General features: G+C 47.1%; 63 protein-coding genes (2 of these 63 only partly in view). 45 read left to right on the forward strand and 18 right to left on the reverse strand.

Annotation, left to right across the window (positions count from 1 at the left end; translation table 11 throughout):
- On the forward strand, positions 1-751 hold the 3' portion of the coding sequence (locus tag E8E00_RS04630) for a TatD family hydrolase (protein WP_077639917.1). 29 nt of this gene lie to the left of the window's left edge; 751 of the gene's 780 nt are visible here — the last part of the coding sequence; its start codon lies beyond the left edge, outside the window; the stop codon is at positions 749-751.
- Between the two features lie 345 nt (positions 752-1,096).
- On the opposite strand, the gene E8E00_RS04635 is transcribed toward E8E00_RS04630, so the two are convergent.
- From E8E00_RS04635 to E8E00_RS04690, 12 genes are all read right to left on the reverse strand, one after another.
- Positions 1,097-2,374, reverse strand: coding sequence for a site-specific integrase (locus E8E00_RS04635; protein ID WP_096629117.1), 1,278 nt, complete (start codon positions 2,372-2,374; stop codon positions 1,097-1,099).
- Positions 2,374-2,604, reverse strand: a complete 231-nt coding sequence (gene xisR, locus E8E00_RS04640; RefSeq protein WP_096629114.1) for an excisionase family protein — start codon at positions 2,602-2,604, stop codon at positions 2,374-2,376. Before xisR ends, E8E00_RS04635 begins: the two co-directional genes overlap by 1 nt.
- On the reverse strand, positions 2,601-2,987 hold the full coding sequence (locus tag E8E00_RS04645; protein WP_096629111.1) for a hypothetical protein: 387 nt from the start codon (positions 2,985-2,987) through the stop codon (positions 2,601-2,603). Before E8E00_RS04645 ends, xisR begins: the two co-directional genes overlap by 4 nt.
- A 188-nt stretch (positions 2,988-3,175) precedes the next feature.
- The gene (locus E8E00_RS04650) at positions 3,176-3,652 is read right to left on the reverse strand and encodes a hypothetical protein (RefSeq protein WP_096629109.1); all 477 of its coding nucleotides are present in this window, start codon (positions 3,650-3,652) and stop codon (positions 3,176-3,178) included.
- A complete protein-coding gene (locus E8E00_RS04655; protein WP_096629106.1) occupies positions 3,649-4,062 on the reverse strand; it encodes a helix-turn-helix transcriptional regulator in 414 nt (137 codons plus the stop codon). Before E8E00_RS04655 ends, E8E00_RS04650 begins: the two co-directional genes overlap by 4 nt.
- 540 nt (positions 4,063-4,602) lie before the next feature.
- Positions 4,603-4,887 (reverse strand): helix-turn-helix transcriptional regulator, encoded by a 285-nt coding sequence (locus E8E00_RS17480; protein ID WP_096629100.1) that lies wholly within the window; start codon positions 4,885-4,887, stop codon positions 4,603-4,605.
- 54 nt (positions 4,888-4,941) lie between these two features.
- The gene (locus tag E8E00_RS04665; protein WP_240531897.1) at positions 4,942-5,766 is read right to left on the reverse strand and encodes a DUF2303 family protein; all 825 of its coding nucleotides are present in this window, start codon (positions 5,764-5,766) and stop codon (positions 4,942-4,944) included.
- A gap of 2 nt (positions 5,767-5,768) precedes the next feature.
- Positions 5,769-6,164, reverse strand: coding sequence for a hypothetical protein (locus tag E8E00_RS04670; protein ID WP_096629098.1), 396 nt, complete (start codon positions 6,162-6,164; stop codon positions 5,769-5,771).
- A 163-nt stretch (positions 6,165-6,327) separates the two neighbouring features.
- On the reverse strand, positions 6,328-7,410 hold the full coding sequence (locus E8E00_RS04675; RefSeq protein WP_096629095.1) for a hypothetical protein: 1,083 nt from the start codon (positions 7,408-7,410) through the stop codon (positions 6,328-6,330).
- A complete protein-coding gene (locus tag E8E00_RS04680) occupies positions 7,400-8,341 on the reverse strand; it encodes a Rad52/Rad22 family DNA repair protein (protein ID WP_096629092.1) in 942 nt (313 codons plus the stop codon). Before E8E00_RS04680 ends, E8E00_RS04675 begins: the two co-directional genes overlap by 11 nt.
- 1 nt (position 8,342) lies before the next feature.
- Positions 8,343-8,717, reverse strand: coding sequence for a hypothetical protein (locus E8E00_RS04685; protein WP_096629089.1), 375 nt, complete (start codon positions 8,715-8,717; stop codon positions 8,343-8,345).
- A gap of 408 nt (positions 8,718-9,125) precedes the next feature.
- On the reverse strand, positions 9,126-9,776 hold the full coding sequence (locus E8E00_RS04690) for a LexA family transcriptional regulator (protein ID WP_096629086.1): 651 nt from the start codon (positions 9,774-9,776) through the stop codon (positions 9,126-9,128).
- A gap of 378 nt (positions 9,777-10,154) precedes the next feature.
- Between E8E00_RS04690 and E8E00_RS04695 the strand changes: the two genes are divergently transcribed.
- The 14 genes from E8E00_RS04695 (at position 10,155) to E8E00_RS04765 (ending at position 19,492) form a co-directional block, all read left to right on the forward strand.
- Complete coding sequence (locus E8E00_RS04695) at positions 10,155-10,562, forward strand: hypothetical protein (protein ID WP_096629082.1); 408 nt, start codon at positions 10,155-10,157, stop codon at positions 10,560-10,562.
- Positions 10,559-10,789: a hypothetical protein gene (locus tag E8E00_RS04700; RefSeq protein WP_096629080.1), complete on the forward strand. Its 231-nt coding sequence runs from the start codon at positions 10,559-10,561 to the stop codon at positions 10,787-10,789. The genes E8E00_RS04695 and E8E00_RS04700 overlap by 4 nt, the downstream gene beginning before the upstream one ends.
- Complete coding sequence (locus tag E8E00_RS04705) at positions 10,789-11,652, forward strand: hypothetical protein (protein WP_096629077.1); 864 nt, start codon at positions 10,789-10,791, stop codon at positions 11,650-11,652. The genes E8E00_RS04700 and E8E00_RS04705 overlap by 1 nt, the downstream gene beginning before the upstream one ends.
- An 18-nt stretch (positions 11,653-11,670) precedes the next feature.
- Complete coding sequence (locus tag E8E00_RS04710) at positions 11,671-12,306, forward strand: DUF6475 domain-containing protein (RefSeq protein ID WP_096629075.1); 636 nt, start codon at positions 11,671-11,673, stop codon at positions 12,304-12,306.
- Complete coding sequence (locus tag E8E00_RS04715; RefSeq protein ID WP_096629072.1) at positions 12,296-12,610, forward strand: hypothetical protein; 315 nt, start codon at positions 12,296-12,298, stop codon at positions 12,608-12,610. Before E8E00_RS04710 ends, E8E00_RS04715 begins: the two co-directional genes overlap by 11 nt.
- A 9-nt stretch (positions 12,611-12,619) precedes the next feature.
- Positions 12,620-12,997, forward strand: a complete 378-nt coding sequence (locus tag E8E00_RS04720; RefSeq protein WP_096629070.1) for a hypothetical protein — start codon at positions 12,620-12,622, stop codon at positions 12,995-12,997.
- A 103-nt stretch (positions 12,998-13,100) separates the two neighbouring features.
- On the forward strand, positions 13,101-13,685 hold the full coding sequence (locus E8E00_RS04725; RefSeq protein ID WP_096629067.1) for a DUF1367 family protein: 585 nt from the start codon (positions 13,101-13,103) through the stop codon (positions 13,683-13,685).
- The gene (locus E8E00_RS04730) at positions 13,682-14,017 is read left to right on the forward strand and encodes a nuclease domain-containing protein (protein ID WP_096629065.1); all 336 of its coding nucleotides are present in this window, start codon (positions 13,682-13,684) and stop codon (positions 14,015-14,017) included. The genes E8E00_RS04725 and E8E00_RS04730 overlap by 4 nt, the downstream gene beginning before the upstream one ends.
- Positions 14,010-14,483 carry a VRR-NUC domain-containing protein gene (locus E8E00_RS04735; RefSeq protein ID WP_096629062.1) on the forward strand — a complete coding sequence of 158 codons (474 nt, stop codon included), beginning with the start codon at positions 14,010-14,012 and terminating at the stop codon, positions 14,481-14,483. The genes E8E00_RS04730 and E8E00_RS04735 overlap by 8 nt, the downstream gene beginning before the upstream one ends.
- Positions 14,480-15,271 carry a TIGR02642 family protein gene (locus tag E8E00_RS04740; RefSeq protein ID WP_096629059.1) on the forward strand — a complete coding sequence of 264 codons (792 nt, stop codon included), beginning with the start codon at positions 14,480-14,482 and terminating at the stop codon, positions 15,269-15,271. Before E8E00_RS04735 ends, E8E00_RS04740 begins: the two co-directional genes overlap by 4 nt.
- 448 nt (positions 15,272-15,719) lie before the next feature.
- On the forward strand, positions 15,720-15,923 hold the full coding sequence (gene yidD, locus E8E00_RS04750; RefSeq protein WP_096629053.1) for a membrane protein insertion efficiency factor YidD: 204 nt from the start codon (positions 15,720-15,722) through the stop codon (positions 15,921-15,923).
- A 33-nt stretch (positions 15,924-15,956) separates the two neighbouring features.
- Positions 15,957-16,889 (forward strand): STM4504/CBY_0614 family protein, encoded by a 933-nt coding sequence (locus tag E8E00_RS04755; RefSeq protein ID WP_096629050.1) that lies wholly within the window; start codon positions 15,957-15,959, stop codon positions 16,887-16,889.
- 1,361 nt (positions 16,890-18,250) lie between these two features.
- Entirely contained in the window at positions 18,251-19,009 is a 759-nt protein-coding gene (locus E8E00_RS04760) for a hypothetical protein (protein ID WP_096629045.1), read from the forward strand.
- Positions 19,010-19,492, forward strand: a complete 483-nt coding sequence (locus E8E00_RS04765; protein WP_096629043.1) for a HEPN domain-containing protein — start codon at positions 19,010-19,012, stop codon at positions 19,490-19,492.
- Between the two features lie 16 nt (positions 19,493-19,508).
- Here E8E00_RS04765 and E8E00_RS04770 read toward each other — a convergent pair whose 3' ends face one another.
- From E8E00_RS04770 to E8E00_RS04780, 3 genes are all read right to left on the reverse strand, one after another.
- Positions 19,509-19,733: a hypothetical protein gene (locus E8E00_RS04770; protein ID WP_096629040.1), complete on the reverse strand. Its 225-nt coding sequence runs from the start codon at positions 19,731-19,733 to the stop codon at positions 19,509-19,511.
- A 143-nt stretch (positions 19,734-19,876) separates the two neighbouring features.
- Positions 19,877-20,350 carry a hypothetical protein gene (locus E8E00_RS04775; protein WP_096629037.1) on the reverse strand — a complete coding sequence of 158 codons (474 nt, stop codon included), beginning with the start codon at positions 20,348-20,350 and terminating at the stop codon, positions 19,877-19,879.
- A gap of 107 nt (positions 20,351-20,457) precedes the next feature.
- Entirely contained in the window at positions 20,458-21,270 is an 813-nt protein-coding gene (locus tag E8E00_RS04780; RefSeq protein WP_096629034.1) for a hypothetical protein, read from the reverse strand.
- Positions 21,271-22,013: 743 nt separating this feature from the next.
- Here E8E00_RS04780 and E8E00_RS04785 point away from each other — a divergent pair.
- On the forward strand, positions 22,014-22,418 hold the full coding sequence (locus tag E8E00_RS04785; protein WP_096629031.1) for a hypothetical protein: 405 nt from the start codon (positions 22,014-22,016) through the stop codon (positions 22,416-22,418).
- A gap of 528 nt (positions 22,419-22,946) precedes the next feature.
- Here the strand turns inward: E8E00_RS04785 and E8E00_RS04790 are convergent.
- Complete coding sequence (locus E8E00_RS04790) at positions 22,947-23,456, reverse strand: GrpB family protein (RefSeq protein ID WP_096629028.1); 510 nt, start codon at positions 23,454-23,456, stop codon at positions 22,947-22,949.
- A gap of 196 nt (positions 23,457-23,652) precedes the next feature.
- Between E8E00_RS04790 and E8E00_RS04795 the strand changes: the two genes are divergently transcribed.
- The 11 genes from E8E00_RS04795 to E8E00_RS04845 all read left to right on the forward strand — a co-directional run bounded on the left by E8E00_RS04795 (position 23,653) and on the right by E8E00_RS04845 (position 34,452).
- Positions 23,653-24,417, forward strand: coding sequence for an HNH endonuclease family protein (locus E8E00_RS04795; RefSeq protein ID WP_096629025.1), 765 nt, complete (start codon positions 23,653-23,655; stop codon positions 24,415-24,417).
- Positions 24,418-24,916: 499 nt separating this feature from the next.
- The gene (locus E8E00_RS04800; RefSeq protein ID WP_096631435.1) at positions 24,917-27,397 is read left to right on the forward strand and encodes an S-type pyocin domain-containing protein; all 2,481 of its coding nucleotides are present in this window, start codon (positions 24,917-24,919) and stop codon (positions 27,395-27,397) included.
- Positions 27,394-27,645, forward strand: a complete 252-nt coding sequence (locus E8E00_RS04805) for a bacteriocin immunity protein (protein ID WP_096629019.1) — start codon at positions 27,394-27,396, stop codon at positions 27,643-27,645. Before E8E00_RS04800 ends, E8E00_RS04805 begins: the two co-directional genes overlap by 4 nt.
- 65 nt (positions 27,646-27,710) lie before the next feature.
- Positions 27,711-28,154 carry a hypothetical protein gene (locus E8E00_RS04810; protein ID WP_096629016.1) on the forward strand — a complete coding sequence of 148 codons (444 nt, stop codon included), beginning with the start codon at positions 27,711-27,713 and terminating at the stop codon, positions 28,152-28,154.
- A gap of 125 nt (positions 28,155-28,279) precedes the next feature.
- Positions 28,280-28,486, forward strand: a complete 207-nt coding sequence (locus tag E8E00_RS04815; RefSeq protein ID WP_096629013.1) for an HP1 family phage holin — start codon at positions 28,280-28,282, stop codon at positions 28,484-28,486.
- A gap of 10 nt (positions 28,487-28,496) precedes the next feature.
- Complete coding sequence (locus E8E00_RS04820) at positions 28,497-29,066, forward strand: lysozyme (protein ID WP_096629010.1); 570 nt, start codon at positions 28,497-28,499, stop codon at positions 29,064-29,066.
- A complete protein-coding gene (locus tag E8E00_RS04825) occupies positions 29,050-29,397 on the forward strand; it encodes a hypothetical protein (protein ID WP_168174040.1) in 348 nt (115 codons plus the stop codon). The genes E8E00_RS04820 and E8E00_RS04825 overlap by 17 nt, the downstream gene beginning before the upstream one ends.
- Positions 29,398-29,690: 293 nt before the next feature.
- Positions 29,691-29,843, forward strand: coding sequence for a hypothetical protein (locus E8E00_RS17135; RefSeq protein WP_168174039.1), 153 nt, complete (start codon positions 29,691-29,693; stop codon positions 29,841-29,843).
- 6 nt (positions 29,844-29,849) lie between these two features.
- A complete protein-coding gene (locus E8E00_RS04835; protein ID WP_096629009.1) occupies positions 29,850-30,704 on the forward strand; it encodes a hypothetical protein in 855 nt (284 codons plus the stop codon).
- Positions 30,701-32,368, forward strand: coding sequence for a terminase (locus E8E00_RS04840; protein WP_096629006.1), 1,668 nt, complete (start codon positions 30,701-30,703; stop codon positions 32,366-32,368). Before E8E00_RS04835 ends, E8E00_RS04840 begins: the two co-directional genes overlap by 4 nt.
- Positions 32,365-34,452 (forward strand): portal protein, encoded by a 2,088-nt coding sequence (locus E8E00_RS04845; RefSeq protein ID WP_096629003.1) that lies wholly within the window; start codon positions 32,365-32,367, stop codon positions 34,450-34,452. Before E8E00_RS04840 ends, E8E00_RS04845 begins: the two co-directional genes overlap by 4 nt.
- On the opposite strand, the gene E8E00_RS04850 is transcribed toward E8E00_RS04845, so the two are convergent.
- Entirely contained in the window at positions 34,447-35,154 is a 708-nt protein-coding gene (locus E8E00_RS04850) for a hypothetical protein (RefSeq protein ID WP_096629000.1), read from the reverse strand. The two genes, E8E00_RS04845 and E8E00_RS04850, sit on opposite strands and share 6 nt — an antisense overlap.
- Positions 35,155-35,737: 583 nt before the next feature.
- Between E8E00_RS04850 and E8E00_RS04855 the strand changes: the two genes are divergently transcribed.
- The 16 genes from E8E00_RS04855 (at position 35,738) to E8E00_RS04940 (ending at position 54,451) form a co-directional block, all read left to right on the forward strand.
- Entirely contained in the window at positions 35,738-36,718 is a 981-nt protein-coding gene (locus E8E00_RS04855; protein ID WP_096628997.1) for a hypothetical protein, read from the forward strand.
- A gap of 65 nt (positions 36,719-36,783) precedes the next feature.
- On the forward strand, positions 36,784-38,001 hold the full coding sequence (locus E8E00_RS04860) for a N4-gp56 family major capsid protein (protein ID WP_096631431.1): 1,218 nt from the start codon (positions 36,784-36,786) through the stop codon (positions 37,999-38,001).
- Between the two features lie 57 nt (positions 38,002-38,058).
- Positions 38,059-38,439, forward strand: coding sequence for a hypothetical protein (locus tag E8E00_RS04865; RefSeq protein WP_096628994.1), 381 nt, complete (start codon positions 38,059-38,061; stop codon positions 38,437-38,439).
- A gap of 55 nt (positions 38,440-38,494) precedes the next feature.
- Positions 38,495-38,926: a hypothetical protein gene (locus tag E8E00_RS04870; RefSeq protein ID WP_096628991.1), complete on the forward strand. Its 432-nt coding sequence runs from the start codon at positions 38,495-38,497 to the stop codon at positions 38,924-38,926.
- Entirely contained in the window at positions 38,926-39,498 is a 573-nt protein-coding gene (locus E8E00_RS04875; protein ID WP_096628988.1) for a hypothetical protein, read from the forward strand. The genes E8E00_RS04870 and E8E00_RS04875 overlap by 1 nt, the downstream gene beginning before the upstream one ends.
- Positions 39,498-40,133, forward strand: coding sequence for a DUF6682 family protein (locus tag E8E00_RS04880; RefSeq protein ID WP_096628985.1), 636 nt, complete (start codon positions 39,498-39,500; stop codon positions 40,131-40,133). The genes E8E00_RS04875 and E8E00_RS04880 overlap by 1 nt, the downstream gene beginning before the upstream one ends.
- 48 nt (positions 40,134-40,181) lie before the next feature.
- On the forward strand, positions 40,182-41,789 hold the full coding sequence (locus tag E8E00_RS04885) for a hypothetical protein (protein WP_096628983.1): 1,608 nt from the start codon (positions 40,182-40,184) through the stop codon (positions 41,787-41,789).
- Positions 41,789-45,385, forward strand: coding sequence for a DUF1983 domain-containing protein (locus tag E8E00_RS04890; protein WP_096628980.1), 3,597 nt, complete (start codon positions 41,789-41,791; stop codon positions 45,383-45,385). Before E8E00_RS04885 ends, E8E00_RS04890 begins: the two co-directional genes overlap by 1 nt.
- 319 nt (positions 45,386-45,704) lie before the next feature.
- Positions 45,705-46,430, forward strand: a complete 726-nt coding sequence (locus E8E00_RS04900) for a hypothetical protein (RefSeq protein ID WP_096628975.1) — start codon at positions 45,705-45,707, stop codon at positions 46,428-46,430.
- A 2-nt stretch (positions 46,431-46,432) separates the two neighbouring features.
- A complete protein-coding gene (locus tag E8E00_RS04905) occupies positions 46,433-46,837 on the forward strand; it encodes a hypothetical protein (RefSeq protein ID WP_240531896.1) in 405 nt (134 codons plus the stop codon).
- Between the two features lie 9 nt (positions 46,838-46,846).
- Entirely contained in the window at positions 46,847-47,512 is a 666-nt protein-coding gene (locus E8E00_RS04910; RefSeq protein WP_096628969.1) for a hypothetical protein, read from the forward strand.
- A 9-nt stretch (positions 47,513-47,521) separates the two neighbouring features.
- The gene (locus E8E00_RS04915; RefSeq protein ID WP_096628966.1) at positions 47,522-47,881 is read left to right on the forward strand and encodes a hypothetical protein; all 360 of its coding nucleotides are present in this window, start codon (positions 47,522-47,524) and stop codon (positions 47,879-47,881) included.
- Between the two features lie 259 nt (positions 47,882-48,140).
- Entirely contained in the window at positions 48,141-49,463 is a 1,323-nt protein-coding gene (locus E8E00_RS04925; protein ID WP_096628962.1) for a hypothetical protein, read from the forward strand.
- Between the two features lie 352 nt (positions 49,464-49,815).
- Positions 49,816-50,004 (forward strand): hypothetical protein, encoded by a 189-nt coding sequence (locus E8E00_RS04930; RefSeq protein WP_096628960.1) that lies wholly within the window; start codon positions 49,816-49,818, stop codon positions 50,002-50,004.
- A 78-nt stretch (positions 50,005-50,082) separates the two neighbouring features.
- Complete coding sequence (locus E8E00_RS04935) at positions 50,083-50,712, forward strand: hypothetical protein (RefSeq protein ID WP_136588360.1); 630 nt, start codon at positions 50,083-50,085, stop codon at positions 50,710-50,712.
- A 148-nt stretch (positions 50,713-50,860) separates the two neighbouring features.
- Positions 50,861-54,451: a hypothetical protein gene (locus tag E8E00_RS04940; protein WP_136588361.1), complete on the forward strand. Its 3,591-nt coding sequence runs from the start codon at positions 50,861-50,863 to the stop codon at positions 54,449-54,451.
- On the opposite strand, the gene E8E00_RS04945 is transcribed toward E8E00_RS04940, so the two are convergent.
- Positions 54,356-54,904, reverse strand: a complete 549-nt coding sequence (locus E8E00_RS04945) for a hypothetical protein (protein ID WP_136588362.1) — start codon at positions 54,902-54,904, stop codon at positions 54,356-54,358. The two genes, E8E00_RS04940 and E8E00_RS04945, sit on opposite strands and share 96 nt — an antisense overlap.
- 58 nt (positions 54,905-54,962) lie before the next feature.
- Between E8E00_RS04945 and E8E00_RS04950 the strand changes: the two genes are divergently transcribed.
- Positions 54,963-55,481, forward strand: a complete 519-nt coding sequence (locus tag E8E00_RS04950) for a hypothetical protein (protein ID WP_136588363.1) — start codon at positions 54,963-54,965, stop codon at positions 55,479-55,481.
- Positions 55,482-55,621: 140 nt separating this feature from the next.
- Positions 55,622-57,321, forward strand: the 5' end (the start) of a protein-coding gene (locus E8E00_RS04955) for a PLxRFG domain-containing protein (RefSeq protein WP_168189242.1). The gene runs 2,998 nt beyond the window's last position; only the first 1,700 of its 4,698 coding nucleotides appear in the window; the start codon lies at positions 55,622-55,624; its stop codon lies off the right edge, out of view.

Below are 57,321 nucleotides of genomic sequence, written 5' to 3' on the forward strand. Positions count from 1 at the left end.
CAAACTGGATTATGACGCACTACACCAGAATGTCGCCGATGTATTAGATAAAGCGAAGGCAAGGGGTGTCGATTACTTTCTTTCGGTGGGGGTTACGCTGGATAGCTTCCCCGCGATGTTGGAGATGATTCGTCCTTACCCCGAAGTCTTTGCTTCGTGTGGTGTGCACCCACTCGATATTGAAAACGGGTTCGATTATGACCGTTTAAAGGCCCTTGCCGCTGATGATCGTGTCGTGGCCATTGGCGAGACAGGATTGGATTACCATTACCAACCTGAGTTAGCCGAACAGCAACAAGAGATTTTCCGCCAGCACGTACGTTTAGCGGTAGAGCTTAATAAACCACTGATTATTCATACCCGCGCGGCACGTGAAGATACACTGACGATTTTACGTGAGGAAGGGGCTGAACGTGTGGGTGGCGTGCTACACTGTTTTACAGAGAGTTACGAGATGGCCGAAGCGGCTATTGAGCTAGGCTTTTATATTTCTATCTCAGGTATCGTAACCTTTAATAAGGCGACCGAGCTTAAAGAGGTGGTACGTCGTTTACCGCTAGAGCGCTTGTTGGTAGAAACTGACTCGCCTTATTTGGCGCCGGTGCCTTATCGCGGTAAGCAAAATCAGCCTGCTTATGTGCGGGAAGTTGCCGAGTATATCGCGCTGCTCAAAGGGGAAACGGTTGAGACGGTTTGTGATGTCACAAGCCGCAACTTTTTTGCGCTTTTTAGCGGCGCGAAAGCTAATTAATTCAAATAGCCCGGCAATAATGCCGGGCTTTTTCTTCTTTTGCCATTTCATTGGATATCGGGTGAGTAAAATAAAATCGTTTCACGCCGTATGATGCATGTAAATCACCCGAAGATGTGCAGATACGGCTGTTATTTTTTGGTCAAAATCACGTCACATTGACGTCAAAGTGACCACGCCAACAATGTCGTTATCGATTTTTGATTTGAATCAAAAACACCATAAGCACTTGAAATTTAAAAAGTAATAGGATTTCTTTCACCGCTATTACGCAATGTATTAATTCGTTACGTAAAATACCATATGAATCATAACCTCATGTTTTTAATGCTATTTACGATCTTTTTATTTTCCAATGGGGCACGTATGGGACACGCTTGCAAAGCGTTTGTTTAGCTTTTCAACCTGCACACCGCTCTGACTAGGCATAAACTTGCCATATGTTGTCATCACCATTCGCGCATCTTTATGACCCATCTGGCGAGCTATCCAACTTGGGTTCGCGTCTTCGGTCAACATCCAACAAGCATATGTATGTCTCGTTTGGTAAGGCGTCCGGCGTCGTATACCTGTTCGTCTCATGCAACTATCCCAGACGATCGCCAATCCGTTTTTGCTGTAGTGGCTTCCAGCATTGATTTTTGGTGCTGCGTTCCTTGTTGGCTTAAATACCCATCGACAAGAATCTTGTCTTTTCTTGCCGGGTTCACGAAGTAAGACCGTTACACTTTCTTCGGGCATCACGTAAGTAAGGGCCTTTTGCCGAGTCAACGCATCAATCGCCGGGCCAAGCAAGTTGATAGTACGTTCACCGGCTTTGGTTTTTGGCACCTTAAAGTAACCAGCTACCGACAAATTACGACTTACTCTGATCACGCCCTCATTAAGATCAATATCTTCCCATGATAACGCGCAGATCTCGCCGTGACGTAATCCGGTGTATACCGCTACCGTCCAAAGATTTCTCTCTTGTTCAGTAATGGAAGGATGATTAATCAGCGACAGGAATTCATCATATTCGAGTGGATCCGGCTCGGTATCGTCACTACGTACAGGCTTGATTGTCTCGAACGGGTTTGAGTCTATATAGCCAGATAGGCAAGCGAAGCGCCACACCTCGGCACACAATGACATGTAAGAGTTAACCGTCCCTGCGGAACGGCCTTTCTTATTGCTCCTATGGCTATAAAGGGTCTGGCCAGAAATAAGCTGGCTTCTTAGAAGCAACCCGTCTTCATAGTTGACGTTAACGGCTAGCTTCTCTGGCTCAAGGATTTGAATACATGTTTTGGCCACCGAGCGCTTATTTCTCAGCGTTGTTATCGAGTAATCCGCTGCTTTTGCGTTGAGCCACTTCTCAAAGAGCTCCTCAACTGTCATTGATTTACTAACTGATGCCACATTGCCGAGCTCTCTCGCTTTCTTGGAATTTGGGAATCGTGCGAGATAATCAAATGTACCATCAGAGATCTCAGAGACGATGACGGCGCGCAACCGTCCTGCCTTACGGATATTGGCTGGCGTGGCTTGCCAGCCTTTAAGAGTTTCCTTGCACCGTTTTCCTTTGTACAAAAACCAGATACGGATTGATGTGCCACGTACTTCTATGCCTTCCGGTGTCATCACGCAATCCTCTGGTAGTTGTAGAACGATTTATCGATGGCTTTACGGTTGTATAGCACCTTTCTTGCATTGAGGCGTCCAGAAGGAGATACCTTGATGAACTCAACACCTTCAATCCAGACGTTGAGTCGAAATTCTTCAATGGTCTTCCTGCCAAGCCCGGTCAATTGACTTAGCATCTTTTCTTCTACCCAATCGTTGGGTTGCACTAGTTCTACCAGTGTGGTCATTTGGTCGTTACCTCTAAGAGTTGTAAAAGCCGTTTCCGGCCGTGGTCGTTGTACCAAAAGGTTTCGATTTGCTTTTTGCTATTGGCAGCTTGGTCGAGCCGCCATTCACCGAACTCTTGGCGTTTAAGGTTATTTGCGTTGGCCACTCGGCCCACTTTCTGTGGAGAGACACCGATCTCTTTTGCTAAGTCGGTTGCAGAGTAGTGGGGGAGTGTGGTGACTGGCATATCCCAGCCAGACGCAATCAGGGCTTTGATTGCGGTATCAGATAACCGGCACGCAGAGAGCAGGCCTAGTGCTACGTCTAAGCTACAGCTTTCGCAGTATGAGTAGAAGCGTGCATGGGCAATGGCTTCTTTGGTTTGGCATCGAGTGTAGAGCATGGGCGACCTCCTTTGATGAAGGTAAGTCGCGCCGTAGGGTAATGGAAGGGACTGGAATATGACCGATAAAACAGCCAAAGAGTCTATGAGAAGCGGTTAAGAGCCAGTTGACTAAAACTGTAGGGCCAATCTAGTTAGTATCCTCACCTTGGACTAACTGTCCAAGCCTAAGATTAAAAATTACTCGGCTAGACTCTGTATGGGGGCACGGACATACAGTCAATGCCCAGTCGATTACAGGAAGATTGCACAATTTCTCTAAAGTATGGCCAAACATGGAAATAAATATGCTTTTCGGCAAATGCCTCGCACGCCTCACTATCTACGTCGCAATGCGATTGATACTGAAGTACGTAATCAGCCTTGATTTCTAATATTGGGGATACACTTTCATCATCGGCGTCTTTTTGTGAATCAACTTCTGTCAGACTGCGAATTCCTAACGTTACGTAGAACTTGTACAAACATGGATTATCGCTAGCATCCTCATCGGGAACTAGTTTTTGGGCATGACTGCAATGCATCATTAGTTGAGTGTACTCTAAGTGCTTGTCTTGTATGCTTTCCAACTCCCAATCGGGATTGACGCGCACCATTAGGTTGCGCATGTTAATCTGGTCTATCAAAAAATGCTTTGCTGCTTCGGTACTTTTCGTTGCCATCATGCGACCCTTTTCCAAGTTGCACTTGGTACAATGACGATGTTGCTTTCAGATTTGTAACTGGCCTTTTTTGTCTTGGCATCTTGCTTAAAGCTAGCTCGAGACCAGCCTGACTCACTACGTTTCTCTGGCAAATTGACAGGTATTTTTACTTCTGGAGTAATACCAATAGCGAAGCATATGTCTGACAGTGAAGCCAATGTCATGTTTCTAGAGCCATCAAGCAAACGGGTAACATGAGATTTTGACTTGTTTAAGCGTCGTGCTAGCTCAACCTTACTTACACCTTTATCTTCCATCGCCATCAAAAGCGTTTCTGTGACTTGGTATACTAGATCTTCTCGCGCAAATGCACGCTCTTCAGCATCACTAAACTGCGTTCCTTTAGGAAAGAACATATCTCTAGCGCTCATAGTGTGTCACTCCTCAATAATTCTCCAGTTATCAACAACACGCTGACAGTCCCTCTTGTCGAGATCATCCTTTTTCTTATGTATGTAGTGGCTGATATAGACTGTACTTGGGTGTTTAGTTGAAAACCAACAGTAACCCCGTATAGGTATTTTTTTTAGGGCGTAAAAGTTAGAACCACTAGGTAGGCCACCTTCTTTACGGAAGTTCTCACTTGAAAGCCTTCCCATCTTGGCAAGCAGTTTTATTTGCCTTTGGATCGCCATAAGCCTAGCTCTGCGCCTCATCTGGGGTACGCTGCTTAGTGCCTTCTCCAAGCTATCCATTGCGCCATCACAGTGGACGATAATTAAGCGTTCCCCCCGAAACTCCTTTTCAAGCTCAATTGTCAACGTAGTTCACCACTATATTAGTTTACATATATAGCAACTTTCAAGATGTAATGAGGCATTCTTTCAATGCACCATTGTCAAAAGCACTGTGCTTTTAATCATCGATTAGCTCACATTACCAGCTATTACTGCGTGCCTCTATCGTTGACATCACACCTTATTTATTACTTGTTTGCGACAGTATGCTGTGCCGTCAATACTGATTACCGTGGGCAGACAGGGCTGAACGGTTCTCTCTCCAAACGCAAGCCAGTTTTTATCGACACCAAGGATTTTGGATAGACCCTCGATACTGCTTAACCGCGGCTCCGTCCTACCGGTTTCAAGGTCTAGATAGGTCTGACGAGCGCAGTCGAGCTGCTTTGCCACAGATACTTGAGTGAGTCCGGCGTCAATGCGAGCTTGATGTAGTCGTGCTGAAAATGGCGTGGTCATTGGTCGTTACCTCATGTTGGTCGTTTGAAAAGGGGCCGGAGCCCCGGGCTTGGTTTAGCTTGCGAATTGGCCGATAAACGTCTTGATGTGTTTAGCGTCTTCACTGGTTAGCTTATCGATGATGATGCCTTTGAACTCTTCGCCCATGGCCTCCACGTGCGCTTCGAGCTTCTTGATGCGAAGCACTAGGGTTTGATTACCAATCGTGCTCATGCGCAGTTCGAAACTGCGTTCTGAAAGTCCGTGGTAGGGTGCACACGTGAATTTGAATACTGCAGGCATGGGATATTCTTCTTTGGTGCGAATCGCCATAGACTCGTATTCAGACTGACTAGCACTAAAATCATCTACCGATGACTCTCCGCCTCGTTTGTGCTCAAACGTCATGTTTCGAATGGCTGCGCTCGCTACTGCAATATCAATTACTGTTCCATCGCGCTCGAATGCTTGCAGATTGTCACTGAAATCTTCAATCCATTCGGCTAGTACTTTCTGAGACAGACGTTCGTCGTTTATCTCTTTGAGCTCCTGAAAGTCGGCTGTTGGCTTGAGCTTTAGATGAGCTTTGTGATTGCAATGGCCGGGCATTGATTGGGTACCTAGATCGAAGATAGCTTCAGCTGTCATTACGTCTGGATTGATGAAGCACTGTGATCCGTCAATTTCATACTTGATGGAGTAGTTAACGAATTCTTCGATATGACTTGTTTTCATCGTGCCACGAAACTGGTTTCGTTGTGGCATGAATGGTTCGAGTGAATGAAGATGAAAATTCTCTGGTAGTGCAGCAACTGGAAAGCCCGTTTTCGCAAGTTGTTCTAAGAGTACCGGGGCAGAGCCAAGTGTTTGTATTTGTGTGATTGCAGACTTGTCCATCATTATTAGCGCACCTCTTTAAGTTTACGCGGTTGATTATCAAACGTGAGTTGGCCATTCACGTCCTCTTTGGGGCGGTCATAGGTCAACTTTCCGCCTTTTCCTACATAGGCGATTGATCGATATTGAAAATCTTCTTTCTTTTGGCCGAAATTCATCTTTGGCTCATTAACCGTGATGCCAGCGATAAGATCTAGGAAGGAGTTATCGCTGCTACCTCCTGGTTTGAGCTTTATTTTTACTGTGATTTCCCCTTGTTTGTTCGATGCGGCGACTGCGCGGCCAACGTTTGATAGCGCTAGTCCAAGCACGTTTGATACAACCCCTCCATCAATGTCTTGCATTAGTTTGGGGAAGTTCGTGATGCGCTCGTTTTCAAGGGGTCTCTTTTCCTCAGTCATGGTCGTTACCTTGTTAGTGTTGGAATTGACCGCCAACGCCGAATCCGGCGGCCGTATGACTTGGCTTGTATTCGGTTGTGTTCCAAATTGTTAAAGAGCGGGATTTAGAAACACACTCACCGAATGCATTTCTAAATACCCCTGAACAACAGGGGCCGTTGTTTTATGCTGCGTGGTCGTTTAGTGATGCCATTGCATCGGCGTAGCCAGACCAGTTGTCAACGCCAAAGGCTTTTAGGGCCTCTAGTTCTGCCTCGCATTGCTGCAAGTGGCGGTATTCGCGCATCGAGATTGAAACCATGCCACTCTCTAGTTGGTGTTGAGTCGTTGATACTAAGCTCGCACGCTTGATGGCGGGTGTAGCTGATTCAACTTGCTCGCTGTTCAGCGTGATAGGAGTAGAGCCTTGGCTTTCCTCAGATTTTGAGTTGAGCAGTATTTGTAGTTGCTGCAAGGACGTATCCGCCGCCTGCTGCGCCTCTGTAAGGCGATCACCAAACGAATCGGCAGATAGACTCATGCTTTTTTGTTTTAGTTCACTGATCATTAGAGCAATTTCGCTAGCACACTTAGAGAACGCTTCTGTCGGAATAAGTCTGATCTCATTGATTGCAATAGTGACTTGTTGCTCTGCTAGTGCATTGGCGCGAGCTTCCTCTTGGACTTGATGAATAATGGCGTCGTTAATGCTTCTTAACGCCTCATCACGAGCTGAAATCGCGTCACCGACGAACTCCTCAAAGTGCTCTATGGTGATCGGCATAGCTTCGAGAGCGTTAGCCATATCTTTCAGCTCAGAAAGATCAGCGATGTATTGAACGTTGCCCATTTGTCGAATGTTTTCGATGCGTAGGAAAATTGCTTCCTCTCGCTCTTTCTGTATTCGAGCCTGTTCCTCCTCCCACGCTTTGCGCGGAGATAGTACTTCATCACGTATTTTATTGAGCTCATCTTCTGCATATTTACAGGTCGCTTTGACGTCTCTTACCTTCGTTTCCATATCGGCAATTGCAGCCTTGATTGCCTTAACTAGCGTCGTTTTGCTAGTGCTAACCGTCCGAGCGAGTGAGCCCATGCGTTCGCGGTCTTTCTTTTGGTTTACATCTAGGACTTCACTGGTAGCCTCTACTCGAACTCGTTCGATAATGGACTTCAGGCTGTCCTTGTTGCGGAGCACATCAACAGCCTTAGAAGGAGACATGTGCGTAATTTGGTCTAGGGTGATTAGTGCAGTGTTATTGGTCATGGCTGTTACCTTCATCCATTCGGTGTTTCAGTGATTTATAGGTTTCTCTCAGTGCCTCGATTGCACCTACCGAGGAGATACCGTCCTTTTTGCCTTGGTTCGTCAGTTGAAGAACGCCCTTTTCAAAAGCATTAAACAAAGCCCCCTTAGTCGGGATGTTCCGAAGCAGTGCTGATAGATCGAGTGACTTGGCCATAAGCTCTCTAGCTTTCTGTTCTTGTCGCTCACTATCTTTCGATTCAAGTTCTTCGATTTTCTCAGAGCGGAGTCTTTGTAGTTCTGCCTTTGCTTCCATGTCTTGCGAGGCTTTGATTGCTTTAATAGCCTCACTAAGTGCCATGGAAAGCTGGCCCATATCGGTCGCGGCGCGAATATCGTCGAAGTAGACAGAAAAGTTTCTTCTCGGAATTGCCCAGTGGGGTAGGTTAGGCGTGCGCCAGTCGATATACATATCCGGCTTACCTTTGCTCTTGACCACATGGATATTGCCCATCACCTTGTCTCGAAAGCTCAATGCTTGTCGGCACTCTGCAAAAGTGGTGTCCATTTGATAGAGGTACCGACCGACGCCCCATTGAACGGCAGCACGTTTCATCGAAGTAGAACGACCACTCTTTATCGCGTCGATGTTGGTGTTGTTGGTATTCTCACTGGCATCCCACTTAGTAATGCTACGTGCTTCGGTGTGGACGGTAATACCGCATTGACAACCGATGATCCGGCCCTCGGATACTATGTCCCGAAAGGCTGGTTCCCAGCCGAAAGCACCAAACACATCATCAAAGCGTTCTTGCACTGCACGAGCTGTTATATAAGGGACTGCCATTACCCAAGGTTTATCGCCGAAAAAGCCAGCGCGCTGAACACGCCACTCAATATCCTCGGGTTCGAACATGGCTTGTAGCAGTTCTTGTTGTTGGCTTGCGTCCATATCAAGCAGCCTCAGTCATTTCACGATCGAATTCTGCTTCGATACGTTGGCGCTGTTCGTCCATAAATGAATCGAGAGCGCTATAGGCGAATGCCTGAAGGCTTAATAGTTTCTGGGTTACATGAGGTTGGTCGGGGTCGTAGTCCATTAAGAACTTAAGCAGACCATCGGCGGCGCGTCCCTCATGGAAGTCGCCAAAGTAGAAAGAGCCAAAGTCGCTAAATGAAAGTCGGCAGAATTCTTGATTACCCAGAATTCGATCTTTTCCGTGTGTGATAAATGCCTTGATGGCCTCTTCACGAGCGTCTTGGCGATCGAGTTGCTTAGTGTGCTCTGTAAGTTGTGTATCTAAGTAGTTATCAAATCCAGAAATCATGGTAAAATCTCCGTGGTTGTGGGCTTTCTTGGTCGTTAGCCCTTACTAGTCAGGTTTTCTTGGTCGTTAACCTGACTCCAATCTTTCTCAGTAGAGATTGGTTGTTACCTCAACCGCGTAAGCGGTCGGGAGAGAATGATTTGGTCGTTATCCTCTCCCCGGACAAGCCCCGCCTCAGTGCGGGGCTTTTTCGTATCAATAGTTTTCATTTTAAGAAACTATTGTTTACAAGACTGGTCTCACATGTGTCTTGACGTGAGAATGATAACTATCGTCACTAACTTTCGTCAACAAGAAAAGATAACTTTTTTAACTCATGATTACTTTTGTTTCTTGTTGGGCGAAAAAAAACCGCCCTAGTGGGCGGTCGATTTCTCATATAGCTAGTAGTTTTGCACGAATGCGAACTCAGACAGGCTTCACATGGCTTATCACTGTGCCCACAAGTCTGCAGTTACCGTTGATTTTCACGTAACGCATATCAGGTGGATAATCTGGATTCAGAGCTTTCAGCATCTTTTGGCCTTCTATAATTTGTAGCTGTTTGAAAGTGGCTTCGTCACTGCCCTCCATCATGGCAACTACGAACTTACCATGCTCTGCATCCACCTGATTAGGATCGACAAAAATCAGGTCATTCTCTTCAAACCTTGGCTCCATAGATTGACCTTTTACTCTCAGAGCAAACGTACCTGATGAGCATTTTACCGGACAGGGGTGAAGAGGTGCATCCGCGGGATGAACGCTGTCTCCTGCTGATGTCCAGTTTCCAGCTTGGACCCAGTTTACTTCTGGAACATATTGCTCGATAGCTGGACCTGGCTCTATATTTCTCTCATCTAATTCCGGCGAGCCTTTTCCGTAAAGAAGCCACTCTGGCTTACATTTCAATGCTTTCGCCAAAGAAAAAAGAGTGTCTGCACGGGCACTTTGAGTTACCGATAACTCAATTTTTGCTACGCCCATACGGCTAATTCCAGCTTGTGATGCTAGCTGATCTTGAGTTAAACCCAGTTCAGTTCTTCTTTTTAGCACTCGCTCGCCGAGATCTCCGCTCATGTCTTCTCTCTTTGGTTGGTTAATTGTTAGTCATTACACCTCAAATGATAACTGTGTTACCAAAACAATATGAACAATTTGCAACTTGAATAACAACGTGACTAGTGTAATCATTGTGACAGGAGGTATCACGACCAATGCTTACTGTTGATTACTTAGTTAAAACATTAGGAGGTGTGCAGAAGGCTGCAGACTTTTTCGGCGTATCTAGGACCGCCATTTACAAATGGAGGGAACGAGGAATACCCGAGGAAATTCATTTTATCTGTCACTGCTCTGAGCTATTCGATTACACATATGATCCTAACTTCTTTGGAAGGGATGGGAAGGCCCTTCAGTTAGTGCTAACAAAACAAACGACCAACGAGGTAACGACCAATGACCAAACCATACATTCAGCTGCGGCTTGATCAGCTTGAGAGAAACAGGCTGATCGGTAAACCCGGGCTATCGATGAAAGATGTACGAGATAGCCAAGTAAAAGTTCGGTTTACTGAGCAAGAAAGCGACTTGCTCTCAGTATTGAGTAAACAGCTTGGGCAACCCAAAGCAGTGCTTTCAAACGTTTTACTTATTGACGCAATCATCGATCTTCTTGCTGAAGATCCTGAGCTACATCGTGAAGTGTTGGCCGCATGGCGCGACCAAGGCTTTCCTGACCTCGACTTTTTCCCTGAAATTGACAAACGAGCCAAACGCCAAGCTGAGCCAATAGAGGGTGAATTCGTTCACATGCCTCCGGCAAGCCATCGCTTGGAGCTAGTTCGTCGTGAGGAGGAGCTGTGAGCAGCATCCTTATGCAGTATGTACGTGGAGTACGTAAGATCGACAACCTAGATGCACATGATGCATTTAGCGAGTTAGTCATCAATGCTGCGGCTAATCGCCGCGGCGTTCGTCCTGACCAAATGCGACTCTCTCTTACCATCAAATCTATTTCAGCCCCTTCAATGATGGGGCCTGAAAACTATGTCTGTATGCCACATACGAATCAATGGCAGGGGCTGCACTAATGAAAGATCACGTCATCATAGGCGAACTGCTGGGGCAGGGTGCGAACCTTTCTATATCGCGTGTTGTTGTTCGCATGTGTGGAGGCAACTACACCGTAGCAGCCGTTCTGAGTCAGCTTATATTTTGGTCGAATCGCGCTTCTCAAAAAGGTGGGTGGTTTTACAAAAGCCAAGTTGAACTGGCAGAGGAATTGGAGCTTAGTCGTGATCAGGTTAAGCGTGCCATTTCTAAAGCTAAATCACTGCACTCTGATGTTATTGAAACGAGAGTTAGGCGCGCCAATGGTGCACCGACAACGCATTTCAAAATCAACTTTGAAGCACTAATAGAAGCTGCAAAAACCGTTTTGGCGAAATCGCCCAATCGTTATGGCGAACCCGCACAATCCATTGGGCGGAATCGCCCAAACCACGGGGCGGATGCGCCCAATCCACAGGGCGGAACCGCCCAATCAATAACAGATCCGATCACAGATCCGATCACAGATCCGAACAACAGTAATACGCGCAAGTCTGCGTTCGATTTCTCAACTTGGCCGAGTGAACCCTCTTCGGAAGTTTTCAAAGACTGGAAAACTCTTCGGGATAAAAAACGTGCTCCCATCACCCAGACCGTGATTAATCGACTGGGTACAAAGCTCACGGAGACAAATCAGCGTCTCGGGCTCACCGTCGATGACGTTCTGGGTATTTGCGTCGAGCGTGGATGGCAGGGCTTTGAAGTTGCTTGGCTTGAAAACTACCAGACACAAGCGGTTGGGCAATCAATGGGCAAGCAAGCGCAACTCGAACAGCGAAACCGCAGCGCTGTTGACGAGTGGCTGGGCGAGAGTGACTGCGGAATCGTGTACGACCACGAATAAAACACGAGGTAACGACCAATGACTAACAACGACCGAAAACAGTTTGCTACTGAGCTTACCGATGTGCTCGCAGTGTATGGCCGAGAGGCCTCCAAGGGTGTGCTGCGTGTGTATTGGGAAGCCCTAAAACACTACGACTTGAGTGCCGTTACCGAGGCACTATCAAGGCATACCCAAAACCCTGATAACGGCCAGTTTGCACCGAAACCAGCAGATCTCATCAAGCTGATGGGAGGCACGAGCAACGATAGGGCCCTTATCGCTTGGGCAAAAGTTAGCCGTGCAATTGGTGCCGTCGGTGGGCATAGCTCCATCGTGTTCGACGATGCGCTAATTCATGCAGTGATCCATGAAATGGGAGGCTGGCCAGCAATTTGCCGCTACCCAGAAAGTGAGCTCAAGTTCGTCGCGAGAGAGTTCGAAAACCGGTACCGGACTTACTTGTTTCATCGGCCACAAAACTATCCGCCCAAGCTGGTTGGCATCGCTGAAATGGGAAACGTACAAGCTGGTTTTCCCATCGACCCACCGCTAACTGTTGGTAAAACCGATGCCTGCCGTTTGGTATTCAAAGGTGGCTTCGAAAAGCGCTCTGCACCAACCGCACTAGCCAATACTTGCAAACTGATCTCTGGAGGTAGCCATGCAGCCTAAAAATGAAGAAATGCGCCGAGAGTTGGCGTCTGATGCTTTCCTAGCATATATGCGTTTGTTGTCGCTACACGCTGGCGATAAGACACAAGCGGTGAAAGATATCGCGGGTTGCACCGGCAAGTCTGAGATCACAGTTCGTGGTTGGCAACGACGAGGAGTCCAAGGCCGGGATAATGCAATCCTCATGTGTCAGCTGGCCAAGTTGCGTGGTTTCTATTTTGGCATTCATATGTTGATGCCAACGAAAGCCATTGTTTCGCGTCACGTTGCTATCGAGAACGCCCGCTCTGGGCTAGTCGCGTGAGGGATAAGTATGCCAATCACTAAGCCGCATCCAGTGAAAACGCCAATCCGCGAGGTTGTAGACATTCGCAAACATATCGCGCGTTGGATTAAGTCGGGCAGGTATCCTATCAATTCTAAGACGCAGTTCGGCCGCGTTGTCACACTCACGCGAGGCCCTGCTTGGAAGACACTTCGAGAAATTGAAGCGGACATTCAATATTTCTTCCCTGAGACACCCGATACCCAAGCCTCGATATCTGCTCGTTTACGCGACGTTCGACCTTTTAAACATGGTCTGGTGAAGCAGCGCGTCTATTACACAAGTGACCGAGGCACGATCGTGCATGTTTACCGGTTGGTACCGGTGACTTGGTTGCATGCTCAAATAGAACAGGAGGCAGCATGACGGCACAGAGTATTGGCCTGATTGTATGGGCCGTCATCGTGTTAGTTGCTTATTTGCTATGGCTTGGGACGTTCTTCCGCAGCGATGAGAGAGACCACGACTGATGCAATTGTCTCTAGTTAAGTTGCCGGGCGGTGCCCTCATGCCGCTAACCGACGACGATAAAGCCTTAATCGATAAAAAACGTGTTGGCTCGGTATTGGAAGGGATCTTCAAAGAAAATCGGAACCCACGGTTGCATAGAAAGTACTTTGCTTTATTGAACCTTGGATTTGACTACTGGACTCCGTCTGGCGGTGCTATCTCACCGCAAGAAAGGAACTTAGTGTGCCGGTTTGCAAGAGAGCTTTCAAAACTAGGAGGCGCGGAGAATGTTTTGTTGAGCCTCGCAAACGACTACCTGAATGCATTGGCGGGAAAGCGTGCCAACATCGAGGTCGAAAAGAGTTTTACCGCTTATCGAAAATGGGTAGTGGCCGAAGCTGGTTTCTACAAAACGGTGACGTTACCTAACGGCACTGTTAAACGCGAAGCCAAGTCTATTTCTTTCGCCAATATGGATGATCGCGAGTTCGACGAGCTCTACACAGCCTCATTGACGGTTATCTGGAATCACATACTGCACAGCCATTTCGCAACCAAGGCCGAGGTGGATAGAGCAGTCAACACATTGCTGGGGTTTGCATGAAGGCGAAAGCACCTGCGTTACGGAACAAGAAACTTACTGACGCAGCGCGTGGACAGCAGTGCGCATTGCAGGTTTTGGGAGTATGCAATTACAACCCGGAAATTGTCGTGTTTGCGCACTTACCAAGTGAGACCCATGGCATGGCGTACAAGTCGGACGATATCTGGGGCGTTGATGCGTGCTCTGCTTGTCATGATGTCATCGATGGTCGAATCGGTTACGAGTTCGAACCGGGCGAGCGTGAGCAGTACATGCTGCGCGCCTTGCACATCACTCTGATGCGCCGTGTGCGTGACGGCGTTATTGAGATTAAGGGGGCAAAGTATGTTTGATGACAACGTTTATTCCCTAGAGCGCAAGCTAGGACGGATTAAGCAACAGAGTGGCAGTGTGAAGAAAGTGCGCCGCGAGGCCGAAACCGAAGAGTGCGCAGAACTGGTGAAGTGGGCGCGCAGCAAAGTGATTGCTGGCATTGCCGTGGATGATTTTTTGACGCATGTGCCGAATGAAGGTAAACGCGGCAAGAAAGCCCGAGCTGATTTTTATCGCCTTGGTGGCCAGCCAGGTTACCCAGACTACATTCTCGATGTGGCTGCATGTGGCTTCCACGGCCTGCGCATTGAAGCAAAAGAGCCGGGCGGCGGACGCATTAGCGACGACCAGCGCAAGTGGGAAATGCGCCTGACAAACCAAAACTATCTATTCGTCTACTGCTACAGCGCAGATGAAATGAAAACACTGATTACTGAATACTTAACTGGCCGTTTGCAGGGGCCGACATTGGGAGGTGCCGCATGAGTCGAGGGTTAGAGCTATTTATTCGTATGCATCTGGAGAAGACGCCGAGCATGCAGCGTGGGCGCCAGACACTTACGGGTGATGTGATTTTGGGGGTGCTGGGTAAATTGCAGCGTGAACACCCGTTGGGCAGTGATGCGATCATGTGGCGATGGCTTGATGATGCGCAGGCTCGGGGGCGGATTGAGCAACGACTGCTTAACAAGCTGAAGCTGGGAGAGACTGTCCGTAAAGATCTAGGTAAGTACATTGTTCTGACCGCGATAGATGCGTTTCACGGTACCCCGACTCCTAGCCAGGCGCGCAAGCTGAAGACGCTGTGGAAAGCGCACAGCGAGCAAGCCAAACGCAGCAAGCGGCTTATTCGTGGCTACAAATTGAGCATAGCTAAAGCTGAGAAGCAGGAGCTAGCGGCGACGAGCGAGTTTAGGCAAAAGCACTATCAGGGAGAAATTTCTCGGCTTAATGGGCTTGTAGAGGCAGAGCGGGCGCGGCTTGATACATACGCAGAGAAGCAGGCGAGTAAGAGTACCAAGTGTCCGAAATGCGCGGGGACGGGGCAAGTGAAGATGAATGCTTGTGGTGCATGTGAAGGGCGTGGTGCCTTGCGGCTGACTGCGGATGGCTTGAGAAGAATGCTGCGGAGTAATGGGGTGCGAATGTCGGAGAAGCTTTGGCGCAATGAGTTGGAGCCGTTGTTTACGCAGACATTGTGGAGGCTTGATGTTGCGCACGATGAGGCGGTGTATACGCTGAGTAAGTATCTGATAGAGGAGAAGGCGGCTTGATAGCCGCTTTTTCAAATATTACAGAATGTGCGATGACCAGCATTTTGGGCGAAAAAGGATAAAAAACTAATGAATGTTTTGATAGTGTCGTTTTTCGGATAAAAAGTAGTCTGTTTGTGCGTTGCCGCTACCAGAGTTATCCATATCACCACTACTCGGCAAGTTTTTTATATTTCTTACACATCAAAAAAATGGAAAAATGATGTATACATATAAAATGGTTCAAATTCCCCCTAACATTTCCGTTGATATGAAAGATCACAAAGGAAGCGAGGCTGCAGCGTATATTCAAGATATAGTAAATAGGTTTGCTGAGGATGGTTGGGAGTTCTATCGGATTGATAGCGTGGGTGTAAGCCTGCAGCCCGGTTGTCTCGGTGGTCTCAGCGGCCAAAAGGCTCAAAATAGCATCTACTATGTAATCTCGTTCCGCAAAGAGGTTTAGCTTGTGGTTTGGATATCTATAAGATTGATTTATCTTTATAGAAAAGTCGCACCGAAGTCGTTAAGGGGTTGCTGTTTGTTTGAACCATCATGCTCGGAGTATTGTATTTTGGCACTTCAGAAGCACGGGTTTTTCAATGGTTGGAAGTTAGCTCTATTACGTATTTATCGGTGCAAACAACCGAATGGTGGCGTTGACTACCCCTAAACGACTAGCCAAATATAGAGGATATTAGGCCTAATGGCACTTTTTGAACTGTTCTCCAAAAGACAGAAAAAGCTCAGAGGTGAAGCTCCAGACATATATCAATATGATAAACTAGAACAGAACTTTAGAGTTCAAGTTGTTCATATAGTTCAAGATACTATTGGAAGTGAATCAAGTTATCATACTGTTACGAACGCAGTTTATCAAGAGATTCACAAGATACTTTGCAAGGAGTATGGCGTCTTTTCTCTTAAAAAGGATGCGAATTCACACTTTGAATCAGTCTTTAATTTTTTTCTAAATGAAAAAGACCATGAGAAATGCCTTGATGTCATCGAGGTCACATTTCAGTTTATTGACACTGTTGTACGTGAAAGAGAGTGGGAATTCAATAATGCAATCGGAGTATCTCAAAAGCCAGAAGATGCAATCGATGAACTAAATGCTAGGTTTAAAGAGTCCGGGATAGGTTACCAATTCGAATCTGGAAATCTAATAAGGATTGATTCGCAATATGTCCACTCTGAAATAGTTAAGCCAGCACTATTTTTTCTCGGTAAAGATAGACAATATGCAGGTGTGAGCGATGAGTTTTTATCAGCTCATGAGCATTATCGACATAAACGATATAAAGAGTGCTTGAACGACTGTTTGAAGTCATTCGAAAGCTTAATGAAGGCTATACATGAAAAACATAAATGGCCTTTTAACCGAAATGATACTGCGAAGAAACTAATTCACAGTTGTCTATCTAATAAGTTGGTTCCTGATTATTTGCAAAACCAGTTCTCTTCTCTTCGAGTTTTACTGGAAAGTGGTATCCCAACTATAAGGAATAAAGAAGGCGGTCATGGACAAGGAGGTGAGATAACATCAGTTCCGGAGCACTTGGCAAGTTATACGCTACATCTTACAGCTACAAACCTGTTGTTTTTGATTAAATGTGAAGAGAAGTATAGAGGTTAAGGAGATATTTCTATGAGTGTTTTCTTACTCTTATTACTTCACTCACATTAAAGGTGTTGTTTTCTATTTATTAGTGAGTTAATAAACGAGGAGGTTTATAATGTGAATGAAAAACAAGCAGAGAAAATGATTAGACTGTTGAAGAGTATAGATTCTCATCTTGATACTATATGTAACGTCATGGGAACCTCTGAAGAGTTGCTTCAAGATATTAAAATATATAATTAAAGAAGTTCCTTTAGATACGTAATAACGAGGAAGAAGTAGTATGTTGTGGATAAAATAACTTCGCAGATAGAATTTACATGTCGGCAGTTAAAGGGCTCCGAAGAGCCCTTGAGAATCATGTTATAAATGGGAAAGGTAAAGATTGAGCTGGCTGTCTTATCAGCAGAGTTTTCTTGTAACTTGCTTATCAAGAAAACAGATTTTTACTACTCCATAAAACAGGTCTTTTCGCAGCTTGGGAATTGGCGGTCAAAATCATAAACGTATTTGAAAAGCCTTGATAGCTTGGCTTGCACACTATAAATACGTGATTTATGCCCAAAGCTTCGTTGCGTATGTTGATTGTAGGCGCAATAGTGCCTTTAATACTACTGACGATGAGGCTTATGGCTTTAGGTGGTTGAGAGTAATAATAGGATTTTATCATCAATTGGGGTGTGCAGTGGAAAATTTGGCTGGCGTCATACACTTTATTTCTTTTGCTTTTATTGTTTTTTTCATCTTTATTGGGCTGCTCGCAGGGTCTTTTACGAAGTCTGCTCTAGTAGTAATAGGTATTTTTTCATATCCAGCTTATCTAATCCTTTATGGTGTGGAGCTTGTTTTGAGTTGGAAAGAAAACAGAAAGCTATTCAGATTCAACCTTCCTCGGAGTGGCAACCTTCGGTACGCGAGTCACTGCCTAGCAGCATTCTTTACAATTACGCTTGTTTATCCGATGGGTTACGCTCTTTGGTTATTACCTACATCATCCCTAGAACCCATGGAATTTATGGGGAGTGTCGTGTATGAAACAATTTTTTCTCCAATTCTATTATTTTTCCAGTATGCCTTTTTGATCGGGCTTTACTTTATCAGCTGGCGAATAGAGGATGATGAACGGAGCCCGCTAGAGAAAATTACAGCTTTGTCGGTTCCTACTCTTTGGAAATCGTTCACGGGCAGTTAATTGGGAGCATCAGCCAAAGTGCAAGGTCATGGGTCACACTGTGATGCTGCACGCCTCTTTGTACTACGGGTATATCCAACAATGCAACAGGACGCTAATATTTTATACAGTTAGCACTAAAATGTTGAGCTTGTCCTACAACTAATGTACTCTTCACCTTAGACAACTATGCGTGAGAACAACTATGGCGCCAAGACTACCGAAGCGAATAGACGCAGAGATCTATGACCGATTGAATGAATCGATTAATTCAGGAATAGCTATTCCTGAGCTTCAACTTCATGGCTTAATCCGTAAGGCTGAGAAGCTACAAGCCTCGCATAAGTATGCGTGTCTTGCAGCTATCTATTCGCACGCGCTAGATTATGAACGCACGGTAGAAAATGTGGAAAATGCGATCAATAGTTTAGGTTATGGTTCCGACGAACAGGACTGTGTAGATAATATTTTGTCGGCCTTAACCAATAATATGCTTTTTTCCGATGTTTTATATCTTTCAAAGAAATTTCCGATTCTTTTAAATTATAAAAGTTGGCAGAAAGAGAGTTATAATGCCGCCCTTTGTAATTTTGACTTGTATCACTGCGAGCGCATTGTTAGCGACTTTGGTTTATTAGATGGTGAGGAAACAAAAAATTATGAAGAATATTGGTGTTACCTCGACAATGACACGCAGTTAGTAAATAAAGCCAATGAATATATGGCCCATGTTCTTGGTGGCCTAACAGCTCTGGTAAGAAAAAATAATTTGCGTATTGAGTCATTTAATTTTCATCTAGCCTTTGATGGTTTTGAAGATTATATAGAGGTTATTGTTTCATTGCTTAATACGTCGATGGACAAAGCAATTGATCTAGAGTTTGAATGGCATGCGCACATTGCAAAGTTTTATGTGTCAGAAGCTCAGCTTTGTAATATGGCATTCTCGATAGAGGGGGCGTAAATGATTGCTGCTGGGGATCTTTTGGTACACGCTAGAAGCCTGTATGAAAGTGCTGGCGACGAAGAAGTTGTACTCAGAAACGTAGCAAGAAACTCTTACTATGCCTTGTTTCATAGTCTGAATTCTTTAGATCTGAAGTCAGTACCTGTACTCGAGCGTAGCCGTGGTACTCATGAGCAATTGATACAGCAGTTACGGGCGAGCGATCAAGAACACCTTCGCCAGTTAGGTTTGCAACTGGCCAAACTGAAGCCTATAAGAGTAAAGGCCGATTACCATCTAGACAAGAAGTTTAGCGACCACGACGCACGAAGTACGATGTTGCGAGTCGAGAAGGTATTGAGGGAAAAATTGCAGCCTGCTTTCGATAAAGACTGCAACGTCGAAGACAATAGCGGCAGTGACACTATAAAGGAGGGAAGTAGCGAGCCCGCCGAGGAACCACGCTTAAATAAGCCGCCTAATCTTTCTGTGGTTAAGTAGCCTATTATAATTATCGTTACGGTAAGGCCTTATTTGCGTCAGAGGCCTCAGAAAGCTTTTCTCGGAAGTTAACTACCTCTTCTAGCCAAAACTGCCACCTACTCGCGCCAATGATAATAGGGCGGGGAAATGCCACACCGCCACACTGGCGTTTCTTATACACTGCTTCTCTTACCGCTTGTACACTCATATCGAGCAGCGTGGCCGTTTCTGTTATCGATAATCGGAGTGGCTGGGACATCGCTTTTCAAATTCTGAATACTGGTTGCGTATAGTATTATAAAGGCTGTGTTGTTTATTTAGAAAGCACAAGCCACCTATACTGCTGGATAGTTTGTGCTTTAAGGTTTGGAACGACTGACAATGATGCAATCAAGTATCGAATTACTGCCTATAACCTAGCTCAACGGCACAAGTCTTCGCGGCAGTTTGCATTGTAAGACTGGGTTTCATGTTCTCAGAGTGGCAGATGGGTACAATGTAAACAGTGTCGCCTTTTGCTGGACGTTGATCATTTTGGTTTGTGACAACGTGCCCGCCTACGAGGCGGAAACTACAAGCCTGCCCAGTAGCACTTTGCATTGGCGTAGGGGCTCCACATGTCCCTCCGTATAATTGAATCCAAGAGCTGTATCCACCGGGGATATTATCGCCGGTTGAGCCAATTACATTCCAAAAATTTGTACCTGCTGCGAAGTTGGTCGTTCCAAGATAAGTTGACTTCACCATCGCTTGCTTGGATTCCATTCCGTGCATTTGCTCATCAGTACGACCCATATCTGATTGAGTACTACAGGCACTGAGCGCGATTACTGTAGTTAGTAATAGTGCATGACTAGTTAGTTTATAATCAATCATTGCTGTTTACCTTTATTTACCGCCAGCGGTGTAGAGGAAGGTTTTTTACACTGTTAGCCATTATAATGGCGCCTATATTGCCAGGCGCCATTCACTTGTGGTTAAAGCTAAGCAGTTACTCCTTCTAGACGTTCCATGTGTTTTGCGTATTTTGTATCGAAGTCGCCAAGATCAATGTCCATAACGTACTTCTCGGCTCTGTTTCCGAGTTTTTCGATTATTTGATTGCGAACACGTGCATAGACATCATCAACCAGTTCAGCTTTCCGTGCAGAGCCCCAGAGTTCAGTGCTTTGATCTTTCCAGGTAAACCAAAGGAATCGATGAACATGTTCAGTGGCTTTGAAAAACATACATGCTGAGGTCATAACAACATTTTTTCCACTATACGCACAGGGGCCGATCTGGAAGTTAGCATCTTCTTTTGGGTTCGAGACGCTATCAAAGAGGTCGGCAGCATCTGAGTTATCACTAGCCGATAATGATTCTAGAACCGCACTCATCATGCCTGCGGCAGAAACATCTACCTTTTGTATCAGTTTGATCACTTCTTTAGATATTTCAAAGCCTTTACTAGATGTTTGTACTTTTGAGAAATCCCAGCTAGGAAAATTCCAGCCAATGTTATTGAGAACTTCATTGTATTTTTGATACCAACCTTTTGGATCCGTTTCAGGGTTAAACTTAGCTGTTGCAGCTAGTTGCGCGAATAGCGTGGAATTCAATACATCGGCTCTAAGTTGCTCGGGTAAATCTTTCGTGAAAGACACAACAGAATTAGCGCTAACGTTTGCTGACTCTTTGTCGTCTTTCGTAACAGCCAGAGTTCTGCGTGCTGCTTTCTTTGGAACCACAGCAGAGTCTAGAGTTGCGAGCTCTAGTGTTTCGATATAGCTTTGCATGCTTTTTAAGTCTTTCATTTTTATTTCCTTACCTAGCGTTTCTGGATGTTGAGTCTCGACACTCGATGTGACGATGCGTGTAAGGCTAGACTAAAAAACAAGACCCTAGTGTGATTGGTATCACAATGAGGCATGTACCCGATTATGCTTTAAGTCACTGATTATATGCATTTTATTTTTCATGGCTGGTAGTATGATGATGTTTTTCATAATCTTTGTGCCTAGTTTTCCTTTCATTGGGATGTTTGAGTTAAGATGGGTGTTGTACTCTAAATCATTGAATTCACTGAGTAGGCCATAATCAGTTCATCCGAATACCAAAGCGAATAAAGATTAAGGGATCTAGGCCAACGCATAGGCGGCTCTATGAGGCTTGTCTTTTTTCAATAGCGCTCTGAAATGAGTAGTTTTACTGCATGTACGATCGAGACCTGATGTAGGTGGTACTTGCTTTGTTCCTAAAGTATCCAAAGTTCAAAATACATGTGTCTCGAATAGGATTGATATGTTTAATTTATGATGTTTCGCCTAGCTAATGCGAAACAATAACTGGTTATCACTCGATCGAGGGAGCTAACTAGTTGGTCATATCTGGACTAGTATTTTATACGAATGTCGTTGTGTGGTTTTGCGGGTGTCTAGAGGCTAGCGGCGCCGTTGCTTCATGTTGTCTACGTAGAAGACGCTGGAAATGATTGATGATGCTTTTGGTGAAAATTGATTAAAAATCAATACTATTTTTATTTGAAAGGAGATTGTATATGGCTTATGTCTTTGCACAGGCTCAAGATATCATGCGCATCGAAGAGCAGGAATATGGCTCCGGAAATGCTATTCGGTTTTCGGCGTTCACTTCATGTATTGGCTTGATCGCTAGACATGATAATCAAGTCACTGGTGTTCATTTAGTTATGTTTTCGAACGATGATAGCCCATTCGATAATAATGCCGCCAACGCAGCGGTGAACCTCCTACCCCCATACACTGAAGTAGTTGTCATTGGTCAGGCAAACATGTGGGCGGATAATCTACCAGGTCCATACAATCATTTATTAGGCTTGCTGAACAACCCTATTGTGATTGATGTGAATGATGGCACTTACGGTGGGAGAGTGGCCAGTGGCGTTTTCCAAACCTATCAAAATGGGAACTACATCAATGTATGACGCTCGTTTCGATGAGTGCGTTTCATCAGTTTAAGGATATCTAATACACAAGTTGCATGCTCAATTTGTACTTGGTCGCATCTCATCTATACAAGGTTTTACTCAAAGTGACTCTTGAGTAGGGTGGTCATGCAACACGCTGTTTGTAACTTCTATATTCTCTTTTGCCCACCCTCGGTGGGCTTTTTTCTTGATGACACTAGATGATTCTACGATACTGTTTATGTATACAGTGTTATGGTGTCGTATGAGACGGACTAAGACAGTTCAAGCTAGGTTTATCGAGTACATCTGCGATTCGTGCACACACGGAGTTTATCGCGTTGACGATGAACCAGAGGTTAAAGAGGAAAGCCCCTTCCTTAAGTCGTCAACCAAGCTATGGAAGCATGTTTGCACCAACTGTGACAGTGTTGCTTTCCTGATAGCGCCACCCCCACTTATCGCGATGGGTCATTCGTTCCAGCGACTCAGACTTGGGTTAAAGAGAGCTCTATACTGAAGATCAACCGAGGTAAGTGAACTTATCTACCATCGAGCCATTGCCTTTTGAACGTGCGCGCTGATAAATGTATTTTTGCTCTCGCTATAGACGTTCATATCACCGCCGCACACATTTGCGCACTCCTTTTTTAGGTGACAATACTCAGCGGCGACACATGGAAAAACGATGAGATAGTCTCGAAATGCTAGGTATTCATCGACCTTTTTGGAACTAGAAGCGAAGGCATAGATCCTATGTGCTATTCCAGGTGCTCTTGTATGAAAGTAACGTCTACCTTCAACACCATACTCTCCTTCACAAAAGTAGCCCAGAGCACTCAATAGATGACTTGCTCCGTCTAACACTTCTAAGTTTTCTACTTCTACGAGAATATCGATAATTGGAACCGCACACATCCCTGGAACAGCAGTGCTACCAACGTGATGGATCTTAGATACATTGACTTCGCTGAGAGCTGCGCTAATTTTTGCTTTTTCTGTCGCAAACTCCTCGCGCCAGACATTGGAATAGGGCACCACATTAACTATCTGCATATGTTTATCCTGCGATGAACAAGTATCGACGGCGATATAGTAAACCTAATCCAATTTTATGATTTTGCTAGTTATAGTGGATGCGTCTGTATAGGTTTTTTGAATGTTAAGGTGGGAAGAACCAAGATTCGTGTCTTTGTTTCTGAATTGTTAATGTGTTATTAGTTAGTCAAACTCCTGACTCCGAGCGTTGGTTATGTTTAAAAAGCTTTTTGTGAATCTGGTATTAACGATACCGCTGATCTCTGTATCGCTGGGCGCACAAGCGGATGTTGTGAAGAAGAGTAAATCGGGTATTTGTCATGACTCTTATAGTTCTTACTACAACCGGACGAAAAATTTCACCTCTTTTGACACTCTTCAGGCTTGCTTAAACAGCGGTGGTCGGTTACCCAAAAACTATTCTGGTCCAGGTGTCAAAGAAGCCGTGAGTCAGGCTACTGACGAGGCCGAGTTAGAAAGGCGAGCATACAGTAAGCTTTACAATCGCGATGACTGGCCACATTGGTCTGATCACGATTTGGATTGTCAGAACACTCGTGCTGAGATTTTGATTGAGCGCTCTGAAAGGCCTGTTACGTTTACTAATGATAAGAAATGTACTGTTAAGACAGGTCTCTGGGTAGGGCAGTTCACAGGCAAGATGTACACACAAGCCAGTGATGTTGATATTGACCACGTTGTAGCTTTGAAGTGGGCACATGGCCATGGCGGGCAAGATTGGCCTTTACGACAAAAAGAGATGTTTGCGAATGATCCAAACAATTTGATTATTGTCGATGACGGACTGAATTCTCAGAAGGGAGCAAAGGGCCCAGACGAGTGGGTACCGGACGATCTAGCCTATCGTTGTAAGTATCTGAAAAAATTCACCAGTATTATAACTCAATATCAACTCGCTTATGTCGAGCCTGAGAGAGCGAAGGTCGCTGAATTGCGGCTTGAGTGTTCTTTGAAATGATTACTAGCCATAGGGATGGGATGTGAAAATTTTTATCAATTTACTCAGGAATATTATCTTTTACCCAATGCTTTGGTTGAGGGGCATATTCGTTGGACTAGGGAGGCTCATTAGTGGTCTGTGCTTGATAGTAGCTGTTATTAGCCTCTTCTTTGAGAGATTGGAAACAGCTATGACCATCTGGATGGTCGTAGCAAGTTTTGGTTTTTTTATGTTTAACATGATTTATGACTCTATCTTGCTGAAGCTTAACCCTACAGGGCATATTCTCATTCTGGATTAACGATAGTAATAACTACACTGTAATTCATAACTCTGGTTCTTATAAATGAGAGAGTTGACTAAGAGGCTTGGACAAACTTCACAGTTTAGCTAGCGTTAACCTAACGATGACAACAATTCTATCCATATTTCTGGCCCGTTGCGTAGAATGCTGCTCCATGATCATTTACTGGCGGACAGAAAGGTGGCTTATAAATTAGTGAGATTGACCGAGCTCATGTCTTATGAGTTTGGCCAAGTGGAAGGAGATATCAGCACGCTAAGCGAGCGTGACGTCAGCAATATCATCCCCGATGGCGTGAGCTTTTCTCAGTTTAAGGGAAAGCTTGATAGCGGTGAGTATGCACTATTGACCGATACGCCGACGCATCCTGCGATGGTGCATGATAGTGTGAATAAGATATGGTCCGTTGCCCCTGGCACTGACACATCGCTTTCACCACAAGCCCGGTCGGCTCTTTCTGCCAGAGCGAATCAATCTGGAAATGTCGCAGGAGGGGCGAGTGGCTCGGATAGCGCTAGTACCAGCTCACATGGCGCGACAACAAATATTGAAGACACCTATGTCCCTGAACCAGTGAAGCCTGATCGTTCAGACGTGCCGCCAGCTTTGAAATATGAGTACTGCTTTGAGATTGCTGCTTCAGACAAGACTTTTCGTAAAGCCGTGGGCTGCACTTTCCAGATCGCCAAGACTGAACAGGAAGGGGTAATTGGTCAGTGGCAAACTGAATCTACGGAACATGGCACTAAGTACAAAGCTTATGCGGCATTTGATGAACCGAAAAAGCTGTTAGTCAAGGTATCAGCCGATACGATGGGAATCAGTGTTCCCCAAAACATAGTGATGAAGCCAGAAGGTTCAGCCACTGTACGTGAAGCATTTATTCCAGTAGTTCCATCAGTACAGCTAGGTGAGCGACTGGGCTTACCTACAGAGGGTTACTACTATCATTTTCACCAAAAGCGCCTTGTGCAAGAGTACAAGTTGTTGGGTGATGGTAAATGGCAGTTTCAAGCAACGCGATCCACTCATGAAAAGCTCAATCACGAGGAAGGCGTCAATAAATACCAGAGTGCTATCTTGGTGTATTGGAAAATTGGTGGGAAAGAAGTTGAGGAACAGCACCTCGTCTATCTTAACGAACCAATCACGCGCGACAAACTCGATAACCTGAGTGATGAGTGGCTGGAAGAAAACGGTATCAAGCTCTCTATCGGTGATCTACTAGCTGCGCCTACTCAGCCGGTGGCGGAGAGAGGGAGTTCTTCTGCTAACGATGCAGACAGCGAACCAGAGCAAGCGGAGCCAGAAACCCACCAAGTTGCAACTGATCCAGACACTCGACAGCGCGAGTCATGGGGAACGATAGCAGGTAAGTATGGCTTGTCGGCAAAACAGTTACTTGATCTAAACCCCGCATATAACGCTGACCCCATGTCGTTAAAAGTCGGTGATACCCTCATCGTTCAACAGGCGCAGGCTAAGCAATCTTCTAGCGAAGCCGCAACGGAGCTGCCACCACTTTCTCCTTGTGCATATAATTGTGCTGAAAATGCCCATTATGACTACTCGGAGCCGTTTATAGCTGGAACGCCTTTCAAGGCGATTAACAATGACAGCCTGCTAGAAAGAGAGTTACCGGTTGCGAATCTAACTGCAATCACGACGGCTTCAAAAGCGACTGACTACGGTAAAGCAGCAATACTTACGCTGCCTGCCAGTGGAGCGGCTACTAATCTCGGTGTCATCAGCACGAATACTGCGAAAACGATGGGAACCTGGTCGCTATCTAGCGAAGCGCTGGCGGGTTTCGCCCGTATGGGAGGCTTTCTAGTAGCGGCACTGTGGCCGTCTCAGCTAGGGGATGGCACGCTCGACGGACATCCAGAACTGGGTGGTGTTGATGCTGTAACGATGCGTGTGCGTTTCAATATGTACACAGATGAAAACGGTAAACAGCAAGTCGTTGGCATAAAAACCGGTGAAGGTAGTCCATATGGAGAGCGTGTGACAAAGCGTGAGGCTCGCCAAAATGGTCAGAACTTCGTTGCTGAACTGGATGATGGTATTACCATTACATGGACTCCAGATGGCTCGACAGATGTTCTAACACCCGATACGGTATTGCCTGAGAACGATCAGCTAGACGTGCATAATATCTGGGTCCGGCCGATAGAAGAGCACGAGCAGGAGATTGGGACGCCATTATACCCTGAGGAAGATCTTGCTGAGTACTTAGTGACATTTCCTGCTGATGCTGGTTTGCCGCCGCTTTACTTAGTCTTCCGCAAAACGGCGCGCGATGAATCAGGCGTAGTCACAGGGAACGGAGAAGATATCACCGGAAGGTGGCTGGAGAAAGCGAGCGAAGATTTAGGGGCACCTATCCCGTCTCAGATTGCGGATAAACTCAGAGGGAAAGAGTTCAGTAGCTTCGATGCTTTCCGAAAAGCTTTTTGGACTGAAGTAGCCAGTGATAAAGAATTGGCAGAACAGTTCAATGGAACCAACCTCAACACTATGAAAAATGGAAGGGCGCCTTTCTGTAGAAAAAGAGAGCGAGTTGGTGGAAGAGTGAAGTACGAAATACACCATGTTGATGAGATTCAGCACGGAGGTGAAGTGTATAACGTTGACAACCTTAAAGTTGTATCACCCAAAACGCATATAGAGATCCATAAGGCTAAAAGATGAAAAATGATTTATCAGCATATTCACAATCAGAGTTCCTTCAATTGGTACAAAGAATCTGTTTGGATGATTATGATACAGAACAAGAACACATTGATGCAGTGCTTCACTTTGAAGAAGTTACACAGCACCCAGATGGTTCTGATCTTATTTATTATCCAGAAAAAGAAGAGGATGCAACACCAGAGAATATTGTAAGAATTGTCAAGGAATGGCGTCAATCTAAAGGGCTGCCATGCTTCAAGGACTAGCCTTGAACAAAGGTCAATTTTTCTTGGGACATTAGCCCTTGATATTTAGAGCAATGAGCGCGTAGATGAGCACTGTATGTGATTGGATAAACTGTTGTCACGATAAGCTAGTTAAAGATAGCTCTTTTGCGGCTCTTGTCGGGGGGAATACGCTGCAGTTCGAACCAACTATTGATGATCGTTTTGACATTGTTTGTTATGGAGACAAGGTCAATATGATTTTCGATGAAGCCAAGCGTCTAAGGTTCTTCATCGCTGAGTATCCGCTTGATGAACGGCTCACGGAATTGCTTTCCAGTGAGGAGATCATATTAGAGCGCGGTATGGACAAGAGTGCTATTGTCTCCTCATATGGAGAGCCAGATAAGTCAGCAGGCCCCAGAAAACTGCCTGGGTTGGTGAAAAATGGTTGGATTCAATACAACCTAAAGGAAGGTATGAAACTCACGTTTAGCTTGTCTCATAGTGATCCGAACACCGTTGTTGATGTGAGAGTATCCGTGGAATAGTACTGTTCCATCTAACTCACTACGATATTGAACCTTATCTAGTAGTGCAGTATTATTTACCAATAATGCTGAAGCCTCGACCCTAATCCGGTCGGGGCTTTTTTTATGCCTGATCGGGACAGATTATGAATGACCTATTCGATAAAGTGACTGGGTACCTCACATACTTTTTTAGTGCGCTAGGCATGGTGGTCGGGGGCCTATCGCTAGAACAATGGTACTTCCTCTCCTCCATTATCATTGGCTTAGCCATGTTTATCAGTAACCAATGGCATAAGCGTGAAATGCGAAAGATTGCCCGTGAAAAAGGCATTATCCTCGAGCGAGACTAAGGATTAACTTATGCGCTTCAATAAGCTCACGAAAGCGTTGCTTGTCGGGGCTGTCGCGTTGACTGGAGGATTCGAGGGTTACAGACAAGTCGCCTACCAAGACAGCGGTGGGAACTGGACAGCCTGTTACGGTGAAACTCTTGGCATCGAGCAAGGCGATCACTTCACTAGAGCCGAGTGCGATGAAATGTTCGGCCAGTCACTCCAAAAGCACAACACACCGCTCGAAGAAATACCCCAAAAGCTCCCCGCGAACGTCCACCTGGCATCCCTCGACATGGCTTACAACATTGGTACCGGTGCGTTTCAACGCTCAACGTTATATCAGTACCTGCTAGCTGGCCAATATCCCGAAGCATGCATGGAAATGCCGCGGTGGCGCTACGTCACTATCAAGGGTAAGCCACGAGATTGCCGAATAGCCAAATGGAATTGCCGCGGCATCGTCACGCGAAGAGAGATTGTATCGCAGCTGTGTTTGGGTCAGCTATCTATCAACGATGCGCTAGCGCGGTTGGGGCAGTTGCCTCTCGATGAAGAGATTATCGAACGGATTAAAGCCGATGCTGATACCGAGTAAGACGACGCTTATCACCTCTGTCGCTGCTATAGCTATCGTGGGTTTTCTTTGGCTGAGCATAGACACGCTGTCCGCTCGCAACGAAATGCTTACCGCAGAACTGCGCAATGCAAAAGCCACAAGCCAAGCCCGCAAGAACATCATTACGCAATACAGCTCAGAGCGCGCGTACATGACAACGCTACTCACCAAGCGCCAACAGCGCGCAAACAAAACACAGGAGAAGCTACGCAATGACATCAAAGCGATGGAAGCGTCGATGGCTGACGATGCATGTCTATCTCAGCCTTGGCCTAGCGCTGTTATTGAGCGGCTGCACGAGCCGTACTGAGACAGTCGTCGATACTCAATACATCTTACCGCCTGCCGGCCTAATTGTTCCCTGTAATAAACCTCAACTTACAGGCATCACCCCAGAAGAAACAGCCAAAGAAATCCCTTACCTGAAGTCAGCCCTGAGCCAGTGCGCAGCTCATGCTGATGAGTATCTAGAGTGGCGAAAGCAGCGAGAAGACGGGCACTGACACGAATAGTAATGAGTAATGCGCATAACAGGGCGCTCTTACGGGAGAGAGCGCCCGATTATGTTCATCACACATCACATGCTTGATTAAGCGAGAAGCCATGAATACAGGAGTCATTGTGTCAGTACTTGGCTGGAACGGTGAGTCAGCCTACGTAGAGCTATCAAGCGGCAGCACTATCAGCATCAAAGCCTCGCATCGTCCCAAGTTAGGTGACTGGGTCGTCGAGGGAGAGTTAAGTACGGAGTTATAAGTAGTAATGGCAACGCAGGATTGGAAAGCGCTACAAGCTCAATTCGAGCATGACCATGCTAAATACGGCACTGGCGCTAAAGAGTGGTGCGAGGCAAAGGGGCTTAATTACTCGAGTGCTAGACGTTATATCAAAGTGCGCAAAACTGCGCAGAAAAAGACTGCGCACTCGCAAACTGCGCAGCCAGTGCGCAAATCAACTGCGCAAAAGAAAGCGCGCAAAAATGTTTCTAAAGACAAATCCAATAAGCCATCCGCCCCAGCAAAAACGCCCCCAAAACGGCACATGGTTGAGTCTGAGCGCGATGAGGGTGGACGGTTTAAGCCCGGACACACTGTGTCAGTGGGGAATGCTGGCAATACGAACGTGCCTGTGAATGCGTTTGAGGTGGGGAATCAGGCTGCAAGAAAAGGCGGCATTTATGCGCGGTACTTTCCCGAGCAAAAGCAACACATGTTCGACTTGTCGCAGATAGCGACGCTGAATGACGAGCTGATGCTTACTAGGGCGCGATTACAAAGTGGCATTGAGTATTTGGGAAAAATACACGCGGATATGGAGAACGCGAGTTCGCTTGACGAGCGCATTGCGCTGTATGAGTCGTTTACGCGTGTGAATACTCAGCTGGATACGTTGACGGGTCGCATTGAATCGATGACTCGTACGCTCAGCAGTCTCGGTATTGATGCAGTGAACAAAGACAAGATTGTTGCTGACACAAGCCGATTGAGAAGCGCGACACGCAAATTGACTCTCGAAGCTGATCGTTTGGCCAAGGAAGGGAAGGCTGACGACACACCGATTAGTCAAATGCTTGATGACTTGCAGGACAGCGGTACAGGCGGGTTGATGTCGAAATGATAGCTGTAGCCGAAGAGCAAGAGCTGGCAGAGATTGAGCGACTACTTAGCGACAAATGGTGGCGCATGGACAATCTCTACAAAATAGAGAACGAGCGCGGCGAACTGGTCACATTCAAGCTGCGCCCCGCCCAGCGTTTGCTATTTGAGTTGATGCACTGGCTCAATATCATTCTAAAAGCCCGTCAGCTTGGTTTCTCAACAGCGATTGATATCTACCTGCTAGACGAAGCACTTTTCAATAAGAACATGAAGTGCGGGATCATCGCCCAAGACCAGCAAGCGGCGGGCGAGATTTTCCGTACCAAGATTGAAATCCCATTCGATAACTTGCCAGCTTGGCTGAAATCTCGGTTTAAAGTCAAAAGCCGTCGCTCTGGTGCGCACGGTGGTTACATTCTTTTTGAGCACGGGTCGAGTCTGCAAGTCGCCACCTCATTCCGTTCCGGCACAGTCCAACGCTTGCACGTTTCGGAGTACGGCAAGATATGCGCGAAGTATCCGCAGAAAGCTAAGGAAGTGCGCACGGGTACGCTTAACGCGATTCATGAAGGCTGCGTGGCGTTCATCGAATCAACGGCAGAGGGTGTTGGTGGCGATTTCTATGGCATGACCATACGTGCAATTGAACTGACAAAGCTATGCCAAGCGCTCAGCCATTTAGATTGGAAATTCCATTTTTTCGCGTGGTGGCAAGATCCCAAGTATCGCAGCCCTGTTCCTGCTACTGGTGTCACGATGAGCAAAGCTCAGCGTGAGTATTTTGAAGCGGTTGAGGAAGCCATGGGCTGCACCATCGACGATGAACAGCGTCAGTGGTATGTGCTCAAAGAAGTGGAGCAAGGCGCGGAGATGAAGCAAGAGTTTCCGAGTACGCCAATTGAGGCGTTTTTGGTATCTGGCCGTCGTGTGTTTGATGCGCAAGACGTGATGCGCGCTGAATCTCGATGCAAAGCGCCACTCATCGTATATGACATGGACCCAGTCACCGGCGAACGTCATAAAGTGAGCAAGCCAGAGCGCTTGGACGAACAAGGCCAGCGAAGCCTAGCGAATATGACGCTAGTTTGGGAGTTGCCAGACGAGGACGAAGAATACGCAATAGGCGTCGATATCGCAGAAGGCTTAGAGCACGGTGACCGCTCTAGCATCGACGTTGTTAAGCAATCCAATGGTGAGCAGGTATTGCACTGGTTTGGACATATCGACGTGGAATTTCTCGCAGAGCTCACTGCGCACATTGGCCGTTGGTACAACATGGCTTACATCGGCCCAGAGCGTAACAACCATGGCCACGCCTTTATCCTCAAACTTAAAGACATTTACCCGGGCTCGCGCATTTACGCAGAGCAGTACATCGATCGCGAAGATGAAGACGAAACCGTCAAACTTGGTTGGCTCACTACGCGGCACAGCAAACCGATACTCACCGAAGGCATGAAAGTGCTACTCAAAAATGGTCAGTCGGGCATGCGCTGGATTGGCACTGTCAGCGAGGCACATACGTTCGTCTATGACAAACGAGGCAGCATGAATGCACAGGAAGGCTGCTTCGATGATCAGCTTATGAGCTACATGATTGCGCAAGAAATGCGAGTACGCATGCCGAAGCGCGTGAAGAAACAAGAAACACAGCTTGAATATAGGCATTGGATGACGCGATGAAACTGAATAAGAGCTCAATTGATACTGAAACTCTGATGAGCATTATGGCTGATATAGATGGACAGCCTAACTGGCGCACCAATGCGAATAAGGCTTGCGCGTACTATGATGGCGATCAGCTTCATCCAAAAGTGGTAGCAGTCTTGCGAGAGCGGGGCCAACCGGAAACGATGCATAACTTAATTGCGCCGACAGTGGATGGTGTCTTAGGCATGGAGGCGAAGACACGCACCAACTTACTTGTCATGGCTGATGATCCGGATGATGAAACGGAGCAGTTAGCTGAAGCTATCAATGCACAGTTCTCTGACGTTTGCCGTCTCGGCCGGCTAGATAAAGCACGCTCGGATGCTTATGCAGGACAAATCAAGTGCGGCATCGGATTCGTCGAAGTCTATCGCAACCCAAATGCGTTTGGTCCTCGTTACAAGATTAAGAATGTGCCGCGGGACGAAGTCCACTGGGACTGGTTATCCGTCGAGCCGGATTGGTCAGATTGCAGGTGGGTGATGCGTGAGCGCTGGATTGATGCTGATGAGCTCAAGTCATTGGTGCCAAATAAGGCGGAAATAATCGATCACGCAGTTAATGAGTGGAAGGGATTCGTTGACGTAGACAGCATTGAAGGTCACGAGGCTGGGCTAGTGTCAGCGTGGGAAGAGTACCAGAGCTGGAGTCGCCGCGAAGCTGAGTATCTAAGCGCTGACCGCAAGCGCCTAAAACTGCAAATCGTCTATTTCCGCAAGATTGAGCGCAAGCCAATTATCCGATTAGGAAACGGTCGCGTGATTGAGTATGACAAGAACAATGTCATGCAATCGACAGCGGTGGGCTTGGGTAAGGTACAGGTAGAAATGACGCAAGTATCACGCATTATTGAGACCTGGTTTGCAGGACCGCATAAACTGGGCGAGCGTGATTGTGACGCGCCGAACGGCATGTTCCCCATTGTGCCGTTTTTCGGTTACCGCAAAGACTCAACAAACGAGCCCTATGGCTTGATTGCTCGGGCCATCCCGGCACAAGACGAGGTCAATTTCCGACGCATAAAGTTAACATGGCTACTGCAAGCGAAGCGAATCATTGCAGACGAGGATGCGACGAACTTGAGTCGCCAACAGGTCATTGAAGAAGTAGAGCGCGCTGACGGCTATATCCCACTTAATCCCGACCGTCGCAATAAAAAGACGATAAGTGAAGCATTCAAAGTCGAGCAAGACTTCAACATTGCGAACCAACAGTTCGCAGTTATGCAAGAGTCCATGAAGCTTATTCAGGATACGATGGGGATTTACTCAGCATTCCTTGGCCAAGAAAGTAGTGCGGATTCCGGTGTGGCTATCGCTAACCTAGTGGAGCAGGGCGCAACGACACTCGCTGAGATTAACGATAATTATCGTTATAGCTGCCAGCTTGTCGGTGAGTTGATCTTGGGTTATCTCATCGAAGACATGAAGAAGCAGCGCAATAAGAAAGTGACGCTTCATAAAGAAGACAGACTCAAACGCAAAGCCATTGTGATTAACCAAGAAACCGATGATGGCGGACTCACTAACGACGTTACTAGACTACGTGCACATATCACATTAGCACCAATACAGCAGACAGCTGCGTATAAATCACAGCTTGCTGATCGCATGATGCAGCTTACTGCTCAGCTGCCTCCTCAAGTTCAGGCAGCCGTGATCGATTTGGTCGCTGAGTTATCCGATATTCCGAACAAGTCCGAGTTCATGGAGCGAGTTAGGGGGGCGCTGCAGGTACCAAAAGATCCAGAAGATATGACGGATGAAGAACAACAGGCCTATCAGCAACAGCAAGCTGAACTGCAAGAGCAGAAAGAGTTAGCGATGCGTGAAATGGTGGCTAAAGTTGCGAAGCTAGAGGGTGAGGTTGAGAAGGTTCGGGCTGCGGCTAATAAGGACACTGCAGATGCCGATAGCAAGCGATACTCGAATGCTAAGATGCAAGCAGAGACTGGTAAGATACTCAAAGAGATGGAGCGGCTCTCCCAAGAGATTAGGCAAGCGAGAGCCGGCTATGAGGCGTTACTGAGTCAACAGATTGAGTCCTTAACGCTATAACTCGTTTCTGGGAGGGTTGATCCTATTGTTTATTTCGGGCGCGTATACATAGCCATCTAGGTAATTCGAAGTGAATCCGCAACCATGTGCAATTCCGATCCAAGCTAGCGCGGGGTAGACCATGAGCAACATCAAACATTTCGCTGTATCAACTGATAGGAGGCCGGCGTTGTAATCGAAGTGAGTTGCTATGTCGATGATGGTTCGAGTACTTTCAGTAGATACAAGCCAGTTACATACTGAAACCAGTACAAAAGCAAAGCTATATTTTTCCATTTGGCGCTTTTCTTGGTTTTCAACGCTTTGCTTTGTGGCCATCTGATACGCGACTTCATTGCAATTGTTCAAAGCGTATTGAGATAGGGAAAATGGAGATAAATAATCTCTACCGTGTTTGCGAGTTGCACCAAAAGCATCAACGACCTTATAAGCACGTGTCTCGATCACAATGAATGTGATAAAGCTCATGATACTTGGTATAACAAATACCATAAAAAGACTGAAGAAACAGAGAAATACGAGTGCAGCTCCTAGTGTGAATGATGAACTAATGTAGTCCCAGCTGATACTCAACACTGATACATTCCGAGTGTAAACAAGGACAGAATCGAGTAATAATGTAAATGTTGATAAGGCAACGAAATAACGTATGTCATTAGCTCTGCTCATCACTGTTTCCATCTGTTCTAGTAGCTTTCCCATCTTGATACCTGTCCCTCTATTAGTTCTTTTAAGACTATTGTTTATCTCAATTTGTTGAGATAAATTAATCCCATATTGCCAAGGTCTCACCTGTACGGGTGGGGCTTTTTTATTGCCGGTATAAAAAAGTTTGAGTAGGGTTCCATTTTGGCTAGGTTTTTAGGCTTTAATGTCTGAGGTGTAACCATAAATAGGCTAGGATTGTCGCCATGTAGTTCCCGCTGCATATCTACTCCATGAGTGAGAACTGCTTCTTGTACTCCACTCACACCTAATGTTCGTTCTGGATTTCAGAACTATCCCTAATTTTTGTGTTCGCCTCGGTTTTTACCGAGGCTTTTCTTTATTGAGATCCGTTTGAACATCTGTGGGGTAAATAGTTTATGCAACTGGTTATTTGGGCCGGTTGTTGAGTTCCTTGGTGGACAATTCCTTCTTGTTTCAAACCACAATTGGCTCTGCTTATTGGAGCAACACGTTCAGCCTCGGCATTTGCCGGGGCTTTTTTGTATGTGCCGCTAAGCGCTTTCACGAGAGGGCTTAACCGCACAGACAGCGATACGTCTACACACAGGAGAGGTAAATGTTTGAAGTAACCGGTAATGAATCAGTTGAAGAGCTAGAAGCGCTAATGGAACAGTTCGATGATGCTGAGTTAGCAGACGATGACGATAGCGAATCTGAGCAACCAGCGGCTAACGTGGAACAACCAAGCGTGGATAGCGAAACACAGTCAATATCAGACAACGTCGATAAAGCGGATTCGGCACCCGCATCTGAAAAAGACGGTGGAGAGACTGAAGAAGGCGAGAAACCAGAGGGTGTTGCAACTAAAGACGGTGCGCACGTTATTCCATTTGATGTGCTAGAACGTGAGCGTCGAGAGAAGCAACAACTGAAAGAGCAGATTGAAGCACTACAGAAACAGCAAAGTGAGTGGGAGCAATCTCAACGCTTGCTTGATGTGCGCAACAAGCAGCTTGAAAAGCTTGGCGTCGAGCCTGAAGACTTACCAGAAAACTTCAAAATCTCAGAGGAGCAGCTGGACACGCTGGCAGAAGACTATCCCGAGATTGGCCAAGCCATTCGCGGTCTATTTGCCAAAGTCGAAGCTGTGAGTCAGCAATCTCGAAGCTCACCAGAAACGAAGCCAGCCGAAAACGATCCGGCATCCGAACGAGACGTCGTTGGGGAAGCCATTGCCAAACATCCCGATTTAGCAAAGTGGTCAAACGAAGGCGGCGAACAGTGGAAAAAGGCGATTGAGTTTGATGACAAGCTGCGTGCTGACCCTAACTGGGCTGAAAAGTCCATTGATGAGCGATTTGCTGAAGCAGCTCGACTGACCAAAGAGCACTTTGCGGAAAGCGCAAAAGCCAAGGCAGCTAAGGCTGAAGCAGACGCAAATAATTCGCTCCCCCCATCACCGAGCGAGACTGGCTCCACGACCAGCCATAAAGGATCTATCTTGGACAAAATCGCCAACGCTGACGAGAGTGAGCTTTACGGCCTTATGTCTGAAATGACCGAAGACCAGATCGAGGAGCTTCTCTCTCAAGTTTAACGCCGTAGACGGCATCGAGCACCCGCCACAATGGGCGGGTGTTTTTGTTTGAGGGTTTTATTAACATGACCACGATTACCAAAGCGCAAGCTAAGAAGCTGCAGGAAGTCGCGCTATTTACCGCGGCAAACCGTAATCGAAGCATGACAAACATGCTGACAGACTCTGCGCCGCAAAAAGCGCAAGGCGATAAGAAAGGCAATAAACAATCATCACCCGGTGCGCCAATTGTCACTGTGAATGACCTGACAAAAACAGCTGGCGATACCGTGGACATGCAGATTGTTCACAAGTTGTCTAAGCGCCCAACCATGGGTGATAAGCGTATCGCTGGGAACGGTGAAAGCCTTGATTTCACCAGCTTCGAGCTTTCCATTGACCAAGGCCGACATCAGGTTGATGCCGGCGGCAAGATGAGCCAGCAGCGCACCGGTCATAACTTGATGAGCACAGCGCGCACGTTGCTCGGAACCTACTTCAATGATGTAAAGGATCAGCTTGCTACCGTCCATATGGCGGGTGCACGGGGTGATTACATTCAAGATGACATCATTGTGCCGCTGAGTAATCACCCAGATTTTGGCGACATGCTGGTCAATCCCGTCATGCCGCCAACTTACGATCGCCACTTCTTTGGCGGTGACGCGACAAACTTCGAGCAGCTTGACCAGGCTGACGTGTTCGGCATCGAAACGGTGGACAATATCTCGTTGTTCATCGATGAAATGGCGCACCCGCTCCAGCCTATCCGCTTCAAAGAGGACAAGCTGGCGGGCGATGAGCCTTTCTTCATTCTTAACGTCACGCCGCGACAGTGGCACGACTTTAAACGCACATCTAACTATAAAGACTGGCAACAATTAATGGCGAACGCGATGAAGCGCCGCAGTAGCTTCGATCACCAAGTGTTTCGCGGTGAGTGCGTGATGCACGGAAACATCTTAGTGCGTCAGTACAAGGGCATGCCAATTCGCTTTAACCCTGGCTCCGTGGTTGATGTGTCGAAAAACGACAATAAAGCGACAGTTAAGCAAGTTGAAGCCGGCACAACTATCGATCGCGCAATGCTCATCGGTGCACAAGCACTGGCTGATGCGTGGGGTAAAACCAAAAACGGCAGCCAGTTCTCAATTCATACCGAGAAAACCGACGCGGGTAACCGTGATGAGGTCACCATTGCTTGGATGAACGGCCTCAAGAAAGTGCGCTTTGCGGACAAGACTGGTCGCCTCAATGACCACGGCGTGATCGCGCTCGATACCGCGGTTTCAACCGGCTACTAATCGGGATGCGGTATAGCGCCGCACCCTTTTGCCCAATTCATTTAAGAGGTTTATCTCATGGCAACGATTAAAGCACCGAGTATGCACGACCGCATTTACGTTGGCGCGCATGGCAATGTATCAATGGCACTGACCAATGTGTCACTCAAAGCAGCCGCCATTGGCGATGTAGTGGAAATGGTTGAGCTGCCTATCGGTTTATCGCTCACCGGCTTCCGTGTTCACACAAACGGCCTTGGCGAGTCAGTCAAAATTGATATCAAATCTGGCAGCGACGTACTTGCTGCTGACGTGGATGTGTCTGGCAAAACCGATGAAGCCTTGGTGATCCCACCTACCTACAACGAAGAAAAGCGAGTTTTGAATGTGGTGGTCAAGGGCGGTAAAGCAACGGGCACACTGCAAATCAATCCTGAGTACCGAGTGATCGGCTACTAAATCAAACCTCGGGCGCAATCGCGCCCCTTTTGTTTCTGGATAAGCAGGTACACCAATGAAAATCGCAATTGCCTATGTCGGTCCCAAAGAATTTAAGCGAGACACTATCACTGGCTCTCGCCAAGTATTTCCGCAAAACAAGCCTATCGAAGTATCAGAAGAAGTCGCCGCGGTATTGCTGCGTTTTGACAAAGTGTTTGTAGAAGCGGATCAGGTTGACGATGTACTGAAAGCGCGAGAAGAAAAAGAGCAGGCGCGCAAAGAAGCGGAGGCCAAAGCCGAAGAGGTACGCAAAGCGGCTGAAGCTGAATCATCCATGGTCGTCACCCTTGGCGGTGAAGAAATAGACTTGAACAAGCTAAATGGGGCGCAAGTTGCCACCTTGGTCGAGTCGCACGACTTAGATATTACTAAGGAGCCACAAGAGAAAGTAGACGCATTCAAAAAGCGCGTTCGTGACGCTATCCGAGCAAGCGAGGGCGAGTAATGCGCACCGTCCCCGTTGATGACTTCCTACCTGCACTGCGGCAGATTGCGCCGGCAGCTATGCCTATCACCCTCAAGCAAGCGATTGTCTACAGCGCAGGTCGCTTTTGCCGCCTGACCGGCATTATAAGAGTGGAACACACCATTGGCCCTGTTGTTGAAGGGCAGGTAACGGATGTTTTTGGGCCGATAGGCCTAACGACATTTAATCTGACGGGTGAAGTTGATGTTGTCACAAAGGGGGAAAGGTTAGCCGTTGGCATGGACTTCGAGAGTCCCTCAATGGGAACCATTCAATTCCTCCGTGATGTTAGCAGTGATGTTCGAATTAGGGCTGCGATTGAGCCAGTTACCGATGCCACGCAGCTACCTATTCCGCTTATGGATCATTGGCTCATAGCAATATGTGAAGGTGCTGCGTCATGGCTGTATGTGTTGCCGGAGTTCTTCAATGGGGATCTGCATAGCTACCATGAGCGAGAATTCGTTGAGCATACGCGTCGTGCTAAACGCTGGTTGCTCGATAATACGTCTATGACAACTCGGCCAGTCGCACCAAGGGAGTTCTTTTAATGGCAAAGGTAATTTCGTTGATAGAGCGCGTTGCCGATGAGTTGATTGATCAACGCTATACGCGTTGGACCAAAGCCAACCATCTACACAATTTGAACGACGCCATTGCTGTTATTTTGATGTCTCGGCCAGACTTGGGAAGAGAAACGAAGAGCCAAACGGTAAAGAAAGGCCAATCGCGTGTTGATCTACCTGATGACGCTTATCGGCTATTAAACGTAAATCATGCGAATGGCTACGGCCTGCAATTTGTAGACTTATACCGGCTAAATCAGAACTATCCGTTATGGCGAACGATGATTGATGCACAGCCCACGAACTGGACCAGAAACGACAACGACGGCCTTAGCTTTTATCTTTTCCCTGTGCCGGAGCAGGATGTTGATATTGAGTATGACTATTCGAGACAGATCATAATTAAAGTAGATAGTGATCCTTTTCCACTGCCACCTATCTACGAAGCTTTGGTGTTTGATTTCATGCTTTTTCGAGCATATTCAAAAGACGGTCGCTCCGAAGCAGAAGCTGCCAAAGCAACATACCACCTCAACAATTTTCAGAACGCATTAGCGGGTAAAACCAATACCGATAACGCGGAAACGCAGCGTATTCATAGCACTGAGCGCCGAATCTAGTCGCGGCTAGTGAAATCCGTTCACGTCTCAATGGTCTGAAATCTCAATATGCTCATCGATATTTTTATGATGCGTGGCGAAGTACCTCGCCTCAAAGATTACTTGTTGCCCAATGAAGCAGCGACGCTGGCAAGAGATTGCGAATTTGAGCGTGGGGTGATCATGCCGATAAACGAAAACCTCCATGCGCGGTCTCTTCCTTTTCCGGCAAAGACACTGCATCGCTATGATGATGCTTGGTTGCTCTGGCCAGATAGTGTGGTCAGCGCCATAGATAGCCCGCTCGGGCAAGATCAGTGGCAGCGAGTGTATTTTACTGGAGATGGGAAACCCAAGGTTACTGCACAAGATATTGCCATTGATGGTTCAGGCTTTGGACCTGCGGCAGCCTATGATCTGGGCGTTCCTCGACCTGAGTTTCCGCCGGCAGTGCTCAGTATCGATACGTCTACCGGCGAAGAACCGCCCTTAGGTGAACCAGCACTGATTGACGATGAAGATCGTGTCTATATCCAGACATATGTGACGCGATTTGGTGAAGAGGGCGCCCCGGGTGAACCGTCTGGTTCGGTGTTGATTGAGAAGCCTGGCTCGACAATCACACTTGGGCTCTCTCAACCGACAACAAACACACATAATATTACTCATACTCGCGTATATCGCTCAGTAACGGCAGCAGGTGTGGGCGCCTATATGTTGCTTGCGGAACTTCCAATTTCAAACACCGAGTACAAAGATTCAACACGTGATCTGAATAGCGCAGTGCTTGAGACATGGGATTACGACGAGCCTCCTGAGAACATGCAAGGCTTATGTACCATGGCCAATGGCATTTGTGCTGGCTTTGCAGGCAATGAAGTTATGTTCTCTGCTGCTTACCTGCCTTATGCATGGCCGAAGTCTTATCGACTGACGACTGAACATACGATTCAAGCAATTGTGCCAGTTGGTACTTCTTTGGTAGCTGTAACGAGAGGGTACCCTTACATCTTTTCGGGTGTAACTCCGGATGCCATGACTGCCACCAAACTAGACATAGAACAATCATGTGTCAGCGCGGATTCCTTAGTTGTTGTTTCTGGTATGGCTATGTATGCAGCACCAGATGGTCTCGTAGTAGTCAGTTCTGACGGTGCAGCTATTGCCTCTGAGGAAATCATTGATCGCAAGCAGTGGCAGGCACTGAAACCTGAAACCATTCGGGCGGTCGCTGTAGAAGGGTGGTATGTTGCCCAGTCAGAAACTGGCGGTTTCATTTACGATCCCTTATCTAAAGCGTTCACTCGAATTAGCGATCGATGGGACGCTACCTATGTTGATTTGCTCACCGATACACTATTCATCGTGCATGGCGATAAAGTCAGTATGTGGCGCCAAAGTGAAGAATTGAAGTCTATGACCTGGCGGTCAAAGGTATTTTGGGTGCCAGATGATGCTGCCCTAACTTCCGCTAGAGTTCGCGCCTCTGAACCGGAAAAACTCACCATAAAAGTCATTGCAGATAACCAAACCATTCTCACTGTTCCGCAAGGCGAACTGACGAATATGCCATTCCGATTACCTCCCGTTCGGGCGAGTTACTGGCAAATAGAAGTATCAGGAGCTGCAGGTGTAGACCGCTTGATGTTGTCAGACTCAATGCAGGAGTTGGCCTAATGCATAAGTCAGGGTTTCACAGTGGTCGCAATCAAGCCGCTATCGTAGAGAATGTCGAAAAGCTAACAGGACAGCGCGGGAATGGCCTTGATAGAGCAATTACCTTGAGAGAGCTAAACGCACTCGGGCTGATTACTGTACGTCGCGGAACGGGTGGCAGAGTACTTCCTATGCCAGCACCGTCATCAAGTATTAATGCTACTAAGCCCGTTGAAATGCCAACTACGCCTGAGCGATTCGCTGGATTCGGGGGCTTTAGTTCAATCATGCTTGAGTGGGATCGGCCAGCATATTCCGGTCATTCTTACACAGAAATTTGGCGTTCTGATAAAGACGTTCTTGATGAGGCTGTACTTATTGCAACCGTCTCGGCAACGGTTTTTGGAGATAGCGTTCGTCCAGGCTCACAGTATTTCTATTGGGCTCGGCATATTAACATCAAAGATATTGCGGGTCCCTTCAATGACCGCCATGGCCTATCGGTAAAAACAAGCACAGACATTTCGGAAGTGATCAATGAAGTCGCGGAGCAGCTGCGCGACTCAACGCTTTTCAAAGATCTCAGCGCGGGCATTGGCCAAGCCTCCGAATCTGCCAGCAAGGCAATAAGGGAAGCGCGCAGTGACCTTGAACGCGTTAATAACGTTTTAGATTCGCGTATTAAGGAGACGCAAAAAAGCATCGAACAGTCTCGGCAAGAGTTAGCCGAAACGGATAAAAGCCTCAGAGAGAGCATTCACGGTACTCAAGAGCAATTATCAGAAGCTCGAAATGACCTCAAGTTAGCAGATGAGCGCACCAGTAAGCGGCTCTCTGAAACAAGTCAAACACTTGAACAAACCCAAAAAGAAATTGCATCGGCAAAGAAAGCACTGAGCCTAGCGCGCTCAGAGTTCACTAATTCTTTGTCTGATGCGAAAAAGCTCATCACGGGGGAGACTGCCAGACTAGAGAAACTGAGTAGGGAAGGAGACCAATCAAACGTTGTTCAGATCAAAGGTGTCGAGCACGCATTAGCCAATGCTGAACGTGCTTTAACCGAACAAGTGGAGCAATTGAGTGCATCCTTGATTAGTAGTAGTGAGGAACAGCGCCAATTTACGACAGCAATGGTAACCAAAGCCCAGAAGGCTTTTTCTGACGCTAATACAGCACTAACGCAAGTGATAAGTGCGCTTGAAGCTGCAATGCAGCGTGGCGATGCGACTATGGAAAGCAGCATAAAAGACCTAGAAAAGGTAGTTACGACTAATAAAAACACAGTTGCGAAACGCATAAATGAGATCAACGCCAACTTCTCTAGTGCACTGGCAGATACCAAGGGTCAAATCCAGTCTTTGTCTAAAGCTGTCGCAGATAGAGAATCAACGACCGTTCAACAGCTTGACGATATCCGTGCTGAGTATAGGGAATCCGATAGCAAGCTTGGTGCAGAGCTAAATAAGATCAGTCGGGCTTTCGCCGACGGTGATAAAACGTTGGCCACAAGAGTCGATAAACTCAATAGTGAGTTCACGCAAGCCAATGCCAAAACAAACGCGTTGATAACGGATACACGCAAAACTATCTCGCAGAAAGATAATGCGCTCACGAAAAAGCTCTCGAGCCTAGAAACCGGTCTCAAAGATGTTAGCAATGATATTAATGCTCGAATCGATGAAACGAGCAAAGCCCTGTCTGACGTTGATAAATCATTGGCTGAGCGCGCCGATCATATAGAAGCGAAAGTGACACAAAATGATGTCAGCTTAAACGGTCGTGTCGATACCTTGTCGCGAGTTGTCTCCAATAACCATAAAGCGCTGGCGGAACGCACCGACAACATAGATGCGAGCTTTAAGGCCGGAGATGATGCAATCAAGGGCAGTATTCAAGAGCTATCTCTATCTACAGCAAATGCTGATGAAGCTTTGTCTAAACGTGTTAGTGAGCTCGCTAATTCGTTCACTACTGAAAGTAGTAAAACGAACACACGGCTTACTCATGTACAGAAAGTACTGAGTGATGCTGATAAAGCGCTGGGTTTAAAAATTGAAGGCGTTGAGTCGGCTTACAGGAAGGGAAATAGCGCGACGAATGCGAAGATTGATACGGCAACTAAGACTCTTGCAGAGGCGGATAAAGCTTTAGCCAAGCGCGCAGATCACGTCGAGGCAGCATACAAACAGAGCGAAGCTAGCTTGAAGAGCAGCATGGATAATCTGTCTCAACTTGTTGCAGATAATCAAAAATCCCTTGTGGAGCGGACCGATAAGCTTGAGGCCAGTTATAAAGACGGTGACAAGGCTATTACTGGGTCTATCGATTCTTTATCTCGCACAATGACAAATGCCGATCAGGCCTTATCGAAGCGAATCACGGAGCTAGGTAGCAAATTCAGTACGGATATCAGCAAAGCTAATGCGTTGTTCACGGATACTAAAAAGACGCTTAGCGACGCAGATAAGGCATTAGCGCAGCGGATTGGTCGTGTTGAAACCGACTATCGCAAAGCAGATGTTGCGACGAATACACGCATTGATGAGACCACCAAGACGTTGTCTGATGCGAATAAAGCACTTGTTGAACGTACCGATCACATCGAGTCAGCATTTAAGAAAGCTGACGCGGGACTTAAAGGAAGTGTCGATTCCTTAACTCGAGTGGTATCGAACAATCATAAGGTATTGACGGAGCGAGCTGGCCGACTAGAAGCGAGTTATCAGAAGGCTGATAATGATATTAAAGGTTCAATACGGGAGCTTTCTCTCACTGTTGCCAGCGCTGATGAATCTCTCTCAAAACGAATTGCTGATTTAAGTGTTGAATTCAGCACCGAAAAGACAAAAACAAATGCGCTTATAACCGACACAACCAAATCGTTCACTGATGCTGATAAGGCGCTATCAGAGCATGTCAAACGTGTTGAGTCTGCTTATAAGTCGGCAGACACCAAAGTGAACGCAAAGATTGATAGCGTATCCAAGACGCTGACGAGCGCGAATCAGTCTCTTGCGAAAAAAACATCCTCTCTTGAAGCGAAGGCCGGCGAGCTATCTGCAAAAACTGAATCTCAGTCTAAAGCAATCGCAAAGCTGGATAAGCAAGGCTCTGCAGCTTTTCAAGCAATATGGGAACAGAAAGCCCAAGCTGGGGATATCAAAGCTGGAATTGGTTTAATCGCTGGCAGTGATGGCAAAAGTCAGGTCGCGGTTAGTGCTAGTCAGTTCTATGTTTTTGATCCGAACTCTAAGCAACCTGTAACGCCAGTCTTTGCCATTGATAAAGGCAAAGTGGTCCTACCTAAAGCAATGATTGAAAAGGCGACAATCCAGATATTGAACAGCCAGAAGATTGTTGCGGATGTCGTTAAAGCGGGTATTTCTCTCTCCTCGCCCAAAATCAAGAGTGCTGTCATCGAGGGAGGTCAAGCCGGCTTTGGTTCCGGAGGTCCTTATGGTGGCTACCATACGCGTATTTCAAAAGATGGCACGATTGAGACGAGTCGTTTGTTTATGCGCTCCAACCAAGGCCCGTCTCGGCTCGAAGTAAATGGCGAAAGACTTAAAGTGTTCGATAGTAATCAACTTGTTGTTGTTCTAGGTGATTTAGAATGAAAATGTATGGTCTCCGGGTTTATGATTCCCAAGGCACGGTCGTACTCGATGTTACTGACCGCACGCCTCGTATACTGGGCTCGTTTACAACCCCCGCGATAAAGTCCAAGCGTACCGTTACTGGACAGATAAAGCATGAAGGCCTGCGTGGCCGCACGGCAATATGGTGGCTAGAGCTCGCGAAGCCGGCTTCTGCAGCTCACCAATACGATTACAGTATTCATCAAGATAATGACACGCTCATCTGGTCTATCACGGTGAATCGTCTGCTATACAGAGGTCAGGTACCGCCCTTATTGGTTCATTATGGGGTGTATTGATGGCATACGGTCTCAAAGTGTTTGGTATCCACGGGGCGGAAATTATTGATGGTGAATACCAGAACCATTGTTTTCACAACCGCATCGAACTTCAACTCTCACGCAAAGATAGCTTTGGCGTGGCGCTATATTCTGCGGAGTATCAGGTGTCTGTCCCTGACCCCATGATATTTATCTCTTCACCGGTCGATACGGCCATTATTGGTGGGATGTATGGTCATCGGTATCACTACCGCTTCGTTGCCAAGCACTCAGCTAAAATCAGCGTGTACGTCTTTTCGTCGAAGCCCCATAAAATTGGCAATGAGACTTATGGGTTGCAGGTTTTTGGGAAAAATCAGTCGCTAGTTTTTGATAGCCGTTGGCGGCTACTGAGGTTAGCGGCGCTTCATACCCTGCAGCCGACTGAGCCTCCGGTGAAGCCTCTCGACAGTAACTCAAATGGCCCTGAACGGTCGATCGTATTACCTGAGGGGAGAGAGTACGCAGCACGTATTACTGTAGCAAGAGCTTACAATTTCCTGAAAAGAGGGACAGGTAAGTGGCGTGTTTTAATGGAGTGGTCAGCTGACGATGCTCTGCGAGTAGAGGGGAACAAAGTCACTTACAGAAAGCTAGGTACTCCGTCTTCTGCCCCCGGCTATGATGACCCTATTGCACCTGAAGGATGGATGAGTAAAGGAAGCTCTATGTTAGCCATCGCAGATGTTACAAATTACAGGTAATCGTGAATCAAGTGATGTACTCAAAGCCTTGGTTGAACTATCGCCTCCATTTACTCCCCATCATACGTAAAACGCAGTCTCGGAATAATCACTTCTTTGCCGATGAAATAGATGACGCCCTTTTAGATGAGAGGGCGTTTTTGTTTCTCGCCGAGGATGGTTTTGTTGTGTTGCAGCCAACAGCTCGAAATGGCTTGTCTTGGTTGAATGTGATGTTCGCGTTCAATTGGGGTGGCAACGCAATTACTCGTTACCAAAGTGAAATAGAGCTCAAAGGCAGGCAAATGGGCGCGAGAGGTGTGGAGTTATTCACGGCTGTTCCTGGTCTTGAGCAAGCGTTGCTCGCCAATGGATATGTTAAAACGTCCGGAGCAGCCAGAGTTCAACATTGGGAGAAGTTACTCTAGGAGGTCAATATGGGTGGCGGCGGTAAACAAAAAGTCAAAGAAACAGCGGCACAAAAGGCAGCTGCAGACGTAGCGAGGAAGCAGTGGGACCTCTACCAAAGTGACTTTAAGCAGTTTGAAGATAACTTCATTGAGCGTGTCAGTGCGTTTAATAGCGCGACAAATATGGCTGACGTCAAACAAGCGGTCGATGTTGGATACAACAAAGCATATACAAAGAGCCGAGACGAAACGGCGCAGTCGCTGTCGGCAAGTGGCATCAATCCTAATTCGGGTAAGTTTCAGTCAACGATGGCCAACATGGCTACCGATCAAGCACTTGATCAATCGGATACTACCAATAGAGCTCAGTCTTCAGAGCAGGACAAGTACTTAGCTGGTCTGAGCGATGTTACAGCTATCGGGCTTGGCCAAAAGACGGGGGGACTCGAGGGAATAGGTGACGTAGCCAACACGAGTTTAAGGAAAGCGACAGAAGACGCGGAAACAGACTTCAATAAACGCTCATCAAACCTTCAGCTAGCCGGAGCGGCAGCTGGCGTAGGGCTTAGAAGTTATATGGGCCAGTCCGCTGGTTCATTGGGCAAAGCCGGAGTGGATGGTGTGAGTACGAAAGCATCTACGTTGAATGACTATGATCCGCTAAACAACCCTAGTGGTTCATTGGTGGCATAAGGAGCAGTTATGGGAATCGCGGCAGACACTTATGCGCGTATCACTCGGCAGCAATATGACGATTGGTATCAAAGGTTCTATCCAGTTCAGAAAGATCTCATGCAGAAGTCTCAAACCGGTGAGTTGTTGGGAGAGCAACTAGGGAGAGTCGATCGCAATGTTAATGGCTCTATTCAGGCTGCGCGCTTGGGGCAATTAAATAAAATGTCTCGTTACGGGGTAACACCACAGGGTGACCCCAATCAAGATGCTCAGCTTGCGTTAGCTTCCGTCTCTGCGAAAAACGGCTTGAGAGCATACGAGCGAGATCGATCAATGAAGACCCTTTCCGGTGCTGGTATGGGTTTACGTAATGTGCAACAGCAGTAGGTGTAACCATGGGATATAGCTTACTCAGTATGGGGCAGCATCAGAAAAGTACCGCTTTGAAGGGGCTGCGTGATGTTGCTGAAAGAGAAGAGCGTCGGAATGCAGCTAACAAACACTTGAAGTCTGCTGAACGTCAGCAATCAATCAGTTCTGTAGCGTCAGGTGCAGCAATAGGGGGGATGGTAGGTGGCCCCATTGGAGCCGGGGTTGGTGCGGTAGCGGGATTTGTCGTAGGCGAGCTGTTCTAGCGGAGGTGGCGATGGGCCTAGATACACGTGGTTTTATGGATGGTGCTTTGCGCGCTTTCGATGTTGCAGACAGATACATGGAGCGTAAGGAGGATCGCGCGCTTCGTAATCAGGAGAACCAGGAGAGACGAGAGTCTCGTGAACAGCAAATGTCACTGCAACAAGCGGAAGAGCGGCGCAGACAGCAACAGTTTGAGCACAACTATGGCAAAGATGGGCAGGGTGGAGCATTACGCGAAAAAGAGGCCCGCGAGCAGAAGCTTGTTGACTCACAGCTGGAAACTCAACAAGAACAGCGAGCACTTTCCGAATATCAACTTGGACAACAAAAACGAGCAAGCTACATTCGGGAAAACCTGCCCGTCATTCAGAATAGTTGGAAACGGTGGATAGACACCGGTGAGATTGATCCCATCCTCGATAATGAGATGATTGCCGGAGGTGCTTACGACCCACGTCGCTATCTTCAGCCTGAAGTAGTAAGAGCCGGAGAGACGTTAGAGAACAAGTTGCCCGCGGTACTAGATGGTAACGCCGATTTCAACGATCCTGAGCTCAAAGAAGCGCTTAACACGTTCTACAGCCAGAACATCAAGGCTTCAATTGGTCAAAAAGACCCAAGAACCGGTCGAGTAATTAAAGATGCACGATGGGGTGGCGTGACGTTGGCTGCAGATATCAATCCTGAGCTTGACGGCGACCAACCAGGCTTGGTGATCACAACTGAAGTGAATTATGGCGATGGTCGTTGGGTACCAAAACCCGTTACTGACGGACGCGGGACGGCTGATGAACAGGTGAAAGTAATACCATTAGAGAAGGCAATGCGGGATTTGACTGGTCAGTTGGAAATGCGCAGGCGTGCTATGGCTTCACCGGCATACAAATCAGTCTTTGGTAGCAAGGACGAGATGAAGGGTTACAAGGAAGAGGTTTCCTCAATAGAGAGTGACCGCAGCAAAGCTCTTGCCAAGCTGTACAGTGAACAAGATGGATTCAGTGCTGATAGTCAAAACCCAGATATGTTGAAACGAAAGGAAGACGAGATAAATCGAATTTATGATCAGCGTCTATCACGTATCGCTCAGCATTATGGTGGCGAGGAACCGAAAACAGGTAGTTCTGAACACCAATCAGCTTTACCGAAAGACGTAGAGCAATGGGCGAGTAGAGATCCTCGGCGTCAGTATTTCCTTCAAGCTGTAAAGCAAAAAGGCACAGATTTGAGTGGATATGATTTGGATACTATCGAGCGTGCTTTTAATGATCAGTTGGCTAAGCATAAAGCGGAGAAAAGCTCTGAGGTGGCCAGTAAGTTGCGGACTCAGTTGTAATGACAAGTCTAGGTCTAGTGTACATGAGGATTCGGATGCAGAATATACATCAGATAAGTCTGCGATAGCTTCACTTACTAGGTGGCAGAAATGTGACAAAAATCACATTTTTATGGTGATGTTTAATGTGGGGACTAGAGAAAAAAAAACGCTCTATAGTGTGGAAATAAAAATAAAGAGACCTACATGTAGTGTTTTTGTGTAATTTTTAGTGATTTTTGTCACGCTTTATTGGTCGTGGACACGCTTCATGCGTCGCCTTATATTGAAGCTAGAAGTAGACGCTTAGGAAGCTCTGCTATAGAATTGCCGCCTAAAATTTAGGCTATGATATTACTAGGAGGAAGGCGCAATGACCAAGAAAAAAGTAGACAAGCTTGAACGTCAACCTTTAGTGATGTCTAAAGAAAAGCGATTAGAGCTGATTGCAGAGTCTTTAGAGAATATAGATTTTACTGACTCCCGAAAGAAAAGCGTTACCGCAGTTGAGTCCATCAGAAGGATGAGAAACTCCTTTTCAGCACTAGTTGACGCGCACTAGAACTTGCAATCGTATGTCTAATAAATAGTATAATGACGCCTGGATTTATTCAGGCGTTTTTTGTGTTTGGGGGCGGTTGTGGTAAAAAAACGATGGGTGTTCAGGGAGCTAGTAAAAGATAATCGTGATTATCTTGGACTCATGTCGTACGCACTTTATAAGCACGAAAAAGACGAAACAGCCAATGGTTTGAGAGAGGGTGGAAAGTCTGACGAGTATGTAGACCAGGCACTCGAAAACTTTCATGATCAAGTTCTAATGAGCCCGGCTCGGTTAAATGCATATAAGCAAAGAGCTGCCACCCTGATAGATACCGCGTTAAAAGAATCTACAGCTAATTTTGAAGCCAAATATTCAGAGCTAGAAAAACAATTAAAAGAAGAATACGCAAGTAAGCATAAAGAGCTTGAACAAAGCAGAACAGCGCTGGACTTACGCGAAAAGGACTTAAGAAAAACTGAAAAGAAAATGCGAACGGAAGTCGTTAATGACATTAAACTCAGCGCCCAGAAATATGAACCACCAGGATTTTGGGTAGGACTTTTTAAGTGGCTCATTAGTGGCTTTAGCGGTGTTGCTGCTAGTGTACTTGTTATGGTGATAACATTTGGGCTATTGACCTTAGGAGACCCCGACTCTAAGCATCAATTGGCTGTTAGCTTTCTGAAAGGGCTCGTTGGTTTACTGACAGGCGAGAGCTTAGGATAGCCAGATAAAGTTAGTGAGTTGAACACTTCATTCACAGTGGTTTACCTAAACCAAGATTAAAGTAATAATAACTACATCATCAAATACTTATACCTAGCCGCTGGCTCCTTTGGAGCTGGCGGTTTTTTTATGCCTGCTCGGAGCGGATATGAAAGACGACAAGCTTCTTGGTAAGACAGATGGTGCCACTGTTAATGCCCAAACTGATATGACGTTTCAACTTAGCGACAACTTTAATCTAGATGCGTATAAACCGCAGGAAAACGTGGAAGTTGGTGCGGGTGATATAGCAATAGGGCTGGCTGTAGGAGCATCTGGTGCAATGGAGGGGGCAGCGGAAACCACAAAAGCTGTTGGCCAAGGTATCGTGGAGGGTATGACTGATTTAGCGCGGTATGTTGGGGTTCCTGACTCTGCTATTGAGACGGCGAAAAATGCTGCGGCTTATACCCCTCAAGGGATGGCTTTGTCGTACGTTGATAATCTCGGTAAAGCCTATGGTCAGGCTAAAGACTGGCTGAGTGATAGCTTGTCCGATGGAGGAAAACAGGCTCTTCAAACTTCGCCTATTAATGAATCTCCAGAGGGTAATTGGCGAGTATCTTCTGACCCTGCTGTGTGGGGTATGCAAATTGCGCAAGGGGTGGGCTACATGGCCCCTACTATTGCTTCTGCAGTCGCGACCGGGGGAATGTCTGCTTCATCTGCAATACCCTCACTAACAAAGTTGGCAATCAAGTCAGGCGCAAACCCTCAACTTGCTGCTAAAGCAGCGGAAAAGGCATATCAGGTTCTACGCAACACACCCGCGGCCACTGTCGGGATCTCCTCAGATATAGGTAGTCAGGGGATTCAGGCTAAGGGAACGGTCATGAATGCTCCTTTGGACCAGCTTGCGGAAAGTAATGTCTTTCGCAGAAATTTTTTCACGGTTGATGAGGATCCTGAAAACGTTGGCCGTAGTGATTCGGAAAAGCTTGATATGGCTCGTCAGATGACAGCCGAGCAGGCATCACGCGCAACAATGTCTGATGAGAAAGTACTAGCCACTAGTGCTTTGGCGACGATGTTGGGCGACGTTCCGTTAGCCAATATGTTAACTCGTGGAGCAAGTAAAGCGAGCTCGTCTATTACTCGAGGAGTTGCAAAAGGAGCTACTGAGGGTGCAATACGGGAGGGTGTAACGGAGGCCATCCAGGGAGGTACGCAGCAGTATGCCGCCAATGAAATATCAAACGAGTATGCGGGCACCAATGTCGATTTGATGGATGGTGTTGCGATTGGAGCGGTGAATGAGGGCGTACTGGGTGGTGCCATTGGAGGCACCTTGGGCGCGGCAGGTGGTACGCGAACTCGAGCCGACAAGGCCCGCGATAACGCTGACGCCATTGAAAACGACATGGCTCAAGCCGCTGAGCCGGAGGGCAATACGCAAGATACTGACGACTCACAATTAGCGGAAGATGTGCAGGGCACGGAGAGCGTACGGCTACAGAGTAATGATGAAACCATGATCACTGATGGTCCATCTGAAGCCGCCGAGCGGGTTCGTCAGCAAATCCTGGATAAGGCTCTATCTGAGGGCAATCAGGAATGGGAAAAGCCGGAGGTTGATGGACAAGGTGATCTGACCTCCCGTTTTAAAGCCTCGCAACAATCATTACGAGACAAAGGTGTACTGCCAGACAATGACAATCACTTTGTAAAAACCGTCAAGCTGGCTTACGCCATGGATCAGGACAAAGCGGAAGCTCTACTTGAGCGTATAGAACAAGGAGATCAAGAGGCAGAGCAATCGCTGTACGTTCTCGCTGAGCAGGCGTCAGAGCTCGGGCTTGACGAAACAGGTGTGCAGCAGGCGTTCAACGCTGCCAGAGAGAAGCAGCAGGCCGCTCAAGACAAGCGAGACTCCAAGATACAGCGCTACATTGAGGCCATAGAGCAGGGAAGGGAAAACATTACTGCATCAAGTCAGCTGGAAGCGCAGCCTGATTTAGAGGAGAGCCTATCTTTTGACGAGCCAAAGGTCTCAGACCTGCCCACTGAGGCTGACTACCAGCAGCAGGCAATACAAGAAAGCGTTAAGGCCAACGTTGAGCAAAGCGCACAGTCACGCGGCGAGTTTTCCAATCGCCCGAATACAATGAAGATGCGCGAGGAAGGCAAGAAGCCAATTGCTGATTATGCCGCGTTCACTAAAAAGACCAAATCAATGCGCAAGCGCCTTAAAAAGCGCATGGCCCAATCTAATCCCCAGCTGCGCGACGCGCTATTGGAATCACTGCGTAATGCGCCAGAGCGCATCGCCGCTTTTAAGCAAGAAGCCAAGGAGCGCAAAGCGCGATTTGATGCCCGGCCTGAAAACCAAGTACGACGCCAGCAAGTTGAAGCACTATTTGACCCGCAGCAGCCAGAGCCAGCGAACGAGCCCGACTTTAGCCGTAATGCTATCAAGCAAGTGATGGATGACATGCGCGAACGTGGCGAGCCCATCATTCAATCTCTACCCAAAGAAGAGCAAGCAGAAGCCAGAGCCGATCTAAGAAAGGCGCAGTCATTTGCAACCACAAAGCTGCGAATGATGATGGATGAGGCCCAGTCCGACAACACCCAAAAAGAGCCGTCAGTTGATGGCGATAAGATCATTAACGTTTCTGGCTTGAAGCTGGTTTTGCCAGAGATCAGCAAGGAAACAGAATCAACCTACAATCGCGCTACTCACATTGGGAGGGGGCGAGACTTTAATGCAGAGCTAGCTGAGGAAGCAAAAAAAATCGCAGGCGACTTGGACGAGAAAGGCTTGCTTGATACTGAAGACCGACAACAGAAAGCGCAAAGCCTTATTGAAGACTACCTCAACGAAGAAAAAGCATTTATTGAGCGAGAATCTGCACGTGCGGCCAGTAACCCAAGTTGGTTTGTTACGGGCCGAGGTGGGCGCAACATGGCGAAGTATTCCGTCAAAGCCGATAAAAATATGACGGCATTTAGCCGTGAGGTCGAAAAGTTAAGCGCGATGCGTAAGCGCATCTCTCAAGACGTAGAAGCCGTCATGAACGAGGAGCAGCGTCAGGCCAGGCAAGAGAAAGAGCGTCGTGACAATCTTAGTCGCGCTGAAAAAAAAGCAGCTGAGTATCTAGCTATTATTGCGCAAAACATGCGCGAGGGTATGTCAGCGTTGGCAAAGGATGATCGTAAGTGGGCAGGACCAAAAGCACTAACTCATCTTAACCTGCTTGCATCGGCCGATGAAGCCAGGGCAAAGGCGTTGGCGAAGAAAATGAATGAGGGCTTTCAAGATCTTGGAGGTGTGCTTAAGGTGGCAGGTCCACGCTCTAAGCTTGCTGCACGACTAAAAGAGCTGCTTAGCTCCCAAGACACCCCTAAAAACTCTCCTGTGACGCCAACCGAAAACTCTGCCATACCAACGCTTGATGCCTTTTCCGCTCTTAACAAAGGAGACATGAGTCTTGCCGAGGTTAAGGCATTATCGGAGCAGTTAACTCGCAACGAGCAAGGCGTAAAAGACGCGTTCTACTCGCTCACTATTTCGAAAATTAACGAGAAGATGGGTGCCTACTTTGCTGCGCGCTGGAAAGGCGAAAAGAAAGACCGCATCGTGCAAGCAACTTTTGATCAGCTCTTATCTGATTTGGAGTTCACCATGGCAGGGGGCGCACAAACCATTACCTTGAATCTGGGAAACCGCATAAGCGGTCGAGTAGGTCGCTTCTCTTAGTGCTGGGTTTGCCCATAAGCTAGTCTCTGGGTGCTGCTCGGCTTTATAACGAATATTATGTAAGACTGATGCGCTATTCCAAATATTGAGGATCGCAAGTATGCCTCCCATTTTACCGACCTTATTCCACGATGTTTGAGCAGCTTGTGTGCCTTTTTGCCAGATGCGCTCAATGGCTTGATTGAGCATTTTTTTCGCTGCATCATTCGCCGCTTGATGCTTTAGCGTGACCATTTGAGGTAACTCACTACTCAATAGCTTCTGCAACCTCTGCTGAGCTGCATGCATGGTTTGAATCTGATGATTTTTGGGAGTCGGTTGCCCTACCGGGGGTTGGCTAATACGTGTAATGATCGCGACTTCGGCATTCATCTTTCGCTGCCATGCCGAAACTTGCGCCGGATAGTCTGGGTTGTGTGCAACAATCGCTTCTGGATTAACGATTGCCTCCAATATCGGTTACTGGCGTGGGAGTTTTTACTTCCCCACACGCGAAGATGCCGAAATATTCATGGGGTGGCTACAAGGCAACGAAATTGATCGCGCCGAAGTAGTCAACGCCAAGCGCGAAGAGAAGCGCCAATCAAATGCGGAAAAGCTAAGAGAGGCAAGTGAAAAGCTCGCAGAAAAAGCGAGTGCGGAGTACAACGCAGAGCGCAAAGAAAACACCACCAAGCGCTTGGCTGAAGGAGAGCGAGCGAGATCCCGAGCGAGAAAAGATGCAGAAATCGCCGCGCTAATGGCTGAGGTTGCCGACAAGATAGAATCAGGCGATCTCTCTGTATTGGCGGGTATCAATGCGAAAACGCAAGTTGAAACACTTAAACGAATTGAAAACGGATTGCTGTGGGAGGCAAGCAAGAAAAACAGTGATGCTGTAGAGCGGGGCGACTTTAGCGATCCTGTTTGGAAAGAGGGCGCGACGATTGATGAAAAGGTCATGTTTGCCAAATACCCAATGGCTACGCGAAGTCTGGCAATATTTTGCTGGCCAAGTACAAGAACAGCGAATTCAAAGAGGTCGCGTTAAGCACGGAAAACGAACACGTGATTAAAATGGTGGAGTTCGCGAAAAAGGAGGAACTATACGGCGACTTGCCCACTATGTTCCAGCGGCTTCAACGCATGGGCCTTACGCGACGCGAGTTACTTCGTGAGGCGCTGCGAGAGATGGACAGCACTACAACAAAGACCGGTCTTAATGAGAGCAAGGTTGCCAAGCTGGAGCGCGATCTTAAGAAAAAAGTGCTTGCCAACCGCAATGCGTTTGTTGATTTCTTCCCTACACCAGAGTCTCGAGCACGTCACATTGTTGAGTTGGCCGATATAGAGCCCGGCATGAAAGTGCTAGAGCCCAGCGCAGGGAATGGCATGCTAGCAGACGCCGCTAAGTCTCAAGGCGCCGAGGTTGAGGTGGTAGAGATAGCAAGCGACCTTCGCGACATCCTCACAGAAAAGGGTCACAAAGTCGTTGGTAATGACTTCCTAGCGTTTAGCGGTAAAGGCTATGACCGCATCGTGATGAACCCACCGTTTAGTAATGACATGGACATTGACCATGTTCGTCATGCCTACGACATGCTGAAACCTGGCGGAAAAATGGTGACAGTGATGAGCAGTATGGCGGGGGAACGCAGTAACAATAAAAACCGAGCTTTCAAGGACTGGTTAGTTGAGCTGGATGCTAAGGAAGAAATGGATCCCGTGGGTACGTTCAAGGAGTCCATGAACCAAACAGGAGTTCGCACTAAAACCATCCAAATTGAAAAGCCGCTGTCTGACGCTAAAAAGGAAAGCGAGGCTGAGGCTGTGATGTTTTCTCGTGAAGGCGTCACTCAAGGAAACACACCACCCAAAGGCATGCCACTCAAGCAGGCCCAACTTGGCGTTAAGCAGTGGCTCAAAGAGTACAGCGGTGGAGCAGGGATTAAAACCACAGTGGTCCAGACTCAGGCAGAAGCAGAAAAGCTGCTTGGACAATCCATTCCCGGCGCCACTATTCACGGTTTTTACTCTGATCGGGATGGAGCCGTAGTACTTGTTGCCGACAACCTGCCTGACATGAAAACTCTGCGCAAGAAGCTGCGCCATGAAGTACTAGCGCACCACGGCTTAAAAGCAGTGGTAGGGGATAGCGAGTACCAGAAAATTCTCGAGCGCATCGCTCGCGGTAAAAGCTCACCGCACGTAAAAGAGCTGTGGGATCGCATAGAAATAAACTACGGTGATCAAGCTCCTATAGTGCAAGTTGAAGAAGTGTTAGCGCATGCAGCGGAAATTGAGCGCAGCACGATTCAGCGTTGGTGGGACCGTGCCATCGAGGCTATTGCTAGAGCGCTTCGTAAGGTGGGATTCATGCGTCAGCATGATATTACCAAGGCGGAAATCAACAACATTGTGCAAACGCTGATTGACCGCATCAAGGCCGTCAATCACTGGGATGCTAATAACTCGCCACGTTCGGATGGTAAATCAAAGCTCTCTCGTTCTAAATTAAGCCAGGCTAAGTTCTCGCTTCAACAAGAATCAGCACGCTTTTCTAATGAGTTACGCAAAGCGATGAGCTCACTCAAAAGCCGCGTTGCTCCAATCAAGGTAAGTGATACCCCCGATGTACTCAAAGCTTTGGGCATGCCCGAATTACCGCTATATATCGATAGAGATGTAGTGAGAAAGGCTACCAATGGTGTGAAAGACGATCATGATATCAGTATGGAGAGCATCTACCGCTTGCCGGAATTGTTGGCCGACCCTATTGCCGTTTTTAAGCCGAAAGCACCCAACATCGCAGCCACCGGAAGCAAAAACATTATTGTTGCAGCGCAGTCTGATACAGGGAAGCCGGTACTCATTGCGATTCATGCGGACAA

Source organism: Salinivibrio sp. YCSC6, from assembly GCF_004916735.1.
Taxonomy (GTDB): Bacteria; Pseudomonadota; Gammaproteobacteria; order Enterobacterales; family Vibrionaceae; genus Salinivibrio; species Salinivibrio proteolyticus.

Coding starts and splice junctions, on each gene's coding strand:
- E8E00_RS04635 (WP_096629117.1), bottom strand. CDS start 2,374: ATGACACCGGAAGGCATAGAAGTACGTGGCACATCAATCCGTATCTGG.
- xisR (WP_096629114.1), bottom strand. CDS start 2,604: ATGACCACACTGGTAGAACTAGTGCAACCCAACGATTGGGTAGAAGAA.
- E8E00_RS04645 (WP_096629111.1), bottom strand. CDS start 2,987: ATGCTCTACACTCGATGCCAAACCAAAGAAGCCATTGCCCATGCACGC.
- E8E00_RS04650 (WP_096629109.1), bottom strand. CDS start 3,652: ATGATGGCAACGAAAAGTACCGAAGCAGCAAAGCATTTTTTGATAGAC.
- E8E00_RS04655 (WP_096629106.1), bottom strand. CDS start 4,062: ATGAGCGCTAGAGATATGTTCTTTCCTAAAGGAACGCAGTTTAGTGAT.
- E8E00_RS17480 (WP_096629100.1), bottom strand. CDS start 4,887: ATGACCACGCCATTTTCAGCACGACTACATCAAGCTCGCATTGACGCC.
- E8E00_RS04665 (WP_240531897.1), bottom strand. CDS start 5,766: ATGATGGACAAGTCTGCAATCACACAAATACAAACACTTGGCTCTGCC.
- E8E00_RS04670 (WP_096629098.1), bottom strand. CDS start 6,164: ATGACTGAGGAAAAGAGACCCCTTGAAAACGAGCGCATCACGAACTTC.
- E8E00_RS04675 (WP_096629095.1), bottom strand. CDS start 7,410: ATGACCAATAACACTGCACTAATCACCCTAGACCAAATTACGCACATG.
- E8E00_RS04680 (WP_096629092.1), bottom strand. CDS start 8,341: ATGGACGCAAGCCAACAACAAGAACTGCTACAAGCCATGTTCGAACCC.
- E8E00_RS04685 (WP_096629089.1), bottom strand. CDS start 8,717: ATGATTTCTGGATTTGATAACTACTTAGATACACAACTTACAGAGCAC.
- E8E00_RS04690 (WP_096629086.1), bottom strand. CDS start 9,776: ATGAGCGGAGATCTCGGCGAGCGAGTGCTAAAAAGAAGAACTGAACTG.
- E8E00_RS04695 (WP_096629082.1), top strand. CDS start 10,155: ATGACCAAACCATACATTCAGCTGCGGCTTGATCAGCTTGAGAGAAAC.
- E8E00_RS04705 (WP_096629077.1), top strand. CDS start 10,789: ATGAAAGATCACGTCATCATAGGCGAACTGCTGGGGCAGGGTGCGAAC.
- E8E00_RS04710 (WP_096629075.1), top strand. CDS start 11,671: ATGACTAACAACGACCGAAAACAGTTTGCTACTGAGCTTACCGATGTG.
- E8E00_RS04715 (WP_096629072.1), top strand. CDS start 12,296: ATGCAGCCTAAAAATGAAGAAATGCGCCGAGAGTTGGCGTCTGATGCT.
- E8E00_RS04720 (WP_096629070.1), top strand. CDS start 12,620: ATGCCAATCACTAAGCCGCATCCAGTGAAAACGCCAATCCGCGAGGTT.
- E8E00_RS04725 (WP_096629067.1), top strand. CDS start 13,101: ATGCAATTGTCTCTAGTTAAGTTGCCGGGCGGTGCCCTCATGCCGCTA.
- E8E00_RS04730 (WP_096629065.1), top strand. CDS start 13,682: ATGAAGGCGAAAGCACCTGCGTTACGGAACAAGAAACTTACTGACGCA.
- E8E00_RS04735 (WP_096629062.1), top strand. CDS start 14,010: ATGTTTGATGACAACGTTTATTCCCTAGAGCGCAAGCTAGGACGGATT.
- E8E00_RS04740 (WP_096629059.1), top strand. CDS start 14,480: ATGAGTCGAGGGTTAGAGCTATTTATTCGTATGCATCTGGAGAAGACG.
- E8E00_RS04755 (WP_096629050.1), top strand. CDS start 15,957: ATGGCACTTTTTGAACTGTTCTCCAAAAGACAGAAAAAGCTCAGAGGT.
- E8E00_RS04760 (WP_096629045.1), top strand. CDS start 18,251: ATGGCGCCAAGACTACCGAAGCGAATAGACGCAGAGATCTATGACCGA.
- E8E00_RS04765 (WP_096629043.1), top strand. CDS start 19,010: ATGATTGCTGCTGGGGATCTTTTGGTACACGCTAGAAGCCTGTATGAA.
- E8E00_RS04770 (WP_096629040.1), bottom strand. CDS start 19,733: ATGTCCCAGCCACTCCGATTATCGATAACAGAAACGGCCACGCTGCTC.
- E8E00_RS04775 (WP_096629037.1), bottom strand. CDS start 20,350: ATGATTGATTATAAACTAACTAGTCATGCACTATTACTAACTACAGTA.
- E8E00_RS04780 (WP_096629034.1), bottom strand. CDS start 21,270: ATGAAAGACTTAAAAAGCATGCAAAGCTATATCGAAACACTAGAGCTC.
- E8E00_RS04785 (WP_096629031.1), top strand. CDS start 22,014: ATGGCTTATGTCTTTGCACAGGCTCAAGATATCATGCGCATCGAAGAG.
- E8E00_RS04790 (WP_096629028.1), bottom strand. CDS start 23,456: ATGCAGATAGTTAATGTGGTGCCCTATTCCAATGTCTGGCGCGAGGAG.
- E8E00_RS04795 (WP_096629025.1), top strand. CDS start 23,653: ATGTTTAAAAAGCTTTTTGTGAATCTGGTATTAACGATACCGCTGATC.
- E8E00_RS04800 (WP_096631435.1), top strand. CDS start 24,917: ATGTCTTATGAGTTTGGCCAAGTGGAAGGAGATATCAGCACGCTAAGC.
- E8E00_RS04805 (WP_096629019.1), top strand. CDS start 27,394: ATGAAAAATGATTTATCAGCATATTCACAATCAGAGTTCCTTCAATTG.
- E8E00_RS04810 (WP_096629016.1), top strand. CDS start 27,711: ATGAGCACTGTATGTGATTGGATAAACTGTTGTCACGATAAGCTAGTT.
- E8E00_RS04815 (WP_096629013.1), top strand. CDS start 28,280: ATGAATGACCTATTCGATAAAGTGACTGGGTACCTCACATACTTTTTT.
- E8E00_RS04820 (WP_096629010.1), top strand. CDS start 28,497: ATGCGCTTCAATAAGCTCACGAAAGCGTTGCTTGTCGGGGCTGTCGCG.
- E8E00_RS04825 (WP_168174040.1), top strand. CDS start 29,050: ATGCTGATACCGAGTAAGACGACGCTTATCACCTCTGTCGCTGCTATA.
- E8E00_RS17135 (WP_168174039.1), top strand. CDS start 29,691: ATGAATACAGGAGTCATTGTGTCAGTACTTGGCTGGAACGGTGAGTCA.
- E8E00_RS04835 (WP_096629009.1), top strand. CDS start 29,850: ATGGCAACGCAGGATTGGAAAGCGCTACAAGCTCAATTCGAGCATGAC.
- E8E00_RS04840 (WP_096629006.1), top strand. CDS start 30,701: ATGATAGCTGTAGCCGAAGAGCAAGAGCTGGCAGAGATTGAGCGACTA.
- E8E00_RS04845 (WP_096629003.1), top strand. CDS start 32,365: ATGAAACTGAATAAGAGCTCAATTGATACTGAAACTCTGATGAGCATT.
- E8E00_RS04850 (WP_096629000.1), bottom strand. CDS start 35,154: ATGGGAAAGCTACTAGAACAGATGGAAACAGTGATGAGCAGAGCTAAT.
- E8E00_RS04855 (WP_096628997.1), top strand. CDS start 35,738: ATGTTTGAAGTAACCGGTAATGAATCAGTTGAAGAGCTAGAAGCGCTA.
- E8E00_RS04860 (WP_096631431.1), top strand. CDS start 36,784: ATGACCACGATTACCAAAGCGCAAGCTAAGAAGCTGCAGGAAGTCGCG.
- E8E00_RS04865 (WP_096628994.1), top strand. CDS start 38,059: ATGGCAACGATTAAAGCACCGAGTATGCACGACCGCATTTACGTTGGC.
- E8E00_RS04870 (WP_096628991.1), top strand. CDS start 38,495: ATGAAAATCGCAATTGCCTATGTCGGTCCCAAAGAATTTAAGCGAGAC.
- E8E00_RS04875 (WP_096628988.1), top strand. CDS start 38,926: ATGCGCACCGTCCCCGTTGATGACTTCCTACCTGCACTGCGGCAGATT.
- E8E00_RS04880 (WP_096628985.1), top strand. CDS start 39,498: ATGGCAAAGGTAATTTCGTTGATAGAGCGCGTTGCCGATGAGTTGATT.
- E8E00_RS04885 (WP_096628983.1), top strand. CDS start 40,182: ATGCTCATCGATATTTTTATGATGCGTGGCGAAGTACCTCGCCTCAAA.
- E8E00_RS04890 (WP_096628980.1), top strand. CDS start 41,789: ATGCATAAGTCAGGGTTTCACAGTGGTCGCAATCAAGCCGCTATCGTA.
- E8E00_RS04900 (WP_096628975.1), top strand. CDS start 45,705: ATGGCATACGGTCTCAAAGTGTTTGGTATCCACGGGGCGGAAATTATT.
- E8E00_RS04910 (WP_096628969.1), top strand. CDS start 46,847: ATGGGTGGCGGCGGTAAACAAAAAGTCAAAGAAACAGCGGCACAAAAG.
- E8E00_RS04915 (WP_096628966.1), top strand. CDS start 47,522: ATGGGAATCGCGGCAGACACTTATGCGCGTATCACTCGGCAGCAATAT.
- E8E00_RS04925 (WP_096628962.1), top strand. CDS start 48,141: ATGGGCCTAGATACACGTGGTTTTATGGATGGTGCTTTGCGCGCTTTC.
- E8E00_RS04930 (WP_096628960.1), top strand. CDS start 49,816: ATGACCAAGAAAAAAGTAGACAAGCTTGAACGTCAACCTTTAGTGATG.
- E8E00_RS04940 (WP_136588361.1), top strand. CDS start 50,861: ATGAAAGACGACAAGCTTCTTGGTAAGACAGATGGTGCCACTGTTAAT.
- E8E00_RS04950 (WP_136588363.1), top strand. CDS start 54,963: ATGGGGTGGCTACAAGGCAACGAAATTGATCGCGCCGAAGTAGTCAAC.